Genomic DNA, 57,671 nt, shown 5'->3' on the forward strand with positions numbered 1-57,671 from the left:
GGAATACTCATGTTTCAATTGTTCCATATTTTTACCCCTCTCTATCTAAATCACTTAGGAGGATGAAGCGAAAATTTCTACCCTCGCTGTAATCATCATTCTAAACTAATATTAAAAAGCTTAAAAAGCTTATATTATCAATGCAAATCACCTTATTAGTATGCACAAAAAAGTCCTGACTTAAAAATATGTATAAAAAATTCTTTTTTTAGCTGTAAGCTTTTTTAGCCTAATAAAAAAGCGGGAATAATCCCGCTTCTGTAAACTAACGACGTAGACCAAGCTTATTAATTAACACACGGTAACGTTGAACATCTTTGTTACGTAGGAATGTTAAAAGATTACGACGTTTACCAACCATTTTCAAAAGACCGCGACGTGAGTGGTGATCTTTCTTATGAGTACGTAAGTGCTCATTCAAATTGTTGATTGATTCTGTAAGGACAGCGATTTGAACTTCTGCAGATCCAGTGTCGCTTTCATGAGTTTTAAACTCATTGATAAGTTCATTTTTACGTTCTTGAGTGATTGCCATCCGAATTCACCTCCTAAATTTTACAAATCCCCTGATACCGAGCAAGCGTTGGTGATTCGTCTTGCCAAGTAGAGGTTATTTTTAATACGTTAATAAGAATACAACTTTTTACGCCAAAAAGCAAGGATATAACGAAGTTTATTGTAGGAAAAACACCTTTTAAGACGATAATTAAGAAGAATGTCTGATTTCCTCTTCAGGCGCGAGCGGATCACGGGCACTCCCGGGAGCCTCCTACTCCATTCAACTTGGCTATAGTAACCGATAACCTAGCTTATTTGTTAAAGTAATTGAGTGAATTTTGCTTATCTCGTTCAATTTGCGCGACTAGCTCTTGAATTCCTGAAAATTTTTGTTCATTACGTAAGTGGAGATGCCATTCAATAATCACTTCTTCACCATAGATATTTTCATTAAAATCAAATAAGTGGACTTCCACGGAAGGTAGGAGTGCATCCTTATTAAATGTAGGTTTATAGCCAATATTACATACGCCAGTATACCATTTTGAATGTACCTTCATTCGAACGGCATAAACACCAACAGGCGGCATAATATAATCATCATTTAAATCTACATTCGCAGTAGGAAAACCAATCGTCCGGCCTCGTTTATCACCATGGATGACGATGCCTGATGTTGTATAATATCGGCCTAAAAGTGAATAGAGTTCATTGGTCCTGCCTTCTTTAAGCAGTTTGCGAATTCTAGTTGAACTTACCTTTTCATCACCTTGTGTAAATTTTGGAACAACTGAAAAAGAAAATTTATCTCTAGAATGAAAGGGCAATGTTTCCATTGTTCCTTTTCCCATTCGTCCATAGGTAAAGTCAAAGCCAGCGACCACATGCCTTACGTTCAGGCTAATCACACATTGGTCAATAAATTCCTGTGGCAGCAGATTAGCAAATTCCACACTAAAATGAATAATAAATAAATAATCAATTCCTAGCTCTTCAATTATCTTTATTTTTTCAGTTAATGGGGAAATATACTTAATCTGATTATCTGTTTTTCCTAATACTACTGAAGGATGCGGGTCAAATGTCATCACCGCACTGCCTATTCCTTTTTCTTTAGCTTGCTTTTTAGCCTCGAGAATTACCTGTTGATGTCCACGGTGAACACCATCAAAGTAGCCTAACGCCATTGAGAGAGGCGGATATTCATCTATTGCATTATTAAATGGGAATCTAAGCCTAATTACTTCCAAAAGAAACTCACCTTTTCTATACCGTACCTTTTAATCTAAATCATTTCGTAGCACTTTAACTGGTTTAAAGAGGTCAGGCTTGTTAGGATGCTTTGAATAAATAGCAAGAGCCAGTCCATCTACAGTTTCAACGATAATCGGTCCGTTACTAGTTTTTAAATGTTCAGGCATTTGTAATAATGCGCCATTTTTCACTTTCTCTGCTACTTTATCATTAATTTGGAGTTTCGGCAAATGAGAAAGTGCAGTTTCTAGAGGCCTTAATACACTCAAAATCGTTCCAGCTTCCATATGTTTTTCAATCTCTTCAAACGTTAAGCAGTCCTCTAAGGAATAAGAAGCTGATTGAACTCTTTGCAGGTAGGACATATGTGCTGGAAAGCCAAGCATTTCACCAATCATTACGGCTAAGGTACGAATATACGTTCCTTTACTACAACTGACTCTAAACTTAAATTTTATCGTTTCACCGATATATTCAGATCGATCGTCTAATAAGTCGATTGAATAAATCGTTACCTTTCGAGTTGGCCTTTCGACTTCGATTCCTTTTCGCGCGTATTCATACAGTCGGACACCACCAACTTTTACTGCCGAGAACATTGGCGGTGTTTGTTCAATTTCACCAGTTAATGACTTTAAAACTTTAAGAATTTCTTCCCGATGAATAACCCTGGTTACTGGCTTTTGGGCAACTGTTTCTCCTGACGCATCTTCCGTTGTTGTTGAATAACCAATAGTGACTTCTCCCTCGTATGCTTTACCTGCATCCGTAATATATTCGGCCACTTTAGTTGCTTTTCCAATACATATCGGAAGTACACCTGTGACGTCGGGGTCTAATGTGCCCGTATGCCCCACTTTTTTTGTTTTTAATATCTTCCGTAACCGAAAGACACAATCATGGGATGTTAGTCCCGCTGGTTTAAATAAAGGTAGAATTCCTTCCACTGTAAAACCTCCAATCAAAAAAAAGGATAGACATATGTCTATCCAGTTATTCTTCTTTCCTATTTTCTAAAGGCTTTTCATCCTTATGCAGTTGGTGAAGAAGTGTATCAATTCGATTCCCGTAATCGATTGATTCATCCCATTCAAAGATAATCTCAGGGGTTTTTCGAAGGCGGATTCGGTGGCCAATTTCGGTCCGAATAAAGCCTTTCGCTTTAGCTAGACCCTTTAAAGTATTTTCCCTTTGTTCTTCATCACCTAATACGGAAATATATACTTTAGCCTGTTGTAGATCACCTGTTACTTCGACATCGGTAACCGTAACAAAACCAATCCGTGGGTCTTTTATTTTACGACCGATGATGTCACCAAGTTCTTTCTTCATTTGTTCTCCAACACGATTTGCTCTGTGGCTCATCACATTCACCTCTTAACTTAAAGCCATTCAATCTCGGTGATCGTTCTCTCTATTTCTGGAAAGGAGTCAATTAATTTTAACGCGTTATTCAACTCATGTTCCGTGTTTACACGAGTGGAAGTGACGACAACGATCGCAATTTTCGTTCGCTGCCACACATCCTGAAAACCTACTTCAGCTACAGAAACATTAAATTTCTGTTTTAAGCGAGTTAGGATTCTTTGCAAAACCGCTCGTTTCTCTTTTAAAGAATGCGCATCATAAATTATACATTCGCATTCAGCAGCACCGATGATCATTTACGTTCAATTTCTTCCATTACATAAGCTTCAATGATGTCTCCTTCTTTCACATCATTAAAGTTTTTAATGGTAATTCCACATTCGTACCCTTGTGATACTTCTTTTACGTCATCCTTAAATCGTTTTAACGCATCAATATTACCTTCAAAGGTTACAACACCATTACGAATTAGACGAATTCCACTGTCACGGGTAATTTTACCATCTGTAACATATGAACCAGCAATCGTCCCAACTTTTGAAACCTTGAAAGTTTGACGAATCTCTGCTTGACCAATAATCTTCTCTTGGAATTCAGGATCAAGCATACCTTTCATAGCCGCTTCAATCTCTTCGATAACTTTATAAATAATACGGTGAAGACGAACGTCTACTTTCTCAGCCTCTGCTGCCCGTTTGGCATTAACATCTGGACGAACATTAAAACCAATAACAATGGCATTTGAAGCTGCGGCAAGGGTAATATCAGATTCATTAATGGCACCCGCACCACTATGAATAATTTTAATGTTTACTCCCTCAACATCTATTTTTTGCAATGAAGCAGCAACAGCCTCCGCAGAGCCTTGAACATCTGCTTTTAGGATGATGTTTAAGTCCTTCATTTCGCCCTGTTTCAATTGATCAAATAGAGTTTCTAAGCTAACAATGGATTTTTCTCCACGTTGAGCTGCTAATGCAGATTGAGCACGAGCTTCCCCGACTTGTCGTGCAGTTTTCTCATCTTCAAATACGACAAAACGGTCCCCTGCCTGCGGCACATCATTAAGTCCAGTTATTTCAACTGGTGTGGATGGACCTGCTTCTTTCACACGGCGGCCTTTGTCATTTACCATCGCACGTACACGACCGAACGTGTTACCAACTACGATTGGATCACCGATTTTTAATGTACCGTTTTGGACTAATAATGTGGCTACAGATCCACGCCCTTTATCCAATTGTGCCTCGATGACTGTTCCGACTGCTTTTCTATCTGGATTAGCTTTATACTCTTCTACTTCACTAACGAGAAGAATCATCTCTAATAGGTTATCGATACCTTCACCTGTTTTTGCAGATAGGGGAACAAAGATAGTATCCCCGCCCCAAGCCTCAGAAACTAAACCATGTTCTGTTAATTCCTGCATTACACGGTCCGCATTGGCAGCTTCTTTGTCCATTTTATTCACTGCGACAATAATTGGAACCTCAGCAGCTTTTGCATGGTTAATCGCTTCAACCGTTTGTGGCATTACACCATCATCAGCAGCTACGACAAGAATGGTAATATCCGTAATTTTAGCTCCACGTGCACGCATTGTCGTAAAGGCAGCGTGTCCTGGAGTATCAAGGAAGGTAATTTTTTTGCCGTTTTCAACAACTTGGTACGCACCAATATGTTGAGTAATTCCCCCGGCTTCTCCTTCCGTTACCTTTGTGTTACGAATGGAGTCAAGCAAGGTTGTTTTCCCATGGTCGACGTGACCCATAATTGTAACGACAGAAGGTCTTTCTACAAGAGAATCCTCTGAATCCTCAGTAAAGTATACTTCAAGGTCTGTTGTATCCACTTTAATTTCTTCTTCAACCTCAACACCATACTCGCTTGCAATTAATTCAATCGCATCTTTATCTAATACCTGGTTAATTGTTGCCATTACTCCAAGTAAAAAGAGCTTTTTAATAATTTCCGAAGGCTCACGATAGATCTTTTTCGCTAACTCGCCAACCGTTAGAGATTCACTAAAAGTAATTTTAGCTGGAAGTTCCTTCTCTTTTTTCTTCTGTGGCTGTGTTTGTTGAACTGGCGTATGATTTTTCTTTTTATTTTTATTATTAATATTATTATTGCGGTTTTGGTTGTTATTATAAGGCTTAGACTTTGCTTTATCAGCATTATTAAAGACCTTATTTTCTTTTGATTGATATTCCTGATTTTGTTTCTTTCCATCTCCTGATTTTGGAGGAGAGACCACTTTAACTTTTGTTGGAGCAACATTATTATCTGCCGCTTCCTCAAATGCTTTAGCCGTTTTGGTTTGTACTTGTGGTCGCTGTGTGGATTGAGCAGGTCTTTGGTTTTGACGTTGCTGCCCTTGAGCTGGACGTGAATTAGTTCGTTGCGACTGTTGTCCATTTTGTTTATTTTCTTGTTGTTGTGATGTCTTGTTCTCTTTTTTGTTGAATGTTTCATCAAGCTTTTTAATGTCTGCGTCTTCTATTGTTGCCATATGATTAGAGACCTCTATATTCATTTCTTTTAGTTTAGTGATGATTTCTTTACTTGAAATGTTGTGTTTTTTTGCGTATTCATATACACGTATTTTACTCATCTTTTCACCCCCGCTAGATTTAATCGAGCAACGTTACCATTTTTTTTGCAAAGCCATCATCCAGTACAGCTACAACAACGCGGGCTTCCTTGCCAATCGCTTGGCCAAGAAGATGACGATTTTCCACAAATTTATATGGAACCTCATACGAATTACACTTATCAGTAATTTTTTTTGTCGTATTTGCAGAAGCATCTGCTGATAATAAAATGAGTCGTGCTTTTCCGCTTTGAATCTGCTTCACGGTTAGCTCCTCACCTGATATGATTTTACGTGCTCGATTGGCCAAGCCAAGCAATGACATCCATTGATTATCTTTCATTTGGATTGTCAATTCTCCTTCTCTATAAGCTCAAGTAGCTCTTCGTATAACGAATCATTTATAGAAACCTGTAAGTGATTAGATAGGGTATTTTTTTTCTTGGCAAGTAAGATTGCTTCCTTGTCCTTTGAAAGGTAGGCACCCCTTCCGGATTTCTTTCCCGTCAGATCGATGGATACATCCCCTTCTTTTGAGCGAACGATGCGAACTAGTTCTTTTTTCGGCTTCATTTCACCGGTTGCTACACACTTACGCAAAGGAACTTTTTTCTTTTGGTTCACTCATCATTCACCTCACTTTTTAATCAAGCTCTTCTTCATAATCGAAGTCATTTTCAACATGATCATCAAAAAGCCTAATGGTTTCTTCACGCGGATAGATACCAATTTCGCGTGCTTCTGTTTCAGATTTAATATCAATTTTCCAGCCTGTTAATTTTGCTGCCAAGCGGGCGTTTTGTCCCCGTTTACCAATTGCCAATGAAAGTTGATAATCAGGAACAACAACAGTTGTTGCTTTTTCATTTTCATTCACCATAACATCTAAAACTTTAGACGGGCTAAGAGAATTTGCAACAAAAACAACTGGATCCGCTGACCACTTAACAATATCGATTTTCTCACCTTTTAATTCATTAACAACCGCTTGAACCCTTGCTCCTTTTGGTCCAACACAAGAACCAACAGGGTCTACCTCGGGATTATCTGAATGAACAGAGATTTTCGAGCGGTCTCCTGCCTCACGAGCAACTGATTTAATTTCAACAGTTCCATCATAAATTTCTGGTACTTCAATCTCAAACAGACGTTTTAAGAGGCCTGGATGTGTCCGTGAAACAAATATCTGGGGACCCTTGGTTGTTTTTTCTACTTTTGTGATAAATACTTTGATTCGATCATGGGGTTTATACCGTTCATTGGGCATCTGCTCATTCACTGGGAGTAAGGCCTCGATTTTCCCAAGACTTACATAAATAAATTTGGAGTCCAATCTTTGAACAATACCAGTCATTATATCTTCTTCACGGTCAATAAATTCTGAATAAATAATTCCTCGTTCTGCTTCTCTAACACGCTGGGTAACAACTTGTTTAGCGGTCTGAGCAGCAATCCGTCCGAAATCTTTAGGAGTGACTTCCATTTCGACAACATCTTCAACTTGATAATTTGGTGAGATTTGTCTAGCATCCTCTAAGGAAATTTCAAGACGAGGGTCAAATACTTGATCGACGACTTCTTTTCTAGCAAAAACACGCATCGATCCTGTCTGTAAATTTAAATCAATCCTTACATTCTGTGCCTGATTAAAATTTCGGCGATACGCCGAAACAAGGGCTGCTTCAATTGCTTCAATGATAACATCTCTGGAAATACCTTTTTCTCTTTCCAGTATAGTAAGAGCATCTAATAATTCGCTGCTCATCTTTGTGTATCCCCCTATCTTTTTCCAATAATTTCATTACGAAAATGTAACTGCTAAACGCGCATTTGCTACCTTTTCATAGGGAAGTTCAATCGTCTTCTTACGGGTCTTTATTTTCATTTCAATTTTTAAAAGTTGTCCATCAAATTCTAATAAGGTCCCTTCAAAGCTTTTTTCCCCATCGATTGGTTCATAAGTTTTGATAAAAACATTTTTACCGATTGCTTTTTGAAAGTCTTTATCTTTTTTTAATGGACGCTCTGCCCCAGGTGAAGAAACTTCAAGAAAATAGTTATGGGGAATCGGATCAAGCTCATCGAGTTTTTCGCTGAGTTTTTCGCTAACGAGTCCGCAATCTTCAATATCAACACCGTTGTCTTTATCGATATATACGCGTAGAAACCAACTTTTCCCTTCTTTCACATACTCAATTTCCACTAATTCTAAACCAAGTTCTTGAAAAATAGGTGCAGCCAATTCTTCTACAACTTCCGTTACCTTGCTCATGCTTTACCTCCTTTTCCGATAATTTCACCCATATTGTATGTAGTTCACGGAAAGTTTTATCAAGTTATACTAAGAAAAAAAGTCGTATACAAAAAGGAAAGAGCGGGTTTCCCCACTCTTGTTCACGAGAGTATTTCTTAGTATTTCCAATAAAACTATACCATAACCATCATTTTTATGCAAATAGCTTCGCCGTTTGTCAAGTATTTTCCTATTTAAAACAACGATAACTGGTTTTGCTCTGGAAGGGATGCGAGACACCCCTGTTTGTCCAAATATTCAAGGATAGTTTTAGATACTTTTCCGCGCTGCTGCAAATCTTCTTTAGATAAAAACTCTCCTGATTCCCGAGCTTTGACAATATTATAGGCCGCATTTGTTCCAAGACCTGGAATCGAATTAAATGGCGGTATTAAGGAATTGCCTTCAATGATAAATTCAGAGGCAGAAGATTTATATAAATCATAGTTTTGGAATATAAAGCCTCTTTCTGTCATTTCTAATGCTAGTTCTAATACCGTCAATAAGTTTTTCTCTTTGTTTGATGCTTCCAAGCCTTTAGCATTAATTTCCTCAATTTTAGCACGAATTGCTTCTGAACCGCGCGACATCGCTTCAATATCAAAGTCTTCAGCACGTACAGTAAAGTAAGCGGCATAATATAGGAGCGGCAAATGAACCTTGAAATAGGCAATTCTAACTGCCATAAGTACATAGGCAGCCGCGTGAGCTTTAGGGAACATATACTTGATCTTTTTACAGGAGTCGATGTACCATTCCGGAACCTCATTTTTCCTCATCTCAGCTTCCATTTCTTCACTTAACCCTTTACCTTTACGAACGGATTCCATAATTTTAAAAGCAAAGGAAGGATCCAATCCCTGATAAATAAGGTAGACCATGATATCATCCCGGCAGCCAATTACTTCACTCAGATTACATGTTTTATTATGAATTAATTCCTGAGCATTCCCAAGCCATACATCGGTACCATGAGACAGACCTGAGATTTGTACTAGTTCAGAAAAAGTAGTTGGTTTTGTATCTTCAAGCATCTGACGAACAAATCGAGTCCCAAACTCTGGAATACCCAGTGTACCCGTTTTACACATGATTTGTTGTTCAGTTACACCTAATGACTCGGTGCCGCTGAATATCTTCATAACTTCAGGGTCATCGGTTGGGATTGTTTTTGGATCCATTCCGCTCAGATCCTGAAGCATCCTAATGACTGTCGGATCGTCGTGCCCTAGAATATCGAGCTTTAAGACATTATCATGGATGGAATGGAAATCGAAATGAGTTGTCTTCCATTCTGAATTTCTATCGTCAGCTGGGAATTGAATCGGTGAAAAATCATAAACATCCATGTAATCAGGGATTACGATAATCCCCCCCGGATGCTGTCCCGTTGTTCTTTTAACTCCAGTACATCCCGAAGCTAATCGTTCCACTTCGGCACCGCGGAGTTGAAGATTGTTATCCTGCTGATATGCCTTCACATAACCAAAAGCTGTTTTATCGGCAACCGTGCCTATTGTCCCAGCACGATAAACATATTCCTCACCGAAAAGAACCTTCGTATAGTTATGGGCACGCGGCTGGTACTCACCAGAGAAGTTTAAATCGATATCGGGAACCTTATCCCCTTTAAATCCAAGGAACGTTTCGAACGGAATATCGTGTCCGTCTTTATGGTATTTACCGCCGCATTGCGGACAATCTTTATCAGGTAAATCAAACCCAGACCCAACTGATCCATCATTAAAGAACTCTGAATGCTTACAGGTTGGACATACATAATGTGGCGGCAGTGGATTTACTTCCGTAATTTCTGTCATCGTTGCAACCAGTGATGAGCCGACAGATCCCCTGGAACCTACAAGGTAACCATCATCTAATGATTTTTTTACTAGCTTGTGTGAAATCAAATAAATAACGGCAAATCCATGTCCAATAATACTTTTCAGTTCTTTTTCTAACCGGGCTTCAACAATTTCAGGCAAGTTGTCACCGTAAATCTTCCGTGCCATTCCGTAACTCATTTCGCGCATTTCTTCATCGGCACCCTCAATTTTCGGTGTATACAAATCATCTTTAATTGGTTTAATGACTTCAATCATATCAGCAATTTTATTTGTGTTCGTGACGACAATTTCTTTTGCTTTCTCTTTTCCTAAAAATGAAAAGGCATCAAGCATTTCATTGGTTGTTCTAAAGTGAACATCTGGAAGTTGATGACGGTTGAGCGGATTCGCTCCCCCTTGCGAATTAATTAATATTTTGCGATAAATTTTATCATTTTCGTTAAGATAATGGACATTCCCTGTGGCAACAACTGGAAGACCTAATTTATCTCCCAATTTAACGATCTTCGCAATAATGTCTTCCATTGCTTTTTCATCGCTCACTAATTCCATTTCAATTAACGGTGCATTGACTTCTTTTGGCATGACTTCAATGTAATCATAAAAGCGGGCAGCGCCTTCCACTTCCTCTGGAGACTTTTGCATCATCCCTTCAAATACTTCCCCTTTATTACATCCGGAGCCAACAAGAATCCCTTCTCTGTATTTTTGTAAAACAGATCGAGGCAATCGTGGGACGCGATAAAAGTATTCAAGATGAGAAATGGATACAAGTTTAAACAGATTCTTTAAACCTGCTTGGGTTTGAGCTAATAATGTACAGTGATAGGGACGTGCACGTTGGTAAGCATTGCCTTTACCCATATTATCATTAAATTGATCATGATATTCGATTCCTTTTTCTAATGAATCTTTTAACATTTTCAAAAGTAAATAACCAGTGGCTTCCGCATCATAAATCGCCCGGTGATGCTGGGTTAATTCAATATCGAACTTCTTTGCCAGCGTATTTAACCGATGGTTTTTCATCTCTGGATACAGGAAGCGTCCAAGTTCAAGCGTATCAATAACAGGATTATTTGCTTTATCAAAGCCTATTTTCTTATAGCCGACATTTAGGAAACCCATATCGAAGGAAGCATTATGGGCAACAAGGACAGAATCTCCGACCCATTCTCTAAAATTCCGAAGAACTTCTTCTATTTCCGGAGCCGTTTGGACCATGTCATCCGTTATTCCAGTGAGATTGATTGTTGTTGCCGATAATCGGTGATGTGGGTTGGCAAAGGATTCAAATCGATCAATGATTTCTCCATCATGTATTTTTACAGCAGCTAGTTCGATAATAGTGTTGTACACTGCTGAGAGACCCGTCGTTTCAACGTCAAAAACGACATAAGTATCCTCGGTAAGCTGACGGTGCGCATCATTATAGGCGATTGGGACCCCATCATCTACTAAGTTTACTTCAACGCCATAGAGAATTTTAATATCATTTTTCTTCCCTGCACCATATGCTTCAGGAAAGGATTGGGCAACAGCGTGATCGGTAACGGCAATCGCTTTATGCCCCCATTTTTTTGCCTGAGCAATCAACGCACTTACAGGTGTGACAGCATCCATTTGACTCATCGGGGTATGAAGATGGAGCTCAACCCGTTTTTCATCTTCAGGAGCCGTATCCTTACGACCTGCAGGTTTGATTTCATTGATATCATTTCCTATCATGACAAGGTCTCGGACAAAGGTATCATTTTGAATGCTTCCTCGAACCTTTACCCACATCCCCTTCTTGACTAGTTGGAAGAGAGCGGCGTCCTCTTTGTCTCGTGAAAACATTTTTACCATGATGGAACTTGTATAATCCGTTATTTTAAAGGTTAACAGCGACCTGCCGCTCCTGAGTTCACGAATCTCAGCATCAAAGATGTAACCTTCCACTGCTACTCTTCTTTCTTCATCAACAATATCAATCAAACTGCGGAAGTCGTTATTATCTTTAATTGTAAGACCAATAGTAAGTGGTCCAGATGGCAAATCACCCGAAGCTTGATCTTTTTCAGCCTCTTTTTTCTGCAATTCAACCATTGCCTGCAGTCCGCGTTCTTGATCTTCTTTTTGCTTAGCAAGTAAAAATTGTTGGTATTCATCACTTTTTTCTACATTTTTCAGGTCCGTCTCTATTGAAAGGCTAGGAAATCCAAATGATTGATATATATTTGAGATTATCTCTCCATATTTCCTCTTTAACGCAAGTCCCTCTGTTTCGTTACGAACTGTAATTGTTAGTTTATTTCCATTCACTTCAGGGAGTTGTTCATGTAAAAGTTTTAAAAGCGGCGGAGCAATCCCATCGATTTGCTGAATGCTATAACTCCAATAATCTCGTATTAATTCAGATGAAATGGTTTGGTTTGTTACATTAATTTGGAACGATATCGTGGCAATGTTTGAAAATGTCCGTTCAAGTTGTGTCGTAAACAGAACGTAGATATTATAGGGAAGGATATTTTCGAGTGAAAATTGAAAATGCCACTTTCGATTCTTTTTTTCAACTAAAAGCCTATCTATTTGCGCATTGTTGAAATGCACTACAACAGCATCCTCGATTAATTGCAGCTGCTGGAGCAAGAGTTGGAATCGCTCTTTTTTGCCGTCGGCATGTTCGCTCATCTTTCTCTCTCCCATCTATTAAAAATCATTAAATTTTTATTTCGTCAAAAAATAATTATATCATATGAGTTGAATGGATTCGTCTTTATTCGACAGAAAAAATTCTCCATTTTAGGTAAAATAGCTTTCCTGAAAACAAATGAAGGGACCGTATAGACGGCCCCATTAATCATTAATATTTATATATTACAGGAAGAACCTTTGAATATCATTCCACGTTACGACTAGCATGAGCAGCATGAGGAGGGCAAATCCAATAAAATGGACCATTCCTTCCTTTTGACGATCAATCGGTTTTCCTCTGACAGCTTCGACAGCAAAAAACATCAATCTGCCGCCATCAAGAGCAGGAATAGGTAATAAGTTCATAATTCCTAAGTTAATGCTTAAAATCCCGGCCCATTTCATTAAATAATAAATTCCAGATTTAGCAACAGAATCAGTAGCTTGGTAAATACCAACCGGACCAGATAGAGCATCGATTGAAAATTGTCCCGTAACTAATTTACCGACCATCACAAAAATCTGCTTAGTCCAGAAATAGGTTTCTGTGAATCCTGCTTTTACTGCTTGAATGGGTGATTTTTCAACTGGACTATATACACCAATCAGTCCAATTTTCTTTCCCTCCACCGTTTTTTCAATCGGGGTTACCGTGATATCTAAATCCTTGTTGTCACGGCGAATTGAAAAATTGAGTTTTTCATTTGGGTTTTTCCGAATAACTTCCACAACATCAGACCAACTAGTTATTTCTGAACCATTGATTGTCTGTATTAAATCACCCTTTTTAAGACCTGCAGCCATTGCTGCTCCTTCAGGAGTGATTTCACCTAACTTAGGTTCATTCGTAGGAACACCTTGAATAAAAGCAATAATAATAAATACAATGAATGCAAGTACAAAATTCATCATTGGTCCAGCAAAAATAGCCATTGTTCGTTGCCCCAATGTTTTTGAACCAAATTGACGATCAATGGGAGCAATCTGTGATTCGACCCCATTTTCTACAATGACTGCTTTTGGGTCAATGGTAAATGTTTTTAATTCCTCTTCCTCATCGTCAGGGAATCCTTTAATGATTAAATCTTTTTCTATATCTGCATATTCCACTTCAACAATTCGGCAATTAGGAAATTTTTCTTTATTATTAAGGATGATTTTATTTACTTTCTCATCTTTATTAAACAACAGGCCAATTCGATAGCCGGGCTTAATTTCAATTATTTCTGGGTCTTCTCCAGCCATACGGACAAATCCGCCAATCGGTAGTAAGCGAATAGTATAAGTCGTTTCCCCTTTTTTATGAGAAAAAACCTTGGGACCAAAACCTATGGCAAATTCACGGCATAAAATACCTGCCCTTTTTGCGAAAATCAAATGACCTAATTCATGAAAGAATACAAGCGCGCCAAAAATCACAATAAAGGCAATTACTGTAGTCAAATTAAAACCACCTTTTTTTATAGAAGTGAACGTACATAATCTCTTGTTTCTGTATCTATCTCTTGGATTGCTGCTAAGCTAGGGTGATCCACGATTTGGTGAGTAGTTAATGCCTTTTCAATCAAATCTTCAATTTGCAAGAAATGGATTTTTCCCGCTAGAAATGCTGCAACGGCCACTTCATTTGCCGCATTTAATACCGTAGGCATCGACCCCCCTTTTTTTCCTGCTTCATAGGCAAACCCTAGACAGCGAAATCTTGCAACATCCATTTCCTGAAAATGCAATTTCCCAATACTTGCTAAATCCAAACGTTTTGATGTAGGTAATGCTAAGCGATCGGGATAGGTAAGAGCAAATTGGATAGGTACACGCATATCTGGTGTACCTAATTGGGCAATTATACTGCTATCATGGAATTCAACCATTGAATGGATGATGCTTTCTTTATGAAGCAGTACATCAATCTTTTCATATGGCATATTAAAGAGCCAGTGTGCTTCAATTACTTCCAAACCTTTATTCATCATCGAGGCCGAGTCAATAGTGATTTTGGCTCCCATTGACCAATTTGGATGGTTTAAAGCTTGTTCGACGGTAACATTTTTCAATTCTTGCCGAGTTCGCTCTCGAAAGCTTCCACCAGAAGCAGTAAGAATTAATCTTTCAATATTTTTTTCTTTCTCCCCCTGCAAGGCTTGAAAAATGGCAGAATGCTCACTATCGACAGGTAGGAGTGGAACATTATTTCTTTTAGCAGCATCAATTACTAAATGGCCAGCAGTTACAAGAGTTTCTTTATTAGCAATAGCAATGATTTTCCCACTCTCGATCGCTTGCAGCGTTGGGTTTAAACCCACACTACCAATAACAGCATTGACAAGGATATCTGCCTTTTCATAAACGGCAGCCTCAATAAGTCCTTCCTGACCAAATGTAAACTTAATATTAGGGAATTCTGCTTTTAATGTATGACAATCCTGATAGTCTTGTACAGAAACAAGCTCAGGTTGAAACTCAACAATAAATTTTCGAGCCAAGTCAATATTTTTCCCAACAGAAATAGCTGTCACTCTAAATTCGGATGGATGCTCACGAATAATATCTAACGTTTGAGTGCCGATTGATCCTGTCGCACCCAATAAATTAATCTTTTTCAATAAGGTCAACTCCTAAATGTGAAGCACATACGCTTTATACCCAAAGGTGAAACAGATGAAGCAAGGGCCAAACAAATAATAGGCTGTCAAATCGGTCAAGAATCCCTCCGTGACCTGGCAAGATATTCCCAGAGTCTTTAACATGGAAATGACGCTTAAAAGCAGATTCAACTAAGTCACCAATTTGTCCGAAAATAGATAGAACAACTGTAATTCCCATTAATGATAAGAGACCGACATTGATGTCAGAAAAGATTGCAAAGAGAACTGCAACCAAAACAGCACAAACAACACCGCCAATTGATCCTTCCACTGTTTTATTGGGGCTAATTTCCGGCCAAAGCTTTGTCTTTCCAAGGGCCTTTCCAATAAAATATGCACCTGAATCGGTAGCCCAAATCATAAATAAAGAATACAAGATAAAAACGAGGCCGCCGTCTTGTCTTGTTTCGAAGAAAAAGTAAAAACCAATTCCTACATAAATAGCAGACAAAATGGAAAATGAAACATCTTCAAATGTAAATTGATTCTTGGTTATGACTGTAAAAGTAAGTAACAAAAAAATTAAAGCAATACATATCTCCACTTTTGAATAATAAAAGGAATCCAATATGTGATAATACTCCTCAGGAAAAAGCAGCACCCAAAGAAATAAAACCGTCAAAACACCATTTACAGAAAAAATATTAATTTTTTTCATTTTCAATAATTCATATAAACCGATCGTCGCTAAAAAGTAGGTTAACAATACCATTGGAAACCCGCCAAAGTAAACGATGGGTAAAAAAAGTGCAGCTGCGATGACTCCTGTTATGATTCTTTGCTTCATTTAATTTTCAACACCTTTGTTGTACTATATACCACCAAACCGACGCTGTCGTTTTTGAAATGTTTCTATTGCTTCCAGTAAATGTTCCTCACTAAAATCTGGCCATAACACATCGGTAAACCAAAATTCTGAGTAAGCTAACTGCCAAAGCATAAAGTTACTTAAGCGGATTTCACCACTCGTTCGGATTAATAAGTCTGGATCAGAAAAGTCGGCGGTCATTAGATAGGAAGAAAAGACCTTATCATCTAAGTCTGACTCTTTTAGTTTACCACTTTTGCTATCTTTTAAGACCTTCTTAACAGCATCAAGTATTTCTGCTCTACTCCCATAATTTAAAGCAAAATTGAGGACTAACCCGTTGTTATCCTTTGTATCATCAATAGCTTTTTCAATTGCACGCAGTGTATGTGGGGGAAGTTGGTCTTTGTAACCCATCATTTTCACCTGTACATTTTCTGAAATCAAATCCGGAAGAAAAGTACCTAAAAACTCATCAGGAAGACTCATTATATACTCCACTTCATTTTTTGGTCTTTTCCAATTTTCAGTCGAAAACGCATATAATGTTAACGTCTTAATTCCAAGATCATTGGCTAACTTCGTGGTTTTTCGGACGACTTTCATACCTTCGTGATGACCAGCAATCCTTGGTAATGCCCGTTTTTTAGCCCAACGCCCGTTTCCATCCATAATAATCGCCACATGTTCAGGAACAGGCAATTTTTTTATTTCATCTATTTTATTTCGGAGTGTGGAAGAGGTATTTCGGTTCTTCCCAAGCCTTATTTTATTAAACATGACATTGCTCCTCTAATTAGTTAATCATTTCCTCCGAAAATAAATCATCAATCAATTCCATTGAAGCGTGTGTTGTTATGTAATGGACATTTCGGGGTAGCATGTTTTTATCATACCAAAAAAGCATTAAGATATCTCTATTAATTAACTTATGTAAAATAAAAGGAATTAAGAATTATTTTCAGACAACTTTCAAAATCCCTCAATTGGAATTATTTACGTAATAAAATAGTGAAAAACCCCCTATGCAGAGGGTTCTATAATAAATTATACTTCCAAAATTTCTTTTTCTTTATCTTTTGTAATTTGATCAATTTTACTAATATACTCATCAGTAAGCTTTTGAATATCATCAGAATGACCGCGAAGAGCATCCTCAGTAATTTCACCGTTCTTCTCAAGCTTTTTCAAATCATCATTTCCGTCACGACGGATATTACGGACAGCTACTTTAGCTTCTTCTGAATACTTTTTAACTAACTTGACCAGTTCTTTACGACGCTCCTCAGTTAACTGTGGAATCGCAAGGCGGATAACCGTTCCATCATTACTAGGATTTAATCCTAAATCGGATTTGAGAATAGCTTTCTCAATATCACCAAGAATGGATTTATCATACGGTTGTATCACAATCAGCCTTGCTTCAGGTGTGGTAATTCCCGCCATTTGATTGACAGGGGTTGGTGCACCATAGTAATCAATTGTAATCCTATCTAATAATGAAGCACTTGCTCTTCCCGCTCGAATACTTGCAAGTTCACGTGAATATGACTGAATCGCTTTTGTCATACGATCTTTTGTCGCAGCAATGACCTGTTTTGGCATTAATGTTTCCCCCTAACAATTGTTCCTATCTTTTCACCCATAACAGCGCGTTTAATATTGCCCTGCTCCATAATTGAGAATACAATCAATGGAATATCATTGTCCATACATAATGAAGAGGCAGTTGAGTCCATAACTGCTAATCCTTCTTTAAGCACATCAAGGAAGGACAAATCTTCATATTTAGTTGCGTTTGCATCCAAACGAGGGTCTGCAGAGTAAACACCATCGACATTATTTTTAGCCATCAAGATCACTTCAGCATCAATTTCCGCTGCTCGGAGTGCTGCTGTTGTATCAGTTGAGAAGTATGGATTCCCAGTACCAGCTGCAAAAATTACCACTCGTTTTTTCTCTAAATGTCTAATCGCACGACGTCTAATATAAGGTTCAGCTACTTGACGCATTTCGATAGAAGTTTGCACTCTTGATTCAATGCCTAAATGCTCTAAACTATCCTGTAAGGCTAAGGAATTCATTACCGTTGCAAGCATCCCCATATAATCAGCAGTTGCCCGATCCATTCCCATTTCACTGCCAATTTTACCACGCCAAATGTTACCGCCGCCAACCACAACAGCAACTTCGACACCAAGTTCCGCTATTTCTTTCACTTGAATAGCAATCGATTTGATCACAGAAGGTTTAATTCCAAAGCTCTCATCACCTGCTAGTGCTTCTCCGCTCAACTTTAATACAACGCGTTTGTACTTAGGACCGTTCATATAAACCTCCATTTATGTATTAATACTTTTTAAAAAAGGGAACACACAGTGTCCCCTATTTAATAACTATTTCGTAATATTCCCTTTTGCTCAAGAATATTTCAGATTATTTTTTAATTTGATTCATTACTTCTTCTGCAAAGTTATCTTCACGTTTTTCAATGCCTTCTCCTACTTCGTAACGAACGAATTCACGGATTGTAGCACCTTTAGATTCAACAAATTGACGTACTTTTTGATCAGGGTTTTTAACAAAAGTTTGATCAAGGACACATACATCTTCAAAATATTTTCCTAGGCGGCCTTCAACCATTTTTTCAACGATCTTTTCAGGCTTTCCTTCGTTTAGAGCTTGTTGAGTTAATACTTGACGCTCGTGCTCTACTTCGTCTTGTGAAACTTGATCACGGGAAACATATTTCGGCTTAAGTGCAGCAATATGCATAGAAACATCTTTTGCAGCATCTGCATCTGTAGTACCTTCAAGAACAGATAACACAGAAATACGGCCACCCATATGAATGTAAGCACCAAATGCATCGTTATCAGTTTTTGATAAAACTGTAAAACGGCGAAGTGTTAATTTTTCACCAATCTTAGCAATCGCAGCATTGATATGGTCTGCTACAGTCACGCCATTTTCCATTGTTTGTGCAGATGCTTCTTCAACAGATGCTGGGTTGTTTTTTAGAAGATGTGCAGCTAATTCTTTAACAAGTGCCTGGAACGCTTCGTTTTTCGCAACGAAATCAGTTTCAGAGTTTACTTCTAGGATAACTGCATTGTTTCCTTCAGTAACAACATATGTTAACCCTTCTGCAGCGATACGGTCACCTTTTTTAGCCGCAGATGCAATTCCTTTTTCGCGTAAGAAGTCAATTGCTTTTTCCATATCACCATTAGTTTCAGTTAATGCTTTTTTACAATCCAACATACCTGCACCAGTTTTTTCACGTAATTCTTTTACCATTTGAGCAGTAATTGCCATAATGTAAATTCCTCCTTTATTTTTCTATGTATCCATATCTTAGCCAATGACAGCTAATATAAAACTTTCTTAAAAAAACCTTCTTAAAAAAAGGTGATAAAGGGTCTCCCTCTTATCACCTTTTCATTCAATCACTTAAATTAAGCTTGAACAGCTACTTCTTCACCTTGTTTTGCTTCAAGGATTGCATCAGCCATTTTACCAGTTAAAAGCTTAACCGCACGGATCGCATCGTCATTCGCAGGAATAACAACATCGATTTCGTCTGGATCGCAGTTTGTATCAACGATACCAACGATTGGAATGTTTAATTTCTTAGCTTCCGCAACAGCGATACGCTCTTTACGAGGATCAATGATGAATAGTGCATCTGGAAGTTGTTTCATGTCTTTAATTCCGCCTAGGAATTTTTCAAGACGTTCTTGTTCCTTCTTCAATTGTACTACTTCTTTCTTAGGTAGTACTTCGAAAGTACCATCTTCAGACATTCTTTCAATATCTTTTAAGCGGCCAATACGCTTTTGAATTGTTTCAAAGTTTGTTAGTGTACCACCTAACCAACGTTGGTTAACATAGTACATACCAGAACGGCCTGCTTCTTCTTTAACAGAATCTTGAGCTTGTTTCTTTGTACCAACAAAAAGTACAGTTCCGCCGTTACCAGCAAGGTCCTTAACCCAGTTATAAGCTTCTTCAACTTTTTTAACTGTTTTTTGTAGGTCAATGATATAGATACCGTTACGCTCTGTGAAGATATATTTCTTCATTTTTGGATTCCAACGGCGTGTTTGGTGTCCAAAGTGTACACCAGCTTCAAGCAATTGCTTCATAGAAATTACTGACATGATTTTTTCCTCCTAATGGTTTGTTTTCCTCCGCTCACTTCATTTCTAAACAGAAACTGTCATTAACAGCACCATCTGTTTAAATCAATGAGCGTGTGTATTAACACCATGAAATAATATAGCATATGTGGTAATAACAATCAAGCATTACTTTACTAAAAAAACAAATTCCCTAGCTCAGCTAGGGAATGGTTTAATTAATTTGCTCTTAGTTTATCTAATTCAATCAAGAACTTATCATTTAAGACTTTGATATATGTTCCTTTCATACCAAGTGAACGTGATTCAATTACCCCAGCACTCTCAAGCTTTCTTAAAGCGTTAACGATAACTGAACGGGTAATTCCAACACGGTCTGCAATTTTAGATGCAACTAATAACCCTTCACGGCCATTCAGTTCTTCAAAAATATGCTCAATCGCTTCAAGCTCACTATATGATAATGAACTAATCGCCATTTGAACAACGGCTTTACTTCTTGCTTCTTCTTCAATTTCTTCTGATTTTTCACGGAGAATTTCCATTCCTACAACTGTTGCCCCATATTCTGCAAGGATTAAATCTTCATCATGGAATTTCGCTTCTAATCTTGCAAGAATGAGTGTTCCAAGACGCTCCCCTCCACCAATAATCGGCACAATTGTTGTTAATCCTGTACGGAATAAATCTCCATTTTCCACTGGAAAAGCAGTATATTGGCTTTCAATATCAAGGTTAGAAGATGTTTCTTGAATATTAAATAAGCCATTTGTATATTCTTCAGGAAATTGACGATCCTCAAACATTTTTTTCATTCTTTCGTTTTCAATTTGCTGATAAATTGAAAAACCAAGAAGCTTCCCGCGACGGCTGACAATATACACATTTGCTTCGATTGTTTCGCTCAATGTCTCGGACATTTCCTTAAAATTAACTGGTTTTCCAGCCGCCTTTTGCAATAATACGTTAATTCTTCTAGTTTTTGTAAGTAAATCCATCTGTTTCTTCCTCCTAAGTAACTACAACCATTATTAAATTTTAATCACGCATAATTTCTACATTTTAGGTATCTAATAAATGAACATCGTTTCCAAAATTTTCATAAAACAAATGTTCACTTTTATAGGATAAATTGACTTAAATCTTTGTTTTTCGAAATAGCACCAAGTTTATCATCTACATACTTTGGTGTAATAGTAACTTTCTCCATCGAAATATCTGGTGCCTCAAAAGATAAATCTTCTAAAAGCTTTTCAAGTATGGTATGAAGACGTCTTGCACCAATATTGTCTGTATTTTGATTTACTTCATATGCCACTTCAGCAATTCTACGAATAGCATCGTCAGAAAATTCAATTTGTATACCTTCGGTTTCCAATAATGCTTGATATTGCTTTATTAGTGCATTATCAGGTTCGATTAAGATCCTGAAAAAATCTTCCACAGTCAATTTCGTTAATTCAACACGAATCGGGAAGCGCCCTTGAAGCTCCGGAATTAAATCTGAAGGTTTGGCCATGTGAAATGCGCCGGCTGCAATAAATAAAACATGATCTGTTTTTACTGAACCATATTTTGTTACCACTGTTGAACCTTCAACCACAGGTAAAATATCTCGTTGGACACCTTCTCTTGATACATCTGCTGAAGATCCTCCAGAGTTCTTGCTAGCAATTTTATCAATCTCATCTATGAAAATAATTCCATTTTGTTCCGCACGATAGATTGCTTCAGACGATACTTCATCCATATCAATTAGCTTAGAAGCCTCTTCACTAGTTAACACCTTTCTAGCTTCACGAACAGTCAATTTGCGCTTTTTGCGTTTTTTAGGCATAAAGCTGCTTAATGCATCTTGCATATTCATTCCCATTTGTTCAATCCCTGAGCCTTGAAGCATATCAAACATGGATGGTGTTTGCTCTTCTACTTCTACTGTAACGATTTCTTCCTCAAGCTGCCCTAATGCTAATTTTTCTTTCACAATTTTTCTTTTTTCTGTGATTGAATAATCTTCTTGCTGAGCTTCTGTATCTGTAGACGGATTGCCACCGCCAAAGAGCATCTCAAGAGGATTTTTAAAATTATTTGCTTTCTTAGCGGACGGAACTAGTAAATCGACCAGTCGGCTGTTTGCATTTTCCTCAGCCCGTTCCTTCACATTTTGCATTCGTTCTTCTTTCACTAAACGTACAGAGGTTTCAGCAAGATCTCTAACCATGGATTCAACATCACGCCCAACATAGCCCACTTCCGTAAACTTGGTAGCCTCAACTTTAATAAAAGGAGCGCCGACAATTTTAGCAATTCTTCTGGCAATTTCCGTTTTACCCACGCCAGTTGGCCCGATCATCAAAATATTTTTAGGGATAATTTCATCCCTAAGTTTTTCATTTAACAATCCCCTTCTGAATCGATTCCTAAGGGCAACAGCCACTGCTTTTTTGGCATCCTTTTGTCCGATGATATATTGATCAAGTTTTTCAACGATTTGACGAGGGGTTAAATTAGTGGTTTTTCCCATAATATAAGTCTCCTTCCGTTATAGCTCTTCCACAATAATGTTATGGTTCGTATACACACATATTTCTGCTGCTATTTCTAAAGAAGCTTTCGCTATTTCCTTTGCAGACAAGTGGTCTCCTGAGTATTTCTTTAAGGCACGGCCAGCGGATAACGCATAGTTACCACCAGAGCCAATCGCTAGAATTCCATCATCAGGTTCGATTACTTCTCCAGTTCCTGATACAAGCAGTAAATATTCACGATTCATAACAATTAGCATTGCTTCAAGCTTCCTGAGCACTTTATCGCTTCTCCACTCTTTAGCAAGCTCTACCGCTGCTCTCTGAAGGTTTCCGTTAAATTCCTCTAATTTTCCCTCAAATAGTTCAAAAAGGGTAAATGCATCTGCAACAGAACCGGCAAAACCAGCAAGTACTTTTCCATTAAATATCTTTCTTACTTTTCTTGCTGTGTGTTTCATCACTACCGCATTACCAAATGTCACTTGTCCATCACCTGACATTGAATATTCACCATTATGATGGATTGCAAATATCGTTGTCGCATGAAATTGGTTCATAAAGATGAACCTCCTTTTGGAGTGATTTCGATTTAATTTTCGCACAGATAATTATGTAACATGTGAAATTTCAATTTGTAAATACTCTATAATTAACTTTAAGAAAATATTCACATTTGTCATAATATTTTCTTCGCAAGGGCTACTAAATCGTAACATACTTCTAATTCCCTTGCAATAAACTTTACAAAACTTTCACAAAGTTCTGAATTGTTTCTAGCGCTCGATTTGCGTGCTGTAAATTTCTCTCTTGCTTTCCTTTAATTCTTACCGGCAGTTCGGGAAATAAACCAAAGTTTGCATTCATTGGCTGGAAATTCTTAGCATTGGTAGTCGTAATATAATGCGCCATACTTCCAATCGCTGTTTCTTCCGGAAATTCAAGTGGATCCAATCCTTGGCTTAACCGCGCGGCATTTATTCCTGCGATTAACCCACTTGCCGCAGATTCAACATAGCCTTCTACCCCTGTCATTTGACCGGCAAAGAATAAATCTTCTCTGTTTCGGAATTGATAGGTCGCTTTTAAGACTTTTGGAGAATTGATAAACGTATTCCGGTGCATCACACCATAACGGATAATTTCTGCATTTTCTAAGCCAGGAATTAATTGAATGACTTCCTTTTGTGCGCCCCACTTTAAATGTGTCTGAAAACCGACAATATTAAAAAGTGTTCCAGCCGCATCATCTTGACGAAGCTGCACTACTGCAAAGGGCCTTTTTCCTGTTTTTGGATCCTCTAATCCTACTGGTTTTAACGGACCGAACAGCATCGTTTTCTTTCCACGTGACGCCATTACTTCGATGGGCATACACCCTTCAAAAAAAACTTCCTTTTCAAATTCTTTTACAGGAACTGTTTCAGCAGTGATTAGCGCGTCATAAAAACGGTTAAATTCTTCTTCAGTCATCGGACAGTTCAGGTATGCTGCTTCCCCTTTATCATAACGGGATTTTAAATAAACTTTTTCCATATCAATACTATCTTTTTCAAGTATTGGTGCAGCAGCATCGTAAAAATAAAGATATTCCTCACCTGTCAGCCCCTTAAGTTTTTCAGAAAGATCCGGACTTGTTAGCGGGCCAGTGGCAATAACTGTTATGCCCTCAGGAATTTCCGTTACTTCTTCATTTACTACCGTCACATTTTCATGATTTTTTACCATTTCAGTCACTTTAGCTGCAAATTCATGTCGGTCTACTGCTAGCGCACCCCCGGCAGGTACAGAACAAGCATCAGCCGCCGCGATGATGACAGAATCAAGTTTTCTCATTTCTTCTTTTAATACACCTACTGCATTTGTTAATGTATTAGCACGTAAAGAATTACTGCAAACTAATTCTGCAAATTTATCTGTATGGTGGGCAGGTGTTTGCCTCACTGGTCTCATCTCATAAAGTCTTACTTTGACCCCGCGTTTTGCAATTTGCCATGCTGCTTCACTTCCTGCAAGACCAGCCCCAATTACATTTATAGTACCATCCTTCATTTATTATCCTCCTAATATTAACCTTGGTTTATGTAAATGTGGAAAAGTTCACATACCTATCATTACCTTTCCCACAATTTAGTCCATCTTGCATTGTACTATACGAATGAAAAAGAAAAAAGTTTTAAGTAATGTGGAAATGTTTTTAATTATGATTAAAACAAAATGAAAAGAGTGGACTTTGTCCACTCTTCCCCCTAGTTTTGAGGTTCCTCTTTGTAATCACAACTAACACATTGAACTTGCACGCCTTTTTTTAATTTCTTTTCAACCAGCATGCCTTCACATTTAGGGCATTCCCTTGGAAGTGGTTTATCCCAAGAGATAAATTCACATGCAGGGTATTTAGTGCACCCGTAAAATAATCTCTTCTTCTTACTTTTACGCTCAATGATTTGTCCTTCTTTACAACTCGGGCAAGTTACTCCGATTTCTTTGACAATTGGTTTTGTATTCCTGCAATCAGGAAAATTGCTGCAAGCCATAAATTTCCCATACCGTCCCATTTTAAAGACCATTGGGTTCCCACAGTTCTCACAATCTTCCCCTGCAGGCTCATCTTTGATTTCAACCGATTGCATTTCTTCTTCAGCTTTTTTTAGATGAATTTCAAAATCTTGATAAAACTCATCGATAATTTTGACCCAAGGGACCTTACCATCTTCGATATTATCTAAGCCCTGTTCCATTTTTGCTGTAAATTCGACGTCTAGAATATCTGGGAAAAACTCTAAAATTAACTCATCGATAATTTCACCAAGTTCGGTAGGTATAAATCTTTTATTATCGAGTGCTACATACCCCCGCTTTTGAATTGTGTCGAGGGTTGGTGCATATGTCGACGGACGGCCAATTCCCAGCTCTTCCAGTGTCTTAACCAATCTTGCCTCCGTATACCTTGGAGGTGGCTGAGTAAAGTGCTGCTTAGGCTCGATGTCCTTTTTAAATACTTCATCCCCAACTTTTAGATCTGGAAGCATTTTATCCTTTTCATCTACATTGTCATCTGAGCCCTCAACATAAAGTTTCATAAAACCAGGAAACTTGATTTTTGAACCATTTGCTCGGAATAGAACATTCCCATTTTGCAAGTCTACACTCATAGTATCCATAACAGCTTGTGCCATTTGGCTCGCTAAAAACCGTTCCCAGATTAATTTATATAGACGCAGTTGGTCTCTTGATAAAAATGATTTTAAGCTATTGGGATCTCTCAAAGTACTTGTCGGGCGAATCGCTTCATGTGCATCTTGGGCGTTCGATTGTTTCTTCTCTTTTCTTTGCTCATCTTTTAAATAATCTTCCCCATACTCTGAGCGGATGTACTCAGCAGCCTCGGTTTGTGCGACATCTGAGATCCTTGTTGAATCCGTTCTCATGTATGTAATCAGACCAACCGTTCCTTCTTTTCCAAGCTCAATCCCTTCATATAACTGCTGTGCAAGCATCATCGTTTTCTTAGCTCGAAAGTTTAATTTTCGGGCTGCTTCTTGTTGCAAAGATGAAGTTATAAAAGGTGGCGCAGGGTTTCTTTTTCGTTCTTTTTTTGTAACTGATATGACTACAAACTTATTGTCATCCATTTGGCTTAGAATGCTTTGAACATCTTGTTCAGATTTAAGTTCAAATTTTTCTTTGCCTGCTAAGGAAAAATATTGGGCACTGAAATGGTCTTTTCCTTTTAAAAACTCGCCATCAATCGTCCAATATTCTTCTGGGACAAAGGCTTTGATTTCATTTTCTCGATCGATAATAAGACGGACAGCTACGGATTGAACTCGACCTGCACTTAAGCCTTTCTTTACCTTTTTCCAGAGAAGAGGACTGATATTATAGCCCACAAGCCGGTCGAGAATTCTACGTGCCTGCTGGGCATCCACCAAATCCATATTAATTGGACGTGGATGCTTAAAGGATTCTTTTATCGCATCTTTTGTTATTTCATTAAAAACAACTCGACAATCAGAACTAATGTCGACTGATAAACTATGGGCTAAATGCCATGCAATTGCTTCCCCTTCACGATCCGGGTCAGCTGCGAGATAAATTTTTTTCGCTTTTTTAGCTGCTGTTTTTAAATCTTTTAAAACAGGACCTTTTCCACGAATCGTTATATATTTTGGTTCATAGCTATTTTCTACATTAACCCCCATTTGGCTCCGTGGCAAATCGCGAATATGTCCCATTGAAGCTTTTACTTTATATTTATTTCCTAAATATCGTTCAATCGTTTTCGCTTTTGCCGGCGATTCAACGATTACAAGAAAATCAGCCATTTAAATATCCTCCTTAAGAGGGAAAGTGTAGAAGCGCCCCGATTCTGGCAAAATTTCTGTTTCTAAGGTGCTTTTCATTTGAGAAGCTTTCCTACATACCAGTTTTACCTAAAATGACCGGAGAAAATACTTTACAAAACTGCCCTATCCCAAAGTTTTTCTTTTATATGTGTTTTTACATAATTATTTATTCCATGTGCAAATATTCTTTTTTTCGAACATCTGTTGGAAAATGTATAACAAATTAGAAATTATTGCAACCTTTTTAAGCTAATTTCTCCATTTATTCATAAAAACCTTTAAAAATAAACAATTTTTTCTTAAAAATTTTAGGTAACCTAGAGTTTTATCTAATTTCAACTAATATATCCTCCGCACCAGTTACCAGCTTTGCCCCTTGTTGAATTAGTTCATTTGCGCCGATTGAATAAGGGTTAAAAATGCTTCCAGGTAAGGAAAATACCTCTCTTCCCTCATTGACCGCAAAATTGGCGGTAATCAGAGAACCGCTTTTTCGCTTTGCTTCTATAATAAAGGTCCCCTTAGACAAACCACTAATGATTCGATTCCGCGATGGAAAATGCCATCTGAGCGGCTTAGTATCCGGGGGATACTCTGAAAGAACAAGTTGATTTTTCATCATTTCTAAAGCTAAGTTCATATTTTCCTTTGGATAAATATGATAAAACCCACCTGCTATCACGGCAATAGTATTTCCACCATTTTTTATCGCATATTCATGTGCAAGTGCGTCAATCCCTCTTGCCAAACCACTTACTATAAGGATTCCCTTATCTATTAAACCAGGAAAAATCACTCGAATAGCATTTTTTCCATACTGGGTAGCCTGACGGGAACCAACTACGGCAAGTTTGGGGTCTTTTTCGAGGAGGGAGAGATCACCCTTGGCAAACAATGCCCATGGTGGTTGATAAATTTCTTTTAACAATGAAGGATATTCTTTATCTAGAATAGTGATCACAGCTATATCATTGGTTTCGTATTGGCGGATTTGATCTCGAATGATATCAGGATTAAATGAAGAGTTAGAAGAATTATCTGAAGAGTTACTTGAGGTACTAGGTGAAAATAAACTAGTCTGGTGTGGGAAATGGGTTTGGAATTTATAGACGTTTTTCAGGGTTGGGTCTTTTTTTAGCATTTGGAAAACGGTGCTCCAAGAAATATCTGGATAATGTAACAAAGAAATCAGTTTCTCCTTAAAGTCGTCCATTTTTAATAATTTCCTCCTTATAATTTTAGCTTAGACAAATAGCCCCTCATTTATGAGGGACTGATTGTTAAACACTAGCAGTAAATATTAGTGTGTTTTACACTTTTCGTATAAACCTTGTTCTTTTAACACTTCAATTAAAGTTTCACCCATAACAGATGGAGTATCAGCAACTTTAATTCCGCACTCGTTCATGACACGAATCTTTTCATCTGCCGTACCTTTACCACCTGAAATAATGGCACCTGCATGGCCCATACGTTTCCCTGGAGGAGCTGTACGTCCACCGATGAAGCCGACTACAGGTTTTGTCATGTTCGCTTTCACCCATTCAGCTGCTTCTTCTTCAGCTGTACCGCCGATTTCACCAATCATGATGACAGCGTATGTTTCAGGATCTTCATTAAATGCTTTTAAAACATCGATGAAGTTTGTTCCATTCACAGGGTCTCCACCAATCCCGACAGCAGTTGTTTGACCAATACCAGCTTGGGTTAATTGATGAACAGCCTCGTATGTTAATGTTCCAGAGCGGGATACAACACCAACATGTCCTTTTGTATGAATGTAACCAGGCATAATTCCGATTTTACATTCATCAGCAGTGATCACACCCGGGCAGTTTGGACCAACTAAGCGGGTCTTTTTGCCTTCCATATAACGTTTTACTTTTACCATATCTAAAACTGGAATATGTTCAGTGATACAAATGGCAAGATCCAACTCAGCATCGACAGCTTCGATAATCGCATCGGCAGCAAATGGTGCAGGTACGTAAATAACAGAAGCTGTAGCACCTGTTGCAACAACAGCATCTTTAACCGTATTAAAGACAGGAACGCCTTCTACTTCCATTCCGCCTTTACCTGGAGATGTCCCACCAACAATTTGTGTTCCATATTCAAGCATTTGTTTTGTATGAAAAAGGGCAGTTGAACCAGTAATCCCTTGAACAATAACTTTTGTATCTTTATTAATAAAAACGCTCACATTAATTCCCCTTTCTATGATCCTATTTCACTAATGAAACGATTTTTTGTGCGCCATCAGCCATGGATTCAGCAGCAATAATTTCAACAGTTGACTCGGCTAAGATTTTCTTACCTAATTCAACGTTTGTTCCCTCTAAGCGAACTACAAGCGGAACACTTAGACCAACCTGCTTAGCTGCTTCTACTACACCCTCAGCAATAACATCACACTTCATGATTCCACCAAAGATATTAACGAAAATACCTTTTACGTTTGGATCAGAAAGGATAATTTTGAATGCTTCTGTAACTTTCTCAGCTGTTGCGCCGCCCCCAACATCAAGGAAGTTAGCAGGGTCGCCGCCGTAATGTTTAATAATATCCATCGTTGACATAGCAAGGCCTGCACCATTAACCATACAACCAATGTTTCCGTCTAAAGCAACATAGCTTAAGTCGTATTTAGATGCTTCGATTTCTTTTGCATCCTCTTCTTCAAGGTCACGATACTCAAGAACGTCTTTTTGACGATATAGAGCATTCGAGTCAAAGTTTAATTTTGCATCAAGAGCCATTACCTTACCATCACCTGTAACAACAAGCGGATTAATTTCTGCGATGGAGCAATCTTTATCGATATATGCATTGTATAGCGCTGTCATAAATTTAACAGCTTGATTAATTAATTCTTTTGGAATATTAATATTGAATGCAATGCGACGTGCTTGATAAGGCTGTAAGCCTACAACCGGATCAATTTCTTCTTTGAAAATTTTCTCTGGAGTCTTTTCAGCAACCTCTTCAATTTCCGTACCGCCCTCTTCTGAAGCCATTAAAACAACTCGAGATGTCGCACGGTCTAATACTAGTCCAACATAGTATTCTTTTTTGATATCACAGCCTTCTTCAATAAGCAGGCGTTTCACTTCTTTACCTTCTGGACCTGTTTGGTGTGTAACTAAAGTTTTTCCGAGGATTTCGCTTGCATATGTACGAACCTCATCAAGGTTTTTTGCTACTTTAACACCGCCGGCTTTACCCCGTCCACCAGCATGGATTTGTGCTTTTACTACACAAACTTGTGTACCTAATTCTTTCGCTGCTTCCACTGCTTCCTCTACAGTGAACGCTACTTTTCCATTTGGAACCGCAACCCCGTATTTTCTGAGGATCTCTTTCCCTTGATACTCATGGATATTCATTTCCCATCCTCCTATTCAAACTCTTCTAAAAACTGACTCCGTTTTCATTTTATATAATGATACATACCTTGTCTACCATTATGCTAAAAAATTATATACTTCTTAGAAATATTCTAAATTGTCAATTATTTTTTTCGATTTCACACAGGAAGTTAGCACCTCATTTGGAATAATTTGTTTCTTAATATAATAATAAAAAACTAGCTTTGCCTGTTTTTATTACAGACTGTCGACAAATCCGAAGGATTTCGGGTTTTAAATCGACAATCTTTTTTGTATGGCTACATTAAACTAGTCTGTTGATTTCCTTAAACAAAGTCTTTGACTGGTGCGAAGGTCTTTCTGTGATACGATGTAATTCCATGTTGTTTAATTGCATCGATATGTTCTTTCGTTCCATAGCCCATGTTTTGTTGAAATCCATAGACTGGATAGGTTTGTGAAATTTCCTTCATCAATGTATCTCTTGCTACTTTTGCTATAATCGATGCTGCAGCGATTGAAATACTTTTGGCGTCACCCTTAATAATAGATTCAGAGGGGAAGGGAATTTCAAGTTTCATTGCATCAATAAGTAAAAAGTCTGGTTTAGGTTCTAAAGATGCAATAGCAACATTCATTGCTTTTTTTGTCGCTTGATAAATATTCATTTCATCAATTTCCTGCGCATGAATCATAGAAATGCTGAAGGCAATGGATTCTTTTCTAATGATTGAATCGTATTCCAAACGTTTTTTTTCAGACAGCTTTTTAGAGTCGTCAATTCCTGCAAGAAAAAAGTCATGTGGCAAAATGACAGCCGCTGCAACTACTGGACCTGCAAGCGGTCCTCTTCCGACTTCGTCAACACCTGCAATCAGTTCAAAACCTTTTAAACGCCATTTATGTTCATAAACATTCATTTCAGCAAATTTTTCTTTTAGCTGTTGTTTCTCGGCATATTTCTTTTTCCATCTATGTACCAACTGTTGAACACCTTTACGCTCATCTTGAAGAAGGTCCAATAAGAACGGATCAGATTCGATCACGATATTTTCTATTCGCTTTTCAATCTCTGCGATGGTTAATTGTTTCATTCTATCACCTGCAATTTCGATCTTATCATTTTCTATTAACAAGCAAAATAACACCCAATCTTTCATTCGCATTGGGTGTTATTCATACTTTTTAGGATAATACTAAGTCTTTTAATTTGAATGGTTTGTCATTTCCAAAAATCTCTTGTTCTAATCTTTTCCCTGTTGGAGTCGCTGCAAGTCCGCCCTCGGCTGTTTCTCTTAAAGCAGATGGCATGGATTGACCTATTAAAAACATAGCATGTATGACTTCGTCACATGGGATTCTACTTGTAATTCCCGCCAACGCCATATCTGCAGCTGTTATCGCATTAGATGCGCCCATTGCATTCCGTTTTACACAAGGAACCTCAACTAAACCAGCAACTGGATCACATACTAATCCAAGCATATTTTTCAAGGTGATCGCCATCGCCTCGGCTGCCTGCTTAGGCGAACCGCCTGCTAATTCAACAATCGCTGCAGCTGCCATTCCACTCGCTGAACCTACTTCTGCTTGGCATCCACCTGCAGCGCCTGAAATAGAGGCATTATTTGCGACTACGAAGCCGAATGCCGCTGCCGTAAATAAAAATTCTATCATTTCTTGGCGAGTTGGATTTAATTTTTCTTTTACTGCAAATAATGTTCCAGGTACTACGCCTGCTGAACCAGCTGTTGGTGTAGCACAAATCACACCCATAGCAGCGTTCACTTCATTAGTTGCCACAGCCTTACTAACGGCATCTAACAAAATCGTCCCCCCTAGGGCTCGGCCACTCTTAATATAGTTTTGAAGCAACACTGCGTCGCCGCCAGTTAGGCCTGTATGGGAGTGTACTCCCTTCAAACCTCTTTCCACCGCTTGTTCCATTACTGCTAAATTCCTATCCATTTTAGCTAGAACTTCTTCTCTAGAAAGTCCTGAAACTTCGATTTCTTGACGAATCATGATTTCTGCAATTTTAACTTGATTTTCCTCTGCAAGTTGCACAAGTTCCGCTACATTTCGAAACATATAAACACCTCCAGATGTGTCCTTAAGTCAATCTATTCAGCCATTCGAATGATTTGCGATACATTGGAAAGCTGTTGTAATTCCTCAATTACCCTGTTATCAATTTTTTGGTCCACTTCAATAACCATTAAAGCCATTTCACCTTTTTCTAATCGCGAAACTTCCATATGCCCTATGTTAATTTCATATTTTGATAACACACTTGTTACGGCTGAAATGATACCAAAACGGTCTTGATGTATAACTAATATTGCAGGATGTTCACCCGAAAGTTTCAATGGGAATGAATTTAATTCAGTTATCTCGATCGTTCCACCACCAATTGAAATCCCAACGAGTTCAAGTTCGTTATCTTCATGATACAAATTTATTTTCACGGTATTAGGGTGATCTGTTACTGCCACTTCAGTACGAAAGATCACCTCTAACCCCATTTCTTTTGCAATATCCAAGGATTTTGGCATTCGTTCATCAAATGTATCTAAATCCAACAGTCCAGCCACAATGGCAAAGTCTGTTCCGTGTCCTTTATAGGTTTTTGCAAATGAACCGTACAATGAGATGACTGCTTTCTTTGGCAGCTGACCGAATAAGGTTCTTGCTACACGGCCAATTCGAGCTGCGCCTGCGGTATGAGAGCTTGATGGTCCAATCATGACTGGACCAATAATATCAAATGCAGATCGATATTTCATTTAGGATGCTCCTTTATTTTCTATACAATTATATTACAAGATATAAGGCAAAATAGCCTCCGATAAATACTGGGAAAAATCCATAAAAAAGACTCTCCGTCGGGAGAGTAAAACTAATTCTTATTCAGTAATAATATCATCAGGTCGTTCAAATGTTATCCGGCCAAATTTCTCTGACCTAATTTCCTTGATGACTAGTTCAGATACTTTATCATAATCAACGATACCTCCAGCTGCAAGGCATCCGCGCAATACACCTATTTTATCAAACATCTCGACAACATCGTCAGGAAGAGTTTCAAGATTGTAACGCTCCTTTAAGCGCTCAGGATATTCTCTTTCTAAAAACCTAAGTACATAAACCGTGAGATCTTGGAGGTTCAGTAGTGTATCTTTGATTGCTCCGGTAACGGCCAGTTTTTTGCCAACTTCTTGGTCCTCAAACTTTGGCCATAATATTCCCGGCGTGTCTAGAAGTTCCATTTCCTTCCCTACTTTAATCCATTGTTGGGCTTTGGTAACACCTGGAGTATTACCCGTTTTAGCTATATTTTTCTTCGCTAACCGATTAATCAAAGTCGATTTACCGGCATTAGGAATTCCGACTATCATTGCTCGAATCGCCCGTGGATTCGTTACCCCTCTTGCTCTGAGACGGTCAAATTTTTCTTTTAATATTTCTTGTGAAGCTTGCGCAATTTCTCTCATACCTTCCCCAGCCTGGGAGTTAATTGCTAGTGCTTTAATTCCTTTTTCGGCAAAAAAGTTTATCCATTCCTTAGTTGCATCCCGATCAGCCATATCTGCTTTATTTAACAAAACAAGCCTTGGCTTATGCTGAATAATTTCATCAATCATTGGATTTCTCGAAGAGTAGGGAATCCTCGCATCCACCAATTCAAATATAATATCAACTAACTTTAACTTTTCTGTGACCTCTCTGCGAGCCTTAGCCATATGGCCTGGAAACCATTGGATTGTCATGACCCGGCCACCTCCTCTAAAAGCTTAAGCGCCTTGATCAAGGCGCCGTAACTGTGTAGTAAAATCTATTTCACTGATACAATATGGGCATCATTTAATGGCCAGTAAACAAAACTTGTTTTACCAATAATTTTATCATAAGAAATGGTCCCAATATGGCGACTATCTTTACTGAAGCGACGATTGTCACCCATGACAAACAATTCACCTTTTGGAACGGTTTTACGACCAACAGCTGTTTCATCCAAGGTAAATGGATCGGTTAACGGTCCATCCTCAACTTCCTTTTTATATTTATCCAAATATGGCTCTTTATACGCTTTTCCATTAACATATAATGTATCATCTTTATACTCAATGGTGTCGCCGGGCAGTCCAATTACGCGTTTTATATAATCCTTTTTCTCTGGAGCATGAAAGACAATGATATCAAACCGCTTTGGCTCCCCAATATTATAACTAAACTTATTTACTATCATTCGATCCTGATCCTTCAATGTAGGCATCATCGATAACCCATCGACAACAATTGGAGCAAATAAAAAGTATCGAATAACAGCAGCTAAGATAACTGCAATCAAAAGGGCCTTTGTCCATTCCCAGAGTTCATTTTTCTTTTTTGTCATCGCAATCCCCGCCAATCTCAGTAAAAAAATGTTTTATAAAGCTTATTTTACATAACTTCAACAAATTTAACACGATGGGAACATATTTTTTAATCAAACTTTAATAATTTGTTAAAAAACAAGCAATAAATTGGTTAACTCCAAATATATCGTTAAGGGTTTCAAATCAATATACATAAAAAAAGAGCCTGCTTCCGAGCAAGCTCTTTTTCTCTTCTATTATCGGATCTCTTTAATTCTTGCTTTTTTACCGCGAAGGTTACGCAAGTAGTAAAGCTTAGCACGGCGAACTTTACCGCGACGAAGTACTTCTAGCTTCGCAATTTTTGGTGTGTGTACTGGGAAAGTACGCTCAACGCCTACTCCGTAAGAAATTTTACGAACTGTAAAAGTTTCGCTAATTCCACCACCACGACGCTTAATCACAACACCTTCAAATAACTGAATACGCTCACGAGTACCCTCGACAACCTTAACGTGTACACGTACAGTGTCACCAGGACGGAAAGCAGGAAGATCAGTACGAAGTTGTTCTTTTGTGATTTCTTCAATCAATTTTTGCATCGTTTTCAACTCCTTCCAACAGACGCTCATGCACATCAAACTTCTAAATCCATTGCAGCGGAACATCGTTATAAGACTACAATCTGATAGGTATCAGCTCAAGTCACAAGAATTATCATACCACAATTACTAGACACGCGCAATACTACTTGTATTCTTTTTTTATTTCTTTAAGCCATTTTTCCTGTTCATCAGTTAATTCCATTTTCTCGAAAAGGTCTGGTCGTCTTAAAAATGTTCGACGTAATGCTTCTTTATTGCGCCATTCTTCTATTAACTTATGATTCCCTGACATTAGGACTTCAGGAACCTTCAGGCCGCGAAAATCCGCTGGTCTTGTGTAGTGAGGATGCTCTAACAGTCCCGTACTGAAGGAATCTTTCATATGTGATTCCTGATTGCCCAGCACCTCTGGCAGAAGTCGGACAACACTATCAACTACCACCATTGCACCAAGTTCACCACCAGTCAGGACATAATCGCCGATCGAGATTTCATCTGTTACCACATGTTCTCTTATTCGTTCATCGTATCCCTCATAATGACCGCAAATAAATATTAAATGCTCTTCTTTTGCCAGTTCCTCTGCTTTTCGCTGTTGGTAGCGTTCACCTTGAGGGCAAAGCAGAATGACCCTTGGGTTCTTACTTTTAGCATTATCCTTCAGTGCTGATACGGCATCAAAGATCGGCTGTGGTTTTAGAACCATCCCAGCACCGCCGCCATAGGGATAATCATCAACAGTAGAATGTTTGTTATCTGCATACTCACGAAAATTTATCACATTGTAACTGACTGCAGATTTTTCAGCAGCTTTATTCAAAATTGATTGACCAAATACCCCAGAAAACATTTCTGGGAAAAGGGTAAGGATATCAATCTGCATCATGAAAGCAGCCCTTCCATCGGTTCAATTAAGACGACTTTTTCTTTCACATCTACTTTCTTGACCACATCATGGATATAAGGGATGAGTATTTCTTTGCCTCCCTTACCTTTAACCACCCATACGTCATTGGCACCAGGAGATAAAATTTCAGAGACTTTTCCAAGTTCTTCTCCTCTTGTTGTAGCAACAAGACATCCTATAATCTCATGGTAATAAAATTCATCTTTCTTAAGTGTACCTAATTGGGATTCAGGAACCTTCAAAATTCCTTCTCTGAACTTTTCTACTTCATTGATATTGTTATACCCTTCAAATGTAAGTAATTCAAAATTTTTATGAGTTCGATGGCTTTTGACTGTTAATTCAATCGGCGAACTTGAACCCGGCATAAACAAATATAAAACATTACCAGCCTTATAGCGTTTTTCAGGGAAATCAGTCTTTGATATGACCCGGACTTCCCCCTTAATTCCCTGTGTGTTAACAATTTTCCCGACATTAAACCATTTTTCCATTTCATTATTCACCTTCTCTAATTTCCTCAATTATACCGTCTTTAATGATAATCTCAGGCTGTCCTGTGCGTTCATTCCAGGAATCGCCTATTTTCACTTCAATGAGTGCTTGTACTTCCTTTTCCTTTAATTCACTGCCTAAAGGTAGCATATGTAATTGTTCGATTTGAAAGTCAAGAAGCTTTTCTTTTTCTAAACGTTTACTGATTTCTTTTTCAAATTGAGCCTTCAACGCTTGAGGTGAAAAATTTTTGGTTTTTTCCATCCGCTTCAATTCAAATTGAAGCTGACTGTTTTCCCGTTGAAGCTGTAGTTTTTTAGCCTCATATTGATGGAATAATTTTTTCTTACTATTTTCCGTTAGAATTTGTTTAACCACAACAGTTTGAATGATTTGCAAAGAAAGGACCTCCCTTACGTCTTCACATTCGTATGCAAAAAAAGGGAGGAATTAATTCCCCCCTTTCTTCTAGGTGCAAAAAGCTATTCACCAATTTCTAGAAAAATTTTCTTTTGTTGTGATGATCCTGCTGCATAAACAACAGTTCTAATGGCCTTTGCAACACGCCCTTGTTTACCAATCACTTTTCCCATATCTGTTTTATTCACAGACAGCTGATAAGTAATCCGGTTATCGTCTTCCTTAACATCCACATGGACGTCTTCTGGAAAATCAACAAGGGGCTTAACAATCGTTTCGACTAATTGTTTCATCGTCGTCCGTTTTACTTACTTAATTTTGCATTATGGAATTTTTCCATGATGCCTTGGTTAGAGAAAAGGTTACGAACTGTATCAGATGGTTTCGCACCGTCTTGTAACCACTTAAGAGCTAGTTCTTCGTTGATGTCAACTTTTGCTGGTTGTGCAACTGGATTGTAAGTTCCAACAACCTCGATGTAACGTCCATCACGTGGAGAACGAGAATCTGCTACTACGATACGATAGAAAGGAGTTTTGTTAGCTCCCATACGTTTTAAACGAATTTTAACTGCCATTTTAAAAAAGCACCTCCGAATAGTTTCACACAAGATAGTATAATATCAATTCTTTTATAGTTTGTAAAGTGTTTTTTCTTTACATACAGTATTACCAATTTTTTCAAAAACAAAACAAGTTAGAATGGATTAAATGGGAACTTAAATCCACCTTTTTTCTTACCTTTTTGCTGCATTCCAGTCATTTGTTTCATCATTTTTTTCATGTCGTCAAACTGCTTCAACAAACGGTTTACTTCTGTTACAGAACGACCGCTGCCCTTAGCAATCCGGTTTTTCCGTTTCGCGTTCAAGATTTCAGGGTTCGTTTTTTCAGCCATCGTCATTGAACGAATAATTGCTTCTACATGGGAAATTTGTTTTTCATCAATTTGAAGATTATTTAATCCCTTGATTTTGTTTGCACCAGGCATCATCTTTAATAATTCGTCAAGCGGTCCTAAATTCCGGACTTGACCAAGTTGATCCAAAAAATCTTCGAGCGTAAAAGACGCTGTCCGCATTTTTTGTTCCAACTCTTTTGCTTTTTCTTCATCAACATTAGCCTGTGCTTTTTCAATCAACGTAAGCACGTCACCCATACCAAGGATTCTAGATGCCATCCGTTCAGGGTGAAACGGTTCAAGAGCGTCTAACTTTTCACCTAAACCGACAAATTTAATCGGTGTTTGGGTAACTGCGCGAATTGATAACGCAGCTCCGCCCCTGGTATCGCCGTCCAACTTGGTTAATACAACACCAGTTAGACCGAGCTGTTCATTAAAGCTTTGAGCAACATTGACCGCGTCTTGACCAGTCATGGCATCGACAACTAAGAAGATTTCATCAGGCTTTGTCAATTCTTTAATGTCTTTTAACTCACCCATTAATGCTTCATCCACATGAAGTCGACCAGCTGTATCAATAAGGACATAATCATTATGATCTTCTTTTGCTTTTGCAATTGCCTGCCTAGCAATCTCTACTGGGCTTACTTGATCACCGAGTGAGAAAACGGGCATGTCCAATTGTTTACCAAGAGTTTCAAGTTGTTTAATGGCAGCAGGTCGGTAAATATCTGCAGCAACAAGCAATGGCTTGCGGTTATACTTTTTGCGAAGTAAATTAGCAAGTTTGCCTGAAGTTGTCGTTTTACCAGCACCCTGTAAACCGACCATCATAATGACAGTAGGGGGACGATTAGATGCAGCGATTTTGCTTTGTTCTCCACCCATTAATTCCGTTAATTCTTCATTAACGATTTTAATAATTTGCTGTCCTGGTGTTAAGCTTTTCAGTACTTCCTGTCCAACGGCACGTTCACTGACTTTTTTCACAAAATCTTTAACTACCTTAAAGTTTACGTCTGCTTCTAGTAAAGCGAGACGCACTTCCCGCATCATTTCTTTAACATCCGCTTCTGAGACTTTCCCTTTTCCACGGATTTTCTGAATTGTATTCTGCAGTCGGTCGGCTAATCCTTCAAATGCCATTCATGCCGCCTCCTAATCTAAATTCTCCAACTCGGCAACAGCTTCTAGCATTGCCTGCTTTGAAGGGTCGTCCTCGTTAAGCAATTCTTTCACATTTCTTAAAAGTTTACTACGCTCTTGAAATTTATGAAATAACAGCAGCTTTTCTTCATACTCCTCGAGCATTGTCTCAGTCCGCTTAATATTATCATAAACGGCTTGTCGACTGACATCATACTCTTCGGCTATTTCTCCTAATGAGAAATCATCTAAATAATAGAGAGACATATAGCTTTGCTGCTTAGGTGTTAACAACGAATGATAAAAATCATAAAGATAATTCATTCGGGTTGTCTTTTCAAGCATGCCAATCCCCTCCAACACGTATGTTAAGTGAAAAGCCTTTACATAAGTAGTTTACAGGGTCGGACATTATCTGTCAAGATAATCCCTTTACATCACCTATTCGGTTTGTTCAATTTCATTCGCAAATAAGCCATATACATATTTCTCTGCATCAAATTCCTGAAGGTCATCCATTTTTTCCCCCAGACCAACAAATTTCACAGGTATTTTTAATTCATTGCGAATCGCAAGGACGATTCCACCTTTTGCTGTTCCATCCAATTTTGAAAGGACAATTCCACTTACATTTGTCACTTCTTTAAATGTTTTTGCCTGGATTAACGCATTTTGACCTGTTGTTGCATCTAAGACTAGGATTACTTCATGCGGCGCACCAGGAACTTCTTTTTCGATGACACGCTTAACCTTCTCTAGCTCTTTCATCAGGTTTACTTTGTTTTGCAAACGTCCAGCAGTGTCACATAACAAAATATCGGATTTCCGTGATTTTGCTGCCTGAATTGCGTCATACATAACGGCTGCAGGATCTGATCCTTCTGCTTGCTTGATGACGTCAACACCTACTCTTTCTCCCCAGACTTCTAGTTGTTCGATTGCACCTGCACGGAAGGTATCACCTGCTGCCAATAGTACTTTCTTTCCTTCATTTTTAAATTTGTAGCCTAATTTTCCAATCGTGGTGGTTTTCCCCACACCATTAACCCCAACAAATAGGATAACAGTTAGACCGTCCTCTTGAATGTTTAATTTGGAGGATTGCTCCTCACCCGCATTATAGATATCAACCAGTTTCTCGGAAATTACGCTTTGAACTTCTCGTGGGTCTTGGATGTTCCTGCGTTTGACCTCCATTTTTAACTCTTCAATTAGTTTCATGACCGTATCAAAACCGACATCGGCCTGAATCATTATTTCTTCTAATTCCTCAAAGAAGTCTTCATCCACTTTACGGTATCTTGCAACAAGATCATTTACTTTTCCTGAAAAATTATTTCTTGTCTTCGTAAGACCTTCCTTAAACTTCTCTGTAACCGTATCGGTTGATTTAGTGATTTTTTCTTTTAACTTTTTAAAAAAACTCATTTTATCACTTCCTAATATTAAGTTTCAACAAGCTCTTTGGTATCTTCTAGACGAACGGATACTAGTTTTGAGACGCCTGATTCTTGCATGGTTACTCCGTATAATACATCCGCTTCCTCCATCGTTCCTTTACGGTGGGTGATTACAATAAATTGTGTCTCCTTACTATATCGTTTTAAGTATTGGCTAAAGCGCTGGACATTCGCTTCATCCAATGCCGCTTCAACCTCATCAAGAATACAGAATGGAACAGGACGGACTTTTAGAATTGAAAAGAGGAGTGCAATGGCTGTTAATGCTCGCTCTCCACCTGATAATAAGCCTAAGTTTTGCAGTTTCTTTCCCGGCGGCTGGGCAACAATTTCGACACCTGTATTTAATAGATCTCCTGGGATGGTAAGCACTAAGTCTGCTCTTCCCCCTCCAAACAGTGATCTGAATACTGGCTCAAAATGCTCTCGAATACCATTGAAGGTTTGTTCAAAGCGTTTTTTCATTTCCTCATCCATTTCCTCAATTACCATGTAAAGGGTTTCTTTGGCCTCCTGGAGATCTGTCTTTTGTTCATTAAGAAATTCATATCGTTCAGATACACGTTCATATTCATCAATCGCTCCGATATTCACATTTCCAAGTTCCTCGATGGCAAGTTTGATGAGCTTGACCTTCTTCCTAGCCTCTTCTAGCGGTATGGTTAATGGATATTGCTCCTTAGCACCCTCAAACGATAAAAGATATTCTTCTCTTAAGCGGGCAAATCGGTTTTCAAGTTCTACATCCAAACGGTTAATTTTTACTTCCTCGTCTTTTAAAACAACAATTAGCCCACGCTGAAGTCGTTTTAATTCTTTTACTTCCAATTCTAAATCTTCTAATGTGGTCTTTAGGGTTAAGCGCTCTTCTCTTCTTACAGAAATTAACTTCATTGCGGCATCTTTATCTTGTTGTTTTCTAATTGCAGCAGTTTCTAGCTGCTCCTCACCGGATGAACTATTTGTCATTTCCGAAGTTAACAGATTAAGGTCTTCTGTATACAAAGAAAGCTTTTGTTTACTCTCATCTAAATCGGCTTGTAATTGAGCTAGGCGTTCTTGAGTACTCATATACTGTTCATTCTTGGAGGCAAAGGCAACTTTTAAATCGTTGATTTCATTCGAAAGTGCTTCTTTTGAGGTCAGATCATTCGACTTTTGTTCCGAGAGTTTTGATATTTGAGCATCTAGTTCTGCTAAAGAAGTTTTGTAGTTTTCCATCGCAGCAGATAATTCATTTTTTCTATTGGTTAGGGTTGTTTTCTCATCAAAAAATTGCCCTTTTTCAAGGTCATATATAGCTAATCTTTCATTAATGTTTTTTTCTTCAAGCTCTGCTTGGCGAAGATCACCCTTCAATGTCAGTTCCGTTAATCTCAAATCTTCACCATTTTTACGGAGTTCATCCAATAGAACCTCTAAATCTTGTACCTCTGTTTTTAATGACTTTACAAGATTCTCTAACTGAATTGTTTTTTCTTCCATCCCAATTAACTTTTCTTTTAACTCTTCAAGTTCCCCCTTACGAGTTAATAAAGAAGATTTTTTTTGCTTAACCGCCCCACCTGTCATTGATCCGCCAGGATTGACGATATCTCCGTCAAGCGTGACCATCCGGCATCGGTATTGAAGAATTTTTGCTAATTCATTGGCACCTTTTAAGTCTCTTGTTATAACCACATTTCCAAGAAGGCTGCTCATAACCTCCGCGAATTTAGGATCAAATTTTACAAGACTGACGGCAGTTCCAATAAAAGATGGATGATTTTGAATCGAAGATAATTGGACTAAAGATAATGCTCTCCCCTTAATGACACTTAGAGGTAAAAATGTAGCCCTGCCAAAAGAATTTTGTTTCAAATATTGAATAGCTGATCGTGCATTTGGTTCATTATCTACCACAATATGCTGCAGTGCTCCGCCAAAAGCAGTTTCTAATGCCGTTTCATACTCTTTCGGAACGGTAACAAGTTCCGCTACAGCCCCTTCAATTCCCTTGAGATTTTTCCCTCGTGCTTTAAGAACCTCTTTGACACCTTGAAAAAAGCCTGAGTAATCTTCTTCCATTTCTTCGAGCACTTCTTTTCTTGACTGTGCCTGCTGAAGAATTTGATATGCCTGGTACAAAGTCTTTTCCTGTTTTTGATAATTATTTTTCAATGCTTCAAGCTTACGTTGCTTTTCTCTATAGGTACCGACTTGATTCTCTATTTTTTGTTGTATTTCGTTTAATGAAGATTGGATATCTGATACCTTGTCCTTCGCGATTTGCCGCTCTTCAATAAACTTGTCATTTTCAATATCTAAACGGGAACTTTTTCTTCCCTGCTGTTCAAGCTGCTGGTCAATGTACTTCAATTCATTTTTTGCACCAGCTTGGTCGTTAAGTATTTCAATATATTCACTTTTTAAGTTCTCGATTTTTTCTTCAATATTTTCATTAAATAACTGCAGTTTTGATTGCTTTTCTTTTAATTGTACTTGTAATTGGTTTACTTGCTTACTTAGTTCTTCAGCAGAAATAGAAACACTGTCACTATTCTTTTTTAATTGGCTAATTTTATCAGTTATTTCAATAATGTTCGTTTGAAGCTGTTCTTTATTTTGGGAGGAATTTTTCTTCCTTTCTTTAAGGACTTCTTTTCTCCCCTCAAGTTTTTCTAGTTCCTCTGTTGCATGAAGAAGAACATTTTGAAGGTCAGTAATGGACTCATCAAACGCAGCGATCTGATCTCTTTTTTCAACAATCTTAGCTTCCTTTACTTGCAGTTCCGTTGAAATTTTGAGTTCATCTTCCTGATGTACTTTTAACTGCTTAGAAAGTTCTTCCCATTTTTGGTGAAGATCTTCAATTTCATAAACAGTTAAGGAAACCTCAAACTTTTCAAGTTCCTCTTTTTTCTCCAGAAAGTCCTTGGCCATTGATGCCTGTATTTTTAATGGTTCAACTTGGCTTTCGAGTTCGTGAAGTATATCATTTACACGGTTTAAATTGTCCTGAGTCTCAAACAATTTCACTTCTGCCTTTTTCTTACGTTGTTTATACTTTAGAACCCCTGCAGCTTCATCAAATATGGTTCGTCTTTCTTCTGCTTTACTATTAAGTATTTCTTCCACTTTCCCTTGACTGATTATCGAAAATGCTTCTCGTCCCAGCCCAGAATCCATGAATAAATCAATGATATCTTTAAGACGGCATTGCTGTTTATTTATTAAGAATTCACTCTCACCCGACCGGGTTACTCTTCTCGTCACACTTACTTCGTTATAATCAAGGGATAAGCCTTGGTCTTGGTTATCTAAGGTCAATGTTACTTCAGCAAAATTCAGAGGCTTTCTTGTGTCACTTCCACCAAAAATAATATCCTCCATTTTGCTGCCTCTAAGCGATTTAGCAGATTGTTCCCCCAAAACCCAACGGATAGCATCGGTTATATTACTTTTTCCACTGCCATTAGGACCTACCACCGCCGTTACGCCTGGAACAAAATCAACCCCTATACGATCAGCGAAGGACTTAAAGCCAATAATGTCCAACCGTTTTAGAAACATTTCTTAATCCTCCCTATGCATGCAAGTTGGACTCCTTGCAAACATTTTGTCATTCTAAGTTGTTTTAGCCTTTAATATGTCTAAAGCCATTTGGGCGGCATTTTGTTCGGCTTCCTTCTTTGATTTTCCGGTTCCTACACCTAATTCCTTGCCATTCAAGGAAACTTTTGAAACAAATTCTTTGTTGTGGGCAGGTCCAATTTCTTGAAGTACACGATATTCAATTGTCCCTGTACCATCTCGCTGAATGAGCTCCTGTAATTGACTTTTATAATCCATCACATGAGAAAAAGCACCAGCATTTATTTTAGGGAAGACTACTTTCTCAAGAAAACTAATCACTGTTTCAATTCCTTGGTCTAAATAAAGGGCCCCGATGAATGCTTCAAAAACATCAGCTAATAAAGCTGGACGTTCCCTTCCACCTGTCATCTCTTCACCTTTACCTAACAATACTAATTTTCCAAAATGTAATTCATTAGCAAAAGATACTAGAGACGGCTCGCAAACAATGGCTGCTCGAAGTTTTGTCAATTCACCCTCGGTCATCGTTGGATATTTTTTGTAAAGGAATTGTGAAACAGTTAGTTCAAGAACAGCATCCCCTAAAAACTCAAGTCTCTCATTGTCTTCGAAAGGCTTTCTGCGATGCTCATTCACATAGGATGAATGAGTAAATGCTTGTTTTAATAATTTTTCATTCTCCATCGAAATACCAATCGTATGTTGAAAATCTTTAAAAAGATTTTCCTTTGCGCGATTATTCAACTCTTTTTCATTATTGTTCTTGCGCATATAAAACTTCTCCACCTTGCATCTAATAATTTACACACTACTGCCTACCCTACTACATTCTAGTTTAAAAAAGTTTTTCGCAAAACGCAAAGAAACTTGGCATCACTGTTGGAAGCCAAGTTCTATTTTACAGAATAAAGCCCCGTTTGAAAACGGAGCTTTTGTGAAGAAATCCAACGATTACTTTGTGCTTTGTATGTAATTAACAGCGTCACCAACTGTGCTAATTTTTTCAGCATCATCGTCAGAAATTTCCATATCGAACTCATCTTCTAATTCCATAACTAGTTCAACTACGTCAAGGGAATCAGCACCAAGATCATCTTTAAATGAAGCTTCAAGTTTAACTTGAGATTCATCTACACCTAAGCGGTCAACGATGATTTTTGTTACACGTTCTAATACCTCTGCCATGCCTGTTCACCTCCCCTCAAGCTATTATAGAGTATTTCAACAAAATAATACACTAGGTTTTTATTACTATTTGAATTTTAATCTTTTTAAACTGTCTAGCTCAAGCGCCCAAGGGTGCTTCCGCTTTTCTTATTACATTACCATGCCGCCATCAATATGAAGTGTTTGTCCAGTAATATAGGACGAATCATCTGATGCGAGGAACGCTGTTATTTTGGCGATGTCTTTAGGCTCTCCTAATCTTGCCAACGGAATTTGTTTTAACATTTCTGCTTTTACATCTTCCGGTAACTTATCTGTCATATCTGTTGTGATGAAGCCTGGTGCAATTGCATTAACTGTAATGTTACGGGATGCCAGTTCTTTCGCAGTTGTTTTTGTTAAACCGATGACCCCTGCTTTGGCAGCTACATAGTTGGCCTGACCTGGGTTCCCACTAACGCCAACAATTGATGCAATATTAATGATCCGACCCACCCGCTGTTTCATCATTTGTCTTGTTACTGCCTTCGTACAAAGGAACACACCTTTGAGGTTGATATTAATAACATCATCCCATTCTTCTTCTTTCATTCTCATCAACAAATTATCTTTTGTAATTCCTGCATTATTGACTAGAATGTCAAGTTTTCCAAAACTGGCTATGGTTCCTTTAATCATCTCAGCAACTTCTTCAGAGTTTGAAACATTGCATTTTACAGCGAATGCCTCTCTGCCAAGTGCTTTGATTTCATCGACAACCTCATTTGCTTTTGCTTCACTGCCTGAAAAATTTACGGCTACATTGGCTCCTTGCCTTGCAAGTTCAAGAGCAATTTCTCTGCCGATTCCTCTTGAGGCACCTGTGACAAGGGCTGCTTTCCCTTCAAGATTCATATTTTCTCCTCCTTTAATGCATCAATAACAGATTGTGCACTTTCCTCATCCGAGACAGAGAAAGTGGTAACTGTTTTATCAATTTTTTTGATTAACCCTGAAAGAACTTTTCCAGGACCAACTTCAATGAATGTATCGACACCCAGCTCAATCATTTTGCGAACAGAATCTTCCCATAATACAGGGGAATAGAGCTGCTCAATTAATTTATCCTTCATTTCAGATGCTGAGCTAACAGGCTCAGCTGTTACATTTGCAACGATTGGGACTTCGGCATCCTTCATTTCAATTCCATCCAGAACTTCACGCAACTGGTCTGCAGCAGGCTTCATTAAAGTGGAATGGAATGGACCGCTAACTTCTAGAGGAAGAGCCCGTTTTGCTCCTGCTTCTTTTGCTTTGGCACTAGCCAACTCGACCCCTTTTCTTGACCCAGAAATAACAATTTGGCCAGGGCAATTTAGGTTTGCTAGTGAAACCGGATTCCCTGATTCACTTACCTCATTTGTTACTGCAAAAAGACGATCTCGGTCAAGCCCTAGTATGGCAGCCATTGACCCTTCTCCATTTGGGACCGCATTCTCCATAAATTCGCCCCGTTTTCTAACGACATATACTCCTTCTTCAAAAGAAAGGGTACCAGCAGCAACAAGCGCCGTATACTCCCCTAAACTGTGACCAGCTACGTAATCAGCCTTAATCCCAAATTTTTGAAAGTAATCTAAAATAGCAATACTTGTTGTTAATAGGGCAGGCTGTGTATTGTAGGTAATAGTCAACTCTTCCTTTGGGCCATCAAAAATTAGATTACTCAGTGGAATATTTAACTTTTTATCAGCTCTCCTAAAAAAATCCATCACCTCGGAATGTTTATCTGCTAATTCTTTTCCCATTCCGACCGTTTGTGACCCTTGTCCTGGAAATACGAATGCTATTTTATTCATTTCATAACTCCTTTACCGTTCTACTTTTTCTCGATTTTCTTCTTCAGAAGACATCTTTATTAAACCAACTACATCATTGCTTACCATTTCCCTTGTTTGTCTAATAGCACTAAATATAGCCTGACCATTGGATGAGCCATGCGCCTTAATTACAGGAGCGTTCAATCCAAACAAAGCGGCACCGCCGTATTCGGAATAATCCAAAGTGTTTTTTAACGTTTTAAGATTTGGTTTCAACACAGCTGCAGCTAATTTACTTGTAAAACTACTCATCAATGCCGTCTTTAACATTTTAAACATGGAAAGTGCCGTACCTTCAATTGTCTTAAGAACCATATTTCCCGTAAATCCATCGGTCACGACCACATCAGCCACACCATCTAATAAATCACGCGCTTCAACATTTCCCACAAAATTAATATCAGCATTCTTCAACAATTCGAAAGCATGCTTTGTTAGGTCATTCCCTTTCTTTTCCTCCGTTCCAATATTTAAAAGACCGACTCTTGGTTTGGAAATTCCTCTTACTTTCTCACTATAAATCGAGCCCATTAGTCCATATTGGAGGAGGTGCTCTGGCTTGGCATCTGCATTAGCCCCTACATCTAATAACAAGAATCCCTCGCCGCCAATGGTCGGAAGCGTAGGTGCTAAGGCTGGGCGATGGATCCCAGAAATTCTTCCTACAACAAAAAGTCCTGCAGCTACTAATGCACCTGTATTTCCTGCTGAGATACATGCATCTGCCAATCCATCTGCGACTTGTCCAGCGGCTAACACCATTGAAGCATTCTTTTTGCGGCGAACCGCTTTAACAGGCTCATCTGTTCCAAGGATTACTTCCGTTGTATGGATTACAGTGATCCGATCATGATTTGTTAAGGTTTCATTTATTTTATTTTCATCCCCGACAAGGGTAATATGTATATCTGAAAATGCTTGTACAGCTTTAAGTGCCCCTAATACGATTTCTTTAGGAGCATTGTCGCCGCCCATGGCATCGATTGCTAGTTTCATTTTCCTCATCCTCTACCGATTTTTCGAACGGTACATTTCAAATTCTCCGGTAAAAACAAGTTCATTATTAACAAAACTTGTTACTTCAACACTCGTTCTACCTTGATTCCGATCAATTTTTGTAACCTTAGCTTTTGCAATAACCCGCTCATTCAGTTTTACCAAACGGTTAAATTGAATATTCGCTTTTGCTGTTAGCGCCAGTTCATCATTTATTACAGCTACTGCTAATGAATTAGCCTGAGCGAATACATGATGGCCACGTGCAATGTTATTTCGTATAAAGACATGCTCTTTTTTTACATCAAAAATCGAAATGGCATTCTGATCTAATTCTATATGAATAATTTCACCAATGACTTCTTCAAGCGGTAATGAGCGGACTTCATCGTCAAATCGTTTCTCAGCTACAGTCTTAATCCGTTCACGAAGTTCTGGAATTGATAATTCTAAACGGTCAAGACGAATGGTTTGCACACTTACTTGAAATTTTTCTGCTAAATCTTCATCTGTAATAAAAGGATTATCTTTAATTGTCGTGGTCAACAATTGTTGTCTCTCTTTTTTACTTTTTCTCATGTATAATTACACCGTCCGCGATCTTATGACTAGGTACTAATAGTAGTATAAAATTTGAAAAAGCAGATTGCAAGAATTAGTTTTTATTCAGACCTTCTGCTTTTTCCAAAAAAGAACCCATTAAGAAGAAAAAGTTTGGTTTAATCTAGTTTTTCCCCTTCTAATACGCCTGATTCATCGAGGATATTTCTTAGGTAATGATATTCTGGGTCTCTCCAAAATGCTTCAGACTGAATCAACATCACTGCATCATTTCGTGCAGTTTCAAGGGCTCGATAATCATGAACCATATCTGCGACCTTAAATTCAGGAACCCCGCTTTGTTTTCTGCCAAAAAAGTCGCCTGGCCCTCTAAGCTCTAGGTCTTTTTCACTTAATACGAAACCATCGTTCGTTTCGGTCATGATTCGCATGCGTTCCTGGCCCACTTCTGATTTTGGACTTGCCAGCAATATGCAATAGGATTGATCACTGCCTCGTCCAACTCTGCCACGCAGCTGGTGAAGCTGTGAAAGTCCAAACCTTTCAGCATCATAAATGACCATCATGGTCGCATTCGGCACATTTACTCCCACCTCAACAACGGTCGTTGAAATTAGTACCTGTACTTCGTTCGCACTAAATGCCTTCATTACCGAGTCCTTTTCTTCTGAACTTAATCGGCCATGCATAAGGCCCGCTTTAAATCGGTTTTGAAAATAATGACTTAAGGTATTGTACACGTCAATTGCATTTTGAACATCAAGCTTTTCTGATTCTTCAATGAGCGGACAAATAACATAGGCTTGGTGGCCTTTTTGTAATTCTTTTTCAACAAAAGCCAGAACCCGTTCAAGCATTTCTGGTTTGGCCCAATAGGTTTCTATCGTTTTTCTTCCAGCTGGCATCTCATCAATGATTGATACATCCATTTCACCAAAAACCGTTATCGCGAGTGTCCGTGGGATTGGAGTCGCCGTCATAAACAAAACGTCTGGATTCTCTCCTTTTTCTCTCAGTACTCTTCGCTGCTCCACGCCAAAGCGATGTTGTTCATCCGTGATGACAAAACCAAGCCTCTTAAAGGTGACCTCATCCTGAATTAGTGCGTGAGTACCAATTAAAATATCAACATTCCCTTCTGATAGTTCGGAAAGGATTTCTTTTCTTCGCTTCCCCTTTATCGAACTCGTCAGAAGCTCGCATCTGATATTAAATGGCTCTAACATACTTTTTAAGCTTTCCGCATGCTGCTCTGCCAATATTTCTGTCGGCACCATAAGCGCTCCTTGAAAACCTGCAGTAACACTGGCATACAAGCCAATAGCGGCAACCACTGTTTTTCCCGAACCAACATCTCCTTGCAGCAATCGATTCATACGAAGTGGTGATTTTAATTCTGCTAATACTTCATTGACCACCCGTGCTTGGGCATTTGTTAACGGGAAAGGCAGGCTATTAATAAATTCCTTTACTTTTGTTACATCATAGTTTTGGCAAACTCCAGGAGAATGCTCGCGTTCAAATTTCCTTAATGCCTGCATTTTTAATTGGAAGAAAAGAAATTCTTCATAAACCATACGCCTTCTCGCCTGTTTCACCTCTTCTTGGCTGTCTGGAAAGTGCATGGCTTTGAATGCTGCCTGCCTATCAAGTAATCGATATTTTTTTAAAAAAGCAATGGGTAGTGTTTCTTCAATAAAATCTCCATATTGTTGAAAAGCAATGCTAATAAATTTCCGTATTCCCTTTGTCGTTAATTTCCCTCTTAACGAATAAACGGGCTCAAAATCTTTTGTTTTTGAATTTGTTCCTATCTGCATCTCATTTGCCGTGATCGTTTGCCGATGGGCATCCCATTTCCCTGTGATCGTAATGGTTTCATTGATGATAATTTTATTTTTTAAATAGGGTTGGTTGAAAAAGACTACCTTAATCAAATGCGCTCCAACAAAAAGCCGGAACATAAGTTTTGATTTTTTCCTGCCAAAATAGCTAAGAGAAGGCTCACTGTGAACCTTCCCTTCCACTGTTACTTTCTCTTCATGCTGCACCTCAGTTATTTCCCGGAGGCGGTAATCTTCATAACGATAAGGAAAATACTCTAATAAATCTTTTATCGTAAAGATTTTCATTTCTGAAAAAATTTCAGCAGTTTCTTCACCAATTCCCTTTATGACGGTTATTGATTGATTAAGATGTGGATTCACTTTACTTTGCGGTATACCGAAGGTCCTAGCTTCCAGTTTATGACCTGTCGGCACTGCCGCCAACCCTCCCTGCCCAGTTTTTCTTAGTGTTGATGATTGTTAAACCTGTTTTTATTTTCGGATTGTTCCTCTTACTTTTTTGCACAAAAAAAGAAGGGATGCTCCCTTCTATTTTAGCTTTTCATTATTCAATTGAAAAGATATATGAATATAACGGCTGACCACCATTATGGATTTCCACTTCAATATCTCCATAATTTTCTTCCACATATTTTGAAAGCTGGTTTACATCTTCCTCGTTAATGTCTTCCCCATAAATGATGGTTAATATTTCTGAATCCTCATCCAGCATTTGTGAAAGCAGGTCCTCGGCAACTTTGCCTTTGTCCTTGTTTTTAACAACGATTTTTCCTTCAGCAATACCCATAAAATCATCTTTCTCGATTTCTAAGCCATCAATCTGGGTATCCCTAACAGCAAAGGTGATTTGACCAGTTTTCACATGTTTTAGCGCACCATTCATAGAGTCTTCATTCGTCTGAAGACCAGCAGATGGATTGAACGCTAACAAAGCTGATAGTCCTTGCGGAACCGTTTTGGAAGGGATCACATAAATATCCTCTTCAGAAACGTCTGCGGCCTGCTGAGCTGCCATAATGATGTTTTTATTATTCGGTAAGATAAATACTTTTTTAGCATTTACTTCTTTCACTGCCTTGACGATATCCTCCGTACTCGGATTCATCGTTTGTCCGCCTTCAATCACTGCATGTGCGCCAATACTTCTGAATAAATCTGCAATCCCGGAGCCCATGGATACGGCAACAATTCCGTATTCTTGCTGTTCCTTTGCTGAGTTATCACGGTCTGTAACTGGTCCATTTTTGTGCTCGCCAACAATATTGGTATGTTGTTGACGCATATTTTCTATTTTCATATTAATTAAATTTCCATACTTTTGTCCATAGCTTAGTACTTCTCCTGGTTGTTCGGAATGAATATGAACTTTTACAACATCCTCATCCGCAATAACCAATAAAGAATCGCCCAATTTACTAAGGTCGTTTCTGAAAACACCTTCATCAAACGGATGTTTTGCAGTCTTTTCTTGTTCAAATCTCACCATAAATTCAGTGCAATACCCAAATTCAATGTCTTCTGTGTTTATATGTCCTTGGACACTTTTATGGTGTTCAGTATTGACTAACTCATCCATCGAAAGAGCTGCTGTAGGTGTATCAGGAAGCTTTTCTCCTTTTAGGACTGCAAGAAAACCTTCGTACACAAATACAAGACCTTGACCGCCACTGTCAACCACGCCAACTTCCTTTAAAACTGGAAGCAGGTCCGGAGTGCGTTTCAATGAAGCTTTTGCTTCTTTTAAAACTTCTTCCATAATCACAATGACGTCGTTTGAATGCTGGGCAGCTTGGATGGCTTTTTTAGCAGAATCCTTGGCGACAGTTAAAATGGTTCCTTCAACAGGCTTCATTACTGCTTTATAGGCTGTCTCTACTCCAGCTTCAAGGGCTTCAGCAAACTCAGTCCCTGAGATTTTCGCTTTCGTTTCAACCGCCTTTGAAAAACCACGGAATAACTGCGATAGGATTACACCTGAATTGCCGCGCGCTCCCATTAGCAATCCTTTAGAAAGGGCTGCTCCTACTTTTCCAATATGGTCTTGAACATTATTCTTTACTTCCTTTGCCCCGGATGTCATCGATAAATTCATGTTAGTTCCAGTATCACCATCGGGCACGGGAAAAACGTTTAAAGCATCAACCATTTTTGCATTTGCTGACAAATGATTGGCACCTTGAATCACCATTTCGGCAAAACGTTTTCCATCTAAAGCTGTTATTGACACAAACTTTCCTCCTCTACGAGAGTTCGTAACACAAACTTACGGGTTCGTCACTCGAACTCCCTGAACGTAAATATTGACCGAGTCAACGGCAAGTCCAACAGTCTTATCGAGGGTATACTTAACCTTTGATTGCACGTTGTGGGCAATTTCGGAAATTTTTGTTCCATAGCTAACAATAATATACATATCAATATGTAATGCTTCATTCTCTTGGCGGACAATCACGCCCCGAGTGAAATTTTCTTTACGTAGTATTTCCGTAATTCCATCTTTAATTTGGTTCTTTGAGGCCATACCGACGATTCCATAACATTCAATCGCCGCTCCTCCGGCAATGGTCGCGATTACTTCGTTAGAAATATCAATTTGTCCGAACTTTGTTTTTAATTCAATGGACATGAATCGTTCCCCCTCCTGAAAAAATTGCTCCTTGACTATAGTCATTTTACTATAGTCATTGCAATATTGAAAGTTATTCCTGTCTGTTTACTATAACAGCTTAATATAAAATGTGATGTCAAGTGTTTTTTCTTGAAAGGTAACTATTGCAATCAAATAAGTTGTATGATAAATTATTAAGGTATCTCAAGTCTAGAAAATTTGTTCAAACAATTTTCTTTTTCCAGATGAGGATCTTAAAGATTGCTGTATAAAGCTTTTGGTAGTTAAGGAGGGAAATCATTATGCCACGTCAATGTGTTGTAACAGGAAAGAAAACAACAACTGGTAACGCACGTTCTCACGCTATGAACGCAAACAAGCGTACATGGGGTGCTAACCTACAAAAAGTACGTATTCTTGTTGATGGAAAGCCTAAGCGTGTTTGGGTTTCTGCAAGAGCGTTGAAATCCGGTAAAGTAGAACGCGTTTAATAAAACCGTTTAGAAAGGGCATCCGATAAGGGTGTCTTTTCTTTTTATATAAAAAAGCTTTCTCTCCTCTCCAGGAAACCATTTGTATAGTATCCCCAATTAACAAAATAAAAAGCACCCATATTAAACGGGTGCCATTGTAAAACGATATCATCATATATACTTATGCTATTCGTTCTTTTTAAACGCTCCAATCATCGCACGGACAAGTCCGCCTAAAAATTTCGGCAGTTTAATTGTATAAAATTTCATACTGTCCCTCCTCACAAATCTCCCCAGCTTATTTCAACTCAACATTTTTCGAACGCCCTACCATTTTATTCAAACGAACGAAATCAGTACCAAAAACATTGTAGGCACCATTCTGAGTTAGTTACTAAAACATATTAATCATGACTTCTTATCACTATTAATATGCCTTCCGAAAATGAAAAAGTACCATAATCACTAATAAGTTCATTACTAATACATAGTGTTGAACCAATTGAAATATGACGATTTTTCAAAGGGAATTTAAAGCCTTCTAAGGTGAGATTTTGGATATTTAGTGTTACAGGAACAAAAGAAATATATTTTTTTGAATCCATTTTTTCAATCTTATAACTGCCTGCTTCCTTAATAAAAACGATATTATTACGGTCAATTATGCAAATATCCACTTCATTTTTTTCTTGGATCGGTGTGAGCAATAGGTGAACATTCGCAAATAAATGATCCAATCTGCCACCAGTTGCCCCAAATATACGAATGGCGCTTGGATGCTGTTTAAGGGCCCAATTAAGGGCAAGCTCCATATCCGTTTCATCCTTTTCCGGTCTATATTTTTTCAATTCTGTAACACGGTCTTCAATAAATATTAACTCATCTGATGTCACAGAATCAAAATCACCAAAAGCAATAGAGGGAGAAATATTTCTTTGTAATAAATGATAAACCCCTCGATCGACACCTACCCAAATTACATCATTTACTAAGTACTCCGTTAAATCTGGCAAATGGTCTTCAGGGCCTCCGGCCACAATATTGATAATCATAAAAGTTCTCCTTTTTTACAATATGCAAAAAGCCAGCACGTAAGCTGGCTTTCCCATTAACCTCTTATCAGCGAAATTGCCTTCGCATAATCTTCTTGATTATAAATAGCTGAGCCTGCCACAAGAACATTTGCACCTGCGTCCAAGCAAAGCTTTGCCGTTTCTGAGTTAACACCGCCGTCAATCTCAATCTCTATGTCTAAACTTTTTTGTTCTGCCATTTCTTTTACTTTTCTTATTTTTGGAAGAACCTCAGGTATGAATTTTTGCCCTCCGAACCCTGGATTGACTGACATTAATAAGACCATATCAATTTCACCAATTATATGTTGAATGGATTCCACAGGGGTAGCAGGGTTTAAAACTACACCCGCTTTAATTCCAAAGGATTTAATATTTTGAATCGTGCGATGTAAGTGACGACAGGCCTCTACATGGACAGTAATATAATCAGCACCGGCTTTAACAAATGCCTCAATATATTCATCAGGGTTTTCAATCATAAGGTGTACATCAAGTGGCAGTTTGGTGATTGGACGAATCGCTTCAACAATCAGGGGTCCAATCGTAATATTAGGAACAAAGTGGCCATCCATGACATCAATATGAATGTAGTCAGCTCCTCCTTTTTCCACTGCTAAAATTTCTTCACCTAATTTCGAAAAATCAGCTGAAAGTATAGATGGTGCTATTTTAACCATGTTTAGTACCTCGGCTTTCTATCTTTTATCTCCTGTAAGAAGTCCAAATAATGTTCATAACGATATGCTGGGATTTCATTTGAGTCAACCGCCTGTTTCACACCACATTTAGGTTCACTTACATGCAAACAGCCTCGGAATTTGCAATTTTCACTAGCTGTTTGAATTTCAGGGAAACAAAAAGTTAAATCCTCAGCTTCAATATTGGTAAATTCCAATGAACTAAAGCCTGGCGTATCTGCTATTAGTCCATTGCCAATCTTAATTAATTCCACATGCCTGGTCGTATGCTTTCCTCTGCCTAGATGCGATGAAATATCATTTGTCTTTAACTCAAGGTCAGGTCTAAGGACATTCAGTAACGATGATTTCCCAACACCAGATTGACCGGCAAAAACAGAAATTTTATTATCGACATGCGGATTTAACAGTTCAATTCCTGCTTCTGTTTCGGAAGAAGTCAGGATTACTTTATATCCTGCTGCTGTATATTGCTCAGCATAATCCTTAATCATCCTTTGCTCATCTTCGTTGGTAAGATCCATTTTGGTAATACAAATAAGCGGTTCGATCCGATTAAATTCAACTAGGACTAGGAATCGATCTAATAGGACAGTACTGAATTCTGGTTCAACAGCTGAAAACACTAGAATGGCCTGGTCAACATTTGCGATTGGCGGACGAATTAACTCATTTTTTCGAGTTTTAACTTCCATAATATATCCTTCCAAATCATTTTCAGCTTGAAAAACAACCTCGTCCCCCACAAGAGGGGTAATTTTATTTTTTCGAAATACCCCTCTTCCACGACATTGAATTAACTTATTGTTACCCAGTACATAATAGAATCCGCTTAGTGCTTTAACAATTTTTCCTTCCGGCATAGCCACACTCCTTGCCTTTCAATTAGACCACTCATTTTTGATATTAAAATTTTCGTAATCAATCATAAATAGAGCTTCGTAATATTGATTATTCTGTTTCAGAATAGTTAATTACATCCTCCGCTATGACTTTTCTGTCTCGAATAATCTTGTAGCCGCCTTTTCCGCCATAAGGTATCGTTAATTCAATTTGTTTTTTGGTTGTTTCGGTAATAAAAAAGGTTTCTGCCGGTTCCGTCATACTGTGATTCATATCTTCGATGTAAATAAGAACTTCCTGCTTAGGAATAGGTTCACCGGAAACTGGAACGGTCGGTTCATACTCAATGGATATTTCCTTCACTACCGTTTTTGGGGGCTTTTCTTCTTTACCTTTTGAAATAATAACGGTTACCGTATCACCTTTATTCATTTCTGTTTTAGGTTTTGGATTTTGTGAAATCACCATGTCGGCAGGAACTTTGTCATCATATTTTTCTTCGGTCTCGATCTTAAGCCCTACTAAGGAGGCATAGTCCTCTGCACTTTTTAAAGTGTATTGTGTTAGGTCCTTTAGGATAATTGTTTCTGGTCCCTTACTAACTTCAAACTTTAATTCAGTATCTTCAGGGACAACTTTATCACCACCAGGGGGTGTTTGACTAAGGATCGTTCCTGGTTCACTTTCATCATATATCTCAGTCTTCTTAATATCTTTAAAATTCCGATTTTCCAATAAAGGAAAAACATCGTCATAAATTCTTCCAACATAATCGGATAGTTCCATTTTTTCTTTGCCGGTACTAATATATAATGTAACTTTTGTGTTTTCCTTAACCGTTGTGCCAATTTCAGGGTCTGTCTTTATAACTTTACCTTGATCAATCGCATCATCTGGAATTTCGATTTGTTTCTCTACCTCTAAACCATTTAGATTAAGTTTGGAAATGGCTTCATCTAATTCCATCCCGCTTATATCCGGGATTTTGACATCTTTTGCAGCCAATAATCCAGGTAAAAAGGTTATAGTTAAAAGCCCTAAAACAGTAAGGATAAGAAAAGTTGTAATGAGGACAGTGGGCCATTTTTTCCGCTTTTTCTTAGTCTCTTTTTCTTTCTCAGGTGTCTCCTTTTTGGTTTGGACAACTTTATCTGTACTATGGACTAATGTTTCATCCAGATTTTTATGCGGACGATCATCGGTAATAATGGGAATTGCCTTTGTTGCTTCATCATCGATTGGAATGTTAAACTTAGGTTCATTCATTCTTTCTGGATCAAGCGCTGTTCTTATATCCTCTTCCATTT

General features: G+C 38.3%; 58 protein-coding genes (2 of these 58 running past the window's edge). 1 reads left to right on the plus strand and 57 read right to left on the minus strand.

From position 1 onward, the window contains the following. The 52 genes from pnp to M3610_RS01575 form a co-directional block, all read right to left on the minus strand. Positions 1 to 27: the start of a polyribonucleotide nucleotidyltransferase gene (gene pnp, locus M3610_RS01320; protein WP_251456079.1), read on the minus strand. It extends 2,091 nt beyond the left edge of the window; only the first 27 of its 2,118 coding nucleotides appear in the window; the start codon lies at positions 25 to 27; its stop codon lies off the left edge, out of view. A gap of 238 nt (positions 28 to 265) precedes the next feature. Next, positions 266 to 535, minus strand: coding sequence for a 30S ribosomal protein S15 (gene rpsO / locus M3610_RS01325; protein WP_026566475.1), 270 nt, complete (start codon positions 533 to 535; stop codon positions 266 to 268). 274 nt (positions 536 to 809) lie between these two features. Next, the gene (gene ribF, locus M3610_RS01330) at positions 810 to 1,748 is read right to left on the minus strand and encodes a bifunctional riboflavin kinase/FAD synthetase (protein ID WP_251456081.1); all 939 of its coding nucleotides are present in this window, start codon (positions 1,746 to 1,748) and stop codon (positions 810 to 812) included. Positions 1,749 to 1,778: 30 nt separating this feature from the next. Further along, a complete protein-coding gene (gene truB / locus M3610_RS01335) occupies positions 1,779 to 2,699 on the minus strand; it encodes a tRNA pseudouridine(55) synthase TruB (RefSeq protein ID WP_251456083.1) in 921 nt (306 codons plus the stop codon). Between the two features lie 46 nt (positions 2,700 to 2,745). Further along, complete coding sequence (gene rbfA, locus M3610_RS01340; RefSeq protein WP_251456085.1) at positions 2,746 to 3,117, minus strand: 30S ribosome-binding factor RbfA; 372 nt, start codon at positions 3,115 to 3,117, stop codon at positions 2,746 to 2,748. A 17-nt stretch (positions 3,118 to 3,134) separates the two neighbouring features. Then, positions 3,135 to 3,416 carry a DUF503 domain-containing protein gene (locus M3610_RS01345; RefSeq protein WP_098571697.1) on the minus strand — a complete coding sequence of 94 codons (282 nt, stop codon included), beginning with the start codon at positions 3,414 to 3,416 and terminating at the stop codon, positions 3,135 to 3,137. After that, a complete protein-coding gene (gene infB, locus M3610_RS01350) occupies positions 3,413 to 5,734 on the minus strand; it encodes a translation initiation factor IF-2 (protein WP_251456087.1) in 2,322 nt (773 codons plus the stop codon). Before infB ends, M3610_RS01345 begins: the two co-directional genes overlap by 4 nt. A gap of 19 nt (positions 5,735 to 5,753) precedes the next feature. Then, a complete protein-coding gene (locus tag M3610_RS01355; protein ID WP_098571750.1) occupies positions 5,754 to 6,056 on the minus strand; it encodes a YlxQ family RNA-binding protein in 303 nt (100 codons plus the stop codon). Between the two features lie 8 nt (positions 6,057 to 6,064). After that, positions 6,065 to 6,337 carry an RNase P modulator RnpM gene (gene rnpM / locus M3610_RS01360; RefSeq protein ID WP_098571695.1) on the minus strand — a complete coding sequence of 91 codons (273 nt, stop codon included), beginning with the start codon at positions 6,335 to 6,337 and terminating at the stop codon, positions 6,065 to 6,067. A 19-nt stretch (positions 6,338 to 6,356) separates the two neighbouring features. Continuing rightward, entirely contained in the window at positions 6,357 to 7,478 is a 1,122-nt protein-coding gene (gene nusA, locus M3610_RS01365; RefSeq protein WP_098571694.1) for a transcription termination factor NusA, read from the minus strand. Positions 7,479 to 7,514: 36 nt separating this feature from the next. Next, the gene (gene rimP / locus M3610_RS01370; RefSeq protein ID WP_098571693.1) at positions 7,515 to 7,985 is read right to left on the minus strand and encodes a ribosome maturation factor RimP; all 471 of its coding nucleotides are present in this window, start codon (positions 7,983 to 7,985) and stop codon (positions 7,515 to 7,517) included. 215 nt (positions 7,986 to 8,200) lie between these two features. Continuing rightward, entirely contained in the window at positions 8,201 to 12,526 is a 4,326-nt protein-coding gene (locus M3610_RS01375) for a PolC-type DNA polymerase III (protein WP_251456088.1), read from the minus strand. Between the two features lie 186 nt (positions 12,527 to 12,712). Next, positions 12,713 to 13,972 carry an RIP metalloprotease RseP gene (gene rseP, locus M3610_RS01380; protein WP_251456089.1) on the minus strand — a complete coding sequence of 420 codons (1,260 nt, stop codon included), beginning with the start codon at positions 13,970 to 13,972 and terminating at the stop codon, positions 12,713 to 12,715. A 17-nt stretch (positions 13,973 to 13,989) separates the two neighbouring features. Next, entirely contained in the window at positions 13,990 to 15,132 is a 1,143-nt protein-coding gene (gene dxr / locus M3610_RS01385; protein ID WP_251456090.1) for a 1-deoxy-D-xylulose-5-phosphate reductoisomerase, read from the minus strand. Positions 15,133 to 15,166: 34 nt separating this feature from the next. Continuing rightward, complete coding sequence (locus M3610_RS01390; protein WP_098571689.1) at positions 15,167 to 15,961, minus strand: phosphatidate cytidylyltransferase; 795 nt, start codon at positions 15,959 to 15,961, stop codon at positions 15,167 to 15,169. A gap of 24 nt (positions 15,962 to 15,985) precedes the next feature. After that, on the minus strand, positions 15,986 to 16,762 hold the full coding sequence (locus M3610_RS01395; RefSeq protein ID WP_251456091.1) for an undecaprenyl pyrophosphate synthase: 777 nt from the start codon (positions 16,760 to 16,762) through the stop codon (positions 15,986 to 15,988). 267 nt (positions 16,763 to 17,029) lie between these two features. Beyond that, positions 17,030 to 17,587, minus strand: a complete 558-nt coding sequence (gene frr / locus M3610_RS01400) for a ribosome recycling factor (protein ID WP_098571687.1) — start codon at positions 17,585 to 17,587, stop codon at positions 17,030 to 17,032. Beyond that, a complete protein-coding gene (gene pyrH / locus M3610_RS01405; RefSeq protein WP_098571686.1) occupies positions 17,587 to 18,312 on the minus strand; it encodes a UMP kinase in 726 nt (241 codons plus the stop codon). The genes frr and pyrH overlap by 1 nt, the downstream gene beginning before the upstream one ends. Before the next feature lie 106 nt (positions 18,313 to 18,418). Then, the gene (tsf, locus tag M3610_RS01410) at positions 18,419 to 19,300 is read right to left on the minus strand and encodes a translation elongation factor Ts (protein WP_098571685.1); all 882 of its coding nucleotides are present in this window, start codon (positions 19,298 to 19,300) and stop codon (positions 18,419 to 18,421) included. A 140-nt stretch (positions 19,301 to 19,440) separates the two neighbouring features. Further along, the gene (gene rpsB, locus M3610_RS01415) at positions 19,441 to 20,145 is read right to left on the minus strand and encodes a 30S ribosomal protein S2 (RefSeq protein WP_098571684.1); all 705 of its coding nucleotides are present in this window, start codon (positions 20,143 to 20,145) and stop codon (positions 19,441 to 19,443) included. Between the two features lie 197 nt (positions 20,146 to 20,342). After that, positions 20,343 to 21,122, minus strand: coding sequence for a GTP-sensing pleiotropic transcriptional regulator CodY (gene codY, locus M3610_RS01420; protein ID WP_026566456.1), 780 nt, complete (start codon positions 21,120 to 21,122; stop codon positions 20,343 to 20,345). A gap of 122 nt (positions 21,123 to 21,244) precedes the next feature. Further along, entirely contained in the window at positions 21,245 to 22,648 is a 1,404-nt protein-coding gene (hslU, locus tag M3610_RS01425; RefSeq protein ID WP_251456092.1) for an ATP-dependent protease ATPase subunit HslU, read from the minus strand. Between the two features lie 18 nt (positions 22,649 to 22,666). Further along, positions 22,667 to 23,209, minus strand: a complete 543-nt coding sequence (hslV, locus tag M3610_RS01430; protein WP_088086376.1) for an ATP-dependent protease subunit HslV — start codon at positions 23,207 to 23,209, stop codon at positions 22,667 to 22,669. 184 nt (positions 23,210 to 23,393) lie between these two features. Beyond that, positions 23,394 to 24,701, minus strand: a complete 1,308-nt coding sequence (gene trmFO, locus M3610_RS01435) for an FADH(2)-oxidizing methylenetetrahydrofolate--tRNA-(uracil(54)-C(5))-methyltransferase TrmFO (RefSeq protein ID WP_251456093.1) — start codon at positions 24,699 to 24,701, stop codon at positions 23,394 to 23,396. A gap of 197 nt (positions 24,702 to 24,898) precedes the next feature. Further along, the gene (topA, locus tag M3610_RS01440; protein WP_251456095.1) at positions 24,899 to 26,977 is read right to left on the minus strand and encodes a type I DNA topoisomerase; all 2,079 of its coding nucleotides are present in this window, start codon (positions 26,975 to 26,977) and stop codon (positions 24,899 to 24,901) included. A gap of 346 nt (positions 26,978 to 27,323) precedes the next feature. Beyond that, on the minus strand, positions 27,324 to 28,211 hold the full coding sequence (dprA, locus tag M3610_RS01445; protein WP_251456097.1) for a DNA-processing protein DprA: 888 nt from the start codon (positions 28,209 to 28,211) through the stop codon (positions 27,324 to 27,326). A gap of 87 nt (positions 28,212 to 28,298) precedes the next feature. Continuing rightward, a complete protein-coding gene (gene sucD, locus M3610_RS01450) occupies positions 28,299 to 29,201 on the minus strand; it encodes a succinate--CoA ligase subunit alpha (protein WP_098571679.1) in 903 nt (300 codons plus the stop codon). A 22-nt stretch (positions 29,202 to 29,223) separates the two neighbouring features. Then, on the minus strand, positions 29,224 to 30,384 hold the full coding sequence (gene sucC, locus M3610_RS01455; protein WP_251456099.1) for an ADP-forming succinate--CoA ligase subunit beta: 1,161 nt from the start codon (positions 30,382 to 30,384) through the stop codon (positions 29,224 to 29,226). Between the two features lie 308 nt (positions 30,385 to 30,692). After that, positions 30,693 to 31,460 carry a ribonuclease HII gene (locus M3610_RS01460; protein ID WP_251456722.1) on the minus strand — a complete coding sequence of 256 codons (768 nt, stop codon included), beginning with the start codon at positions 31,458 to 31,460 and terminating at the stop codon, positions 30,693 to 30,695. Positions 31,461 to 31,551: 91 nt separating this feature from the next. Beyond that, entirely contained in the window at positions 31,552 to 32,457 is a 906-nt protein-coding gene (sdaAA, locus tag M3610_RS01465) for an L-serine ammonia-lyase, iron-sulfur-dependent, subunit alpha (protein WP_251456101.1), read from the minus strand. Between the two features lie 32 nt (positions 32,458 to 32,489). Continuing rightward, positions 32,490 to 33,152, minus strand: coding sequence for an L-serine ammonia-lyase, iron-sulfur-dependent subunit beta (gene sdaAB / locus M3610_RS01470; protein WP_251456103.1), 663 nt, complete (start codon positions 33,150 to 33,152; stop codon positions 32,490 to 32,492). Positions 33,153 to 33,272: 120 nt separating this feature from the next. Continuing rightward, entirely contained in the window at positions 33,273 to 34,136 is an 864-nt protein-coding gene (gene ylqF / locus M3610_RS01475) for a ribosome biogenesis GTPase YlqF (protein ID WP_251456105.1), read from the minus strand. Between the two features lie 65 nt (positions 34,137 to 34,201). Next, positions 34,202 to 34,762 carry a signal peptidase I gene (lepB, locus tag M3610_RS01480; protein WP_251456107.1) on the minus strand — a complete coding sequence of 187 codons (561 nt, stop codon included), beginning with the start codon at positions 34,760 to 34,762 and terminating at the stop codon, positions 34,202 to 34,204. A gap of 219 nt (positions 34,763 to 34,981) precedes the next feature. Next, positions 34,982 to 35,326 carry a 50S ribosomal protein L19 gene (gene rplS / locus M3610_RS01485; RefSeq protein WP_026566443.1) on the minus strand — a complete coding sequence of 115 codons (345 nt, stop codon included), beginning with the start codon at positions 35,324 to 35,326 and terminating at the stop codon, positions 34,982 to 34,984. 145 nt (positions 35,327 to 35,471) lie between these two features. After that, positions 35,472 to 36,215 (minus strand): tRNA (guanosine(37)-N1)-methyltransferase TrmD, encoded by a 744-nt coding sequence (gene trmD, locus M3610_RS01490; protein WP_251456109.1) that lies wholly within the window; start codon positions 36,213 to 36,215, stop codon positions 35,472 to 35,474. After that, positions 36,212 to 36,730, minus strand: coding sequence for a ribosome maturation factor RimM (gene rimM / locus M3610_RS01495; RefSeq protein WP_098571672.1), 519 nt, complete (start codon positions 36,728 to 36,730; stop codon positions 36,212 to 36,214). Before rimM ends, trmD begins: the two co-directional genes overlap by 4 nt. A 4-nt stretch (positions 36,731 to 36,734) precedes the next feature. Next, positions 36,735 to 37,130, minus strand: a complete 396-nt coding sequence (locus M3610_RS01500) for a YlqD family protein (RefSeq protein WP_251456111.1) — start codon at positions 37,128 to 37,130, stop codon at positions 36,735 to 36,737. Between the two features lie 83 nt (positions 37,131 to 37,213). Then, positions 37,214 to 37,444: a KH domain-containing protein gene (locus tag M3610_RS01505; protein ID WP_251456113.1), complete on the minus strand. Its 231-nt coding sequence runs from the start codon at positions 37,442 to 37,444 to the stop codon at positions 37,214 to 37,216. 11 nt (positions 37,445 to 37,455) lie between these two features. Further along, positions 37,456 to 37,728: a 30S ribosomal protein S16 gene (gene rpsP / locus M3610_RS01510; protein WP_088086361.1), complete on the minus strand. Its 273-nt coding sequence runs from the start codon at positions 37,726 to 37,728 to the stop codon at positions 37,456 to 37,458. A 119-nt stretch (positions 37,729 to 37,847) separates the two neighbouring features. Beyond that, complete coding sequence (ffh, locus tag M3610_RS01515; protein WP_098571670.1) at positions 37,848 to 39,200, minus strand: signal recognition particle protein; 1,353 nt, start codon at positions 39,198 to 39,200, stop codon at positions 37,848 to 37,850. A gap of 12 nt (positions 39,201 to 39,212) precedes the next feature. After that, the gene (locus M3610_RS01520; RefSeq protein WP_098571669.1) at positions 39,213 to 39,545 is read right to left on the minus strand and encodes a putative DNA-binding protein; all 333 of its coding nucleotides are present in this window, start codon (positions 39,543 to 39,545) and stop codon (positions 39,213 to 39,215) included. Positions 39,546 to 39,641: 96 nt separating this feature from the next. After that, the gene (gene ftsY, locus M3610_RS01525) at positions 39,642 to 40,628 is read right to left on the minus strand and encodes a signal recognition particle-docking protein FtsY (protein WP_098571668.1); all 987 of its coding nucleotides are present in this window, start codon (positions 40,626 to 40,628) and stop codon (positions 39,642 to 39,644) included. Between the two features lie 17 nt (positions 40,629 to 40,645). Further along, entirely contained in the window at positions 40,646 to 44,212 is a 3,567-nt protein-coding gene (smc, locus tag M3610_RS01530) for a chromosome segregation protein SMC (RefSeq protein WP_251456114.1), read from the minus strand. 54 nt (positions 44,213 to 44,266) lie between these two features. Beyond that, positions 44,267 to 45,007: a ribonuclease III gene (gene rnc, locus M3610_RS01535; RefSeq protein WP_251456116.1), complete on the minus strand. Its 741-nt coding sequence runs from the start codon at positions 45,005 to 45,007 to the stop codon at positions 44,267 to 44,269. Positions 45,008 to 45,187: 180 nt separating this feature from the next. Continuing rightward, positions 45,188 to 45,421: an acyl carrier protein gene (gene acpP / locus M3610_RS01540; protein WP_026566432.1), complete on the minus strand. Its 234-nt coding sequence runs from the start codon at positions 45,419 to 45,421 to the stop codon at positions 45,188 to 45,190. A gap of 132 nt (positions 45,422 to 45,553) precedes the next feature. Beyond that, entirely contained in the window at positions 45,554 to 46,297 is a 744-nt protein-coding gene (gene fabG / locus M3610_RS01545) for a 3-oxoacyl-[acyl-carrier-protein] reductase (RefSeq protein WP_251456118.1), read from the minus strand. After that, on the minus strand, positions 46,294 to 47,241 hold the full coding sequence (fabD, locus tag M3610_RS01550; RefSeq protein ID WP_251456119.1) for an ACP S-malonyltransferase: 948 nt from the start codon (positions 47,239 to 47,241) through the stop codon (positions 46,294 to 46,296). Before fabD ends, fabG begins: the two co-directional genes overlap by 4 nt. Positions 47,242 to 47,253: 12 nt before the next feature. Next, on the minus strand, positions 47,254 to 48,258 hold the full coding sequence (plsX, locus tag M3610_RS01555; RefSeq protein WP_251456120.1) for a phosphate acyltransferase PlsX: 1,005 nt from the start codon (positions 48,256 to 48,258) through the stop codon (positions 47,254 to 47,256). Positions 48,259 to 48,270: 12 nt separating this feature from the next. Further along, positions 48,271 to 48,837: a transcription factor FapR gene (gene fapR / locus M3610_RS01560; protein WP_251456121.1), complete on the minus strand. Its 567-nt coding sequence runs from the start codon at positions 48,835 to 48,837 to the stop codon at positions 48,271 to 48,273. A 140-nt stretch (positions 48,838 to 48,977) separates the two neighbouring features. Further along, positions 48,978 to 51,026, minus strand: a complete 2,049-nt coding sequence (gene recG / locus M3610_RS01565) for an ATP-dependent DNA helicase RecG (RefSeq protein ID WP_251456723.1) — start codon at positions 51,024 to 51,026, stop codon at positions 48,978 to 48,980. A 184-nt stretch (positions 51,027 to 51,210) separates the two neighbouring features. Further along, a complete protein-coding gene (locus M3610_RS01570) occupies positions 51,211 to 52,893 on the minus strand; it encodes a DAK2 domain-containing protein (RefSeq protein ID WP_251456122.1) in 1,683 nt (560 codons plus the stop codon). A gap of 36 nt (positions 52,894 to 52,929) precedes the next feature. Then, positions 52,930 to 53,292 carry an Asp23/Gls24 family envelope stress response protein gene (locus tag M3610_RS01575; RefSeq protein WP_026566425.1) on the minus strand — a complete coding sequence of 121 codons (363 nt, stop codon included), beginning with the start codon at positions 53,290 to 53,292 and terminating at the stop codon, positions 52,930 to 52,932. A gap of 284 nt (positions 53,293 to 53,576) precedes the next feature. Here M3610_RS01575 and rpmB point away from each other — a divergent pair, with 284 nt between their 5' ends. Beyond that, positions 53,577 to 53,765 (plus strand): 50S ribosomal protein L28, encoded by a 189-nt coding sequence (gene rpmB, locus M3610_RS01580; protein WP_026566424.1) that lies wholly within the window; start codon positions 53,577 to 53,579, stop codon positions 53,763 to 53,765. Between the two features lie 168 nt (positions 53,766 to 53,933). Here rpmB and spoVM read toward each other — a convergent pair whose 3' ends face one another. From spoVM to pknB, 5 genes are all read right to left on the minus strand, one after another. Continuing rightward, positions 53,934 to 54,017, minus strand: coding sequence for a stage V sporulation protein SpoVM (gene spoVM / locus M3610_RS01585; RefSeq protein WP_035445740.1), 84 nt, complete (start codon positions 54,015 to 54,017; stop codon positions 53,934 to 53,936). 134 nt (positions 54,018 to 54,151) lie between these two features. Further along, positions 54,152 to 54,799 (minus strand): thiamine diphosphokinase, encoded by a 648-nt coding sequence (locus M3610_RS01590; RefSeq protein WP_251456123.1) that lies wholly within the window; start codon positions 54,797 to 54,799, stop codon positions 54,152 to 54,154. Between the two features lie 56 nt (positions 54,800 to 54,855). Further along, positions 54,856 to 55,500: a ribulose-phosphate 3-epimerase gene (gene rpe / locus M3610_RS01595; protein WP_098572716.1), complete on the minus strand. Its 645-nt coding sequence runs from the start codon at positions 55,498 to 55,500 to the stop codon at positions 54,856 to 54,858. Positions 55,501 to 55,502: 2 nt separating this feature from the next. Continuing rightward, positions 55,503 to 56,384, minus strand: coding sequence for a ribosome small subunit-dependent GTPase A (gene rsgA, locus M3610_RS01600; protein ID WP_251456124.1), 882 nt, complete (start codon positions 56,382 to 56,384; stop codon positions 55,503 to 55,505). A gap of 88 nt (positions 56,385 to 56,472) precedes the next feature. After that, positions 56,473 to 57,671 carry the 3' portion of a Stk1 family PASTA domain-containing Ser/Thr kinase gene (gene pknB, locus M3610_RS01605; protein ID WP_251456126.1) on the minus strand. The gene runs 784 nt beyond the window's last position, so the window shows 1,199 of its 1,983 coding nt (coding positions 785–1,983); its start codon lies beyond the right edge, outside the window; its stop codon occupies positions 56,473 to 56,475.

The sequence above is a fragment of the Neobacillus sp. MER 74 genome (genome assembly GCF_023714155.1).

What these genes read in the sequence shown, in the direction of transcription:
- spoVM (WP_035445740.1), bottom strand. Translation starts at nt 54,017, where the DNA reads ATGAAATTTTATACAATTAAACTGCCGAAATTTTTAGGCGGACTTGTC.
- topA (WP_251456095.1), bottom strand. Translation starts at nt 26,977, where the DNA reads ATGGCTGATTTTCTTGTAATCGTTGAATCGCCGGCAAAAGCGAAAACG.
- fapR (WP_251456121.1), bottom strand. Translation starts at nt 48,837, where the DNA reads ATGAGAAAAAGTAAAAAAGAGAGACAACAATTGTTGACCACGACAATT.
- hslU (WP_251456092.1), bottom strand. Translation starts at nt 22,648, where the DNA reads ATGGGAAAAACCACTAATTTAACCCCTCGTCAAATCGTTGAAAAACTT.
- rnc (WP_251456116.1), bottom strand. Translation starts at nt 45,007, where the DNA reads ATGCGCAAGAACAATAATGAAAAAGAGTTGAATAATCGCGCAAAGGAA.
- hslV (WP_088086376.1), bottom strand. Translation starts at nt 23,209, where the DNA reads ATGAACCAATTTCATGCGACAACGATATTTGCAATCCATCATAATGGT.
- rpsB (WP_098571684.1), bottom strand. Translation starts at nt 20,145, where the DNA reads ATGTCAGTAATTTCTATGAAGCAATTGCTTGAAGCTGGTGTACACTTT.
- M3610_RS01520 (WP_098571669.1), bottom strand. Translation starts at nt 39,545, where the DNA reads ATGCTTGAAAAGACAACCCGAATGAATTATCTTTATGATTTTTATCAT.
- fabG (WP_251456118.1), bottom strand. Translation starts at nt 46,297, where the DNA reads ATGAATCTTGAAGGGAAAGCAGCCCTTGTCACAGGTGCCTCAAGAGGA.
- ftsY (WP_098571668.1), bottom strand. Translation starts at nt 40,628, where the DNA reads ATGAGTTTTTTTAAAAAGTTAAAAGAAAAAATCACTAAATCAACCGAT.
- frr (WP_098571687.1), bottom strand. Translation starts at nt 17,587, where the DNA reads ATGCCAAAACAGGTCATTGCTGCGACAAAAGATCGTATGACAAAAGCG.
- M3610_RS01460 (WP_251456722.1), bottom strand. Translation starts at nt 31,460, where the DNA reads ATGAAACAATTAACCATCGCAGAGATTGAAAAGCGAATAGAAAATATC.
- M3610_RS01395 (WP_251456091.1), bottom strand. Translation starts at nt 16,762, where the DNA reads ATGTTTAATAAAATAAGGCTTGGGAAGAACCGAAATACCTCTTCCACA.
- rpsO (WP_026566475.1), bottom strand. Translation starts at nt 535, where the DNA reads ATGGCAATCACTCAAGAACGTAAAAATGAACTTATCAATGAGTTTAAA.
- M3610_RS01355 (WP_098571750.1), bottom strand. Translation starts at nt 6,056, where the DNA reads ATGAAAGATAATCAATGGATGTCATTGCTTGGCTTGGCCAATCGAGCA.
- dprA (WP_251456097.1), bottom strand. Translation starts at nt 28,211, where the DNA reads ATGGACGACTTTAAGGAGAAACTGATTTCTTTGTTACATTATCCAGAT.
- codY (WP_026566456.1), bottom strand. Translation starts at nt 21,122, where the DNA reads ATGGATTTACTTACAAAAACTAGAAGAATTAACGTATTATTGCAAAAG.
- rimM (WP_098571672.1), bottom strand. Translation starts at nt 36,730, where the DNA reads ATGGAAAAATGGTTTAATGTCGGGAAAATTGTTAACACACAGGGAATT.
- M3610_RS01505 (WP_251456113.1), bottom strand. Translation starts at nt 37,444, where the DNA reads ATGAAACAATTAGTCGAAACGATTGTTAAGCCCCTTGTTGATTTTCCA.
- nusA (WP_098571694.1), bottom strand. Translation starts at nt 7,478, where the DNA reads ATGAGCAGCGAATTATTAGATGCTCTTACTATACTGGAAAGAGAAAAA.
- rpmB (WP_026566424.1), top strand. Translation starts at nt 53,577, where the DNA reads ATGCCACGTCAATGTGTTGTAACAGGAAAGAAAACAACAACTGGTAAC.
- M3610_RS01375 (WP_251456088.1), bottom strand. Translation starts at nt 12,526, where the DNA reads ATGAGCGAACATGCCGACGGCAAAAAAGAGCGATTCCAACTCTTGCTC.
- smc (WP_251456114.1), bottom strand. Translation starts at nt 44,212, where the DNA reads ATGTTTCTAAAACGGTTGGACATTATTGGCTTTAAGTCCTTCGCTGAT.
- M3610_RS01575 (WP_026566425.1), bottom strand. Translation starts at nt 53,292, where the DNA reads ATGTCCATTGAATTAAAAACAAAGTTCGGACAAATTGATATTTCTAAC.
- sdaAA (WP_251456101.1), bottom strand. Translation starts at nt 32,457, where the DNA reads ATGTTTCGAAATGTAGCGGAACTTGTGCAACTTGCAGAGGAAAATCAA.
- sdaAB (WP_251456103.1), bottom strand. Translation starts at nt 33,152, where the DNA reads ATGAAATATCGATCTGCATTTGATATTATTGGTCCAGTCATGATTGGA.
- lepB (WP_251456107.1), bottom strand. Translation starts at nt 34,762, where the DNA reads ATGACAAAAAAGAAAAATGAACTCTGGGAATGGACAAAGGCCCTTTTG.
- rpsP (WP_088086361.1), bottom strand. Translation starts at nt 37,728, where the DNA reads ATGGCAGTTAAAATTCGTTTAAAACGTATGGGAGCTAACAAAACTCCT.
- sucC (WP_251456099.1), bottom strand. Translation starts at nt 30,384, where the DNA reads ATGAATATCCATGAGTATCAAGGGAAAGAGATCCTCAGAAAATACGGG.
- ylqF (WP_251456105.1), bottom strand. Translation starts at nt 34,136, where the DNA reads ATGACAATCCAATGGTTTCCAGGCCATATGGCTAAGGCTCGCAGAGAG.
- trmFO (WP_251456093.1), bottom strand. Translation starts at nt 24,701, where the DNA reads ATGAAGGATGGTACTATAAATGTAATTGGGGCTGGTCTTGCAGGAAGT.
- infB (WP_251456087.1), bottom strand. Translation starts at nt 5,734, where the DNA reads ATGAGTAAAATACGTGTATATGAATACGCAAAAAAACACAACATTTCA.
- rimP (WP_098571693.1), bottom strand. Translation starts at nt 7,985, where the DNA reads ATGAGCAAGGTAACGGAAGTTGTAGAAGAATTGGCTGCACCTATTTTT.
- pyrH (WP_098571686.1), bottom strand. Translation starts at nt 18,312, where the DNA reads ATGAACGGTCCTAAGTACAAACGCGTTGTATTAAAGTTGAGCGGAGAA.
- rplS (WP_026566443.1), bottom strand. Translation starts at nt 35,326, where the DNA reads ATGCAAAAATTGATTGAAGAAATCACAAAAGAACAACTTCGTACTGAT.
- M3610_RS01390 (WP_098571689.1), bottom strand. Translation starts at nt 15,961, where the DNA reads ATGAAGCAAAGAATCATAACAGGAGTCATCGCAGCTGCACTTTTTTTA.
- trmD (WP_251456109.1), bottom strand. Translation starts at nt 36,215, where the DNA reads ATGATGCAGATTGATATCCTTACCCTTTTCCCAGAAATGTTTTCTGGG.
- acpP (WP_026566432.1), bottom strand. Translation starts at nt 45,421, where the DNA reads ATGGCAGAGGTATTAGAACGTGTAACAAAAATCATCGTTGACCGCTTA.
- plsX (WP_251456120.1), bottom strand. Translation starts at nt 48,258, where the DNA reads ATGAAACTAGCAATCGATGCCATGGGCGGCGACAATGCTCCTAAAGAA.
- tsf (WP_098571685.1), bottom strand. Translation starts at nt 19,300, where the DNA reads ATGGCAATTACTGCTCAAATGGTAAAAGAATTACGTGAAAAAACTGGT.
- ffh (WP_098571670.1), bottom strand. Translation starts at nt 39,200, where the DNA reads ATGGCATTTGAAGGATTAGCCGACCGACTGCAGAATACAATTCAGAAA.
- rsgA (WP_251456124.1), bottom strand. Translation starts at nt 56,384, where the DNA reads ATGCCGGAAGGAAAAATTGTTAAAGCACTAAGCGGATTCTATTATGTA.
- fabD (WP_251456119.1), bottom strand. Translation starts at nt 47,241, where the DNA reads ATGAATAAAATAGCATTCGTATTTCCAGGACAAGGGTCACAAACGGTC.
- rbfA (WP_251456085.1), bottom strand. Translation starts at nt 3,117, where the DNA reads ATGAGCCACAGAGCAAATCGTGTTGGAGAACAAATGAAGAAAGAACTT.
- rpe (WP_098572716.1), bottom strand. Translation starts at nt 55,500, where the DNA reads ATGGTTAAAATAGCACCATCTATACTTTCAGCTGATTTTTCGAAATTA.
- M3610_RS01590 (WP_251456123.1), bottom strand. Translation starts at nt 54,799, where the DNA reads ATGATTATCAATATTGTGGCCGGAGGCCCTGAAGACCATTTGCCAGAT.
- M3610_RS01345 (WP_098571697.1), bottom strand. Translation starts at nt 3,416, where the DNA reads ATGATCATCGGTGCTGCTGAATGCGAATGTATAATTTATGATGCGCAT.